The 57671-nt window shown below is 72.0% G+C and carries 50 protein-coding genes (1 of these 50 only partly in view); 28 read left to right on the top strand and 22 right to left on the bottom strand.

Going from position 1 to position 57671, the window contains the following annotated elements:
- Positions 1–1113, top strand: the 3' portion of a protein-coding gene (locus H489_RS24150) for an MFS transporter (RefSeq protein ID WP_017886259.1). 507 nt of this gene lie to the left of the window's left edge; only the last 1113 of its 1620 coding nucleotides appear in the window; its start codon lies beyond the left edge, outside the window; it ends in the stop codon at positions 1111–1113.
- Between the two features lie 5 nt (positions 1114–1118).
- Here H489_RS24150 and H489_RS24145 read toward each other — a convergent pair whose 3' ends face one another.
- The gene (locus H489_RS24145; protein ID WP_017886258.1) at positions 1119–1436 is read right to left on the bottom strand and encodes a hypothetical protein; all 318 of its coding nucleotides are present in this window, start codon (positions 1434–1436) and stop codon (positions 1119–1121) included.
- 109 nt (positions 1437–1545) lie between these two features.
- Between H489_RS24145 and H489_RS0118465 the strand changes: the two genes are divergently transcribed.
- Complete coding sequence (locus H489_RS0118465) at positions 1546–2760, top strand: PP2C family protein-serine/threonine phosphatase (protein WP_081612204.1); 1215 nt, start codon at positions 1546–1548, stop codon at positions 2758–2760.
- Positions 2761–3097: 337 nt separating this feature from the next.
- Here the strand turns inward: H489_RS0118465 and H489_RS24140 are convergent, their stop codons facing one another.
- Both H489_RS24140 and purD read right to left on the bottom strand, forming a co-directional pair.
- Entirely contained in the window at positions 3098–3967 is an 870-nt protein-coding gene (locus tag H489_RS24140; protein WP_017886256.1) for a phosphoribosylaminoimidazolesuccinocarboxamide synthase, read from the bottom strand.
- Positions 3964–5232: a phosphoribosylamine--glycine ligase gene (gene purD, locus H489_RS24135; protein ID WP_017886255.1), complete on the bottom strand. Its 1269-nt coding sequence runs from the start codon at positions 5230–5232 to the stop codon at positions 3964–3966. The genes H489_RS24140 and purD overlap by 4 nt, the downstream gene beginning before the upstream one ends.
- A 57-nt stretch (positions 5233–5289) precedes the next feature.
- On the opposite strand from purD, the gene H489_RS24130 reads away from it, so the two are divergent.
- The gene (locus tag H489_RS24130; protein ID WP_031259311.1) at positions 5290–5661 is read left to right on the top strand and encodes a sterol carrier family protein; all 372 of its coding nucleotides are present in this window, start codon (positions 5290–5292) and stop codon (positions 5659–5661) included.
- A gap of 387 nt (positions 5662–6048) precedes the next feature.
- On the opposite strand, the gene H489_RS24125 is transcribed toward H489_RS24130, so the two are convergent.
- Positions 6049–8637, bottom strand: a complete 2589-nt coding sequence (locus H489_RS24125) for a helix-turn-helix transcriptional regulator (protein ID WP_152427172.1) — start codon at positions 8635–8637, stop codon at positions 6049–6051.
- Positions 8638–8745: 108 nt separating this feature from the next.
- On the opposite strand from H489_RS24125, the gene H489_RS24120 reads away from it, so the two are divergent.
- On the top strand, positions 8746–9147 hold the full coding sequence (locus H489_RS24120; protein ID WP_017886252.1) for a hypothetical protein: 402 nt from the start codon (positions 8746–8748) through the stop codon (positions 9145–9147).
- An 84-nt stretch (positions 9148–9231) separates the two neighbouring features.
- Here the strand turns inward: H489_RS24120 and purF are convergent, their stop codons facing one another.
- Positions 9232–10689 carry an amidophosphoribosyltransferase gene (gene purF / locus H489_RS24115; RefSeq protein ID WP_017886251.1) on the bottom strand — a complete coding sequence of 486 codons (1458 nt, stop codon included), beginning with the start codon at positions 10687–10689 and terminating at the stop codon, positions 9232–9234.
- Between the two features lie 74 nt (positions 10690–10763).
- Between purF and purM the strand changes: the two genes are divergently transcribed.
- Positions 10764–11879 (top strand): phosphoribosylformylglycinamidine cyclo-ligase, encoded by a 1116-nt coding sequence (purM, locus tag H489_RS24110; protein ID WP_017886250.1) that lies wholly within the window; start codon positions 10764–10766, stop codon positions 11877–11879.
- 289 nt (positions 11880–12168) lie between these two features.
- Here the strand turns inward: purM and H489_RS24105 are convergent, their stop codons facing one another.
- Complete coding sequence (locus H489_RS24105; RefSeq protein WP_017886249.1) at positions 12169–12387, bottom strand: DUF3073 domain-containing protein; 219 nt, start codon at positions 12385–12387, stop codon at positions 12169–12171.
- 158 nt (positions 12388–12545) lie between these two features.
- On the opposite strand from H489_RS24105, the gene H489_RS24100 reads away from it, so the two are divergent.
- Complete coding sequence (locus tag H489_RS24100; protein WP_017886248.1) at positions 12546–13673, top strand: NAD(P)-binding domain-containing protein; 1128 nt, start codon at positions 12546–12548, stop codon at positions 13671–13673.
- A gap of 22 nt (positions 13674–13695) precedes the next feature.
- Here the strand turns inward: H489_RS24100 and H489_RS24095 are convergent, their stop codons facing one another.
- The 4 genes from H489_RS24095 to H489_RS24080 form a co-directional block, all read right to left on the bottom strand.
- A complete protein-coding gene (locus H489_RS24095) occupies positions 13696–14136 on the bottom strand; it encodes a DoxX family protein (protein WP_017886247.1) in 441 nt (146 codons plus the stop codon).
- Positions 14137–14256: 120 nt separating this feature from the next.
- The gene (locus H489_RS24090; protein WP_017886246.1) at positions 14257–14532 is read right to left on the bottom strand and encodes a DUF3072 domain-containing protein; all 276 of its coding nucleotides are present in this window, start codon (positions 14530–14532) and stop codon (positions 14257–14259) included.
- A 61-nt stretch (positions 14533–14593) separates the two neighbouring features.
- Positions 14594–15349, bottom strand: a complete 756-nt coding sequence (locus H489_RS24085) for a hypothetical protein (RefSeq protein ID WP_017886245.1) — start codon at positions 15347–15349, stop codon at positions 14594–14596.
- 11 nt (positions 15350–15360) lie between these two features.
- Complete coding sequence (locus tag H489_RS24080) at positions 15361–17586, bottom strand: APC family permease (protein ID WP_017886244.1); 2226 nt, start codon at positions 17584–17586, stop codon at positions 15361–15363.
- A 130-nt stretch (positions 17587–17716) separates the two neighbouring features.
- Between H489_RS24080 and H489_RS0118460 the strand changes: the two genes are divergently transcribed.
- On the top strand, positions 17717–18169 hold the full coding sequence (locus H489_RS0118460; RefSeq protein ID WP_017886243.1) for a MerR family transcriptional regulator: 453 nt from the start codon (positions 17717–17719) through the stop codon (positions 18167–18169).
- Between the two features lie 83 nt (positions 18170–18252).
- Here the strand turns inward: H489_RS0118460 and H489_RS24075 are convergent, their stop codons facing one another.
- The 3 genes from H489_RS24075 to H489_RS24065 all read right to left on the bottom strand — a co-directional run bounded on the left by H489_RS24075 (position 18253) and on the right by H489_RS24065 (position 20512).
- On the bottom strand, positions 18253–18834 hold the full coding sequence (locus H489_RS24075; protein WP_017886242.1) for a PadR family transcriptional regulator: 582 nt from the start codon (positions 18832–18834) through the stop codon (positions 18253–18255).
- Entirely contained in the window at positions 18831–19724 is an 894-nt protein-coding gene (locus H489_RS24070) for a DUF4097 family beta strand repeat-containing protein (protein WP_017886241.1), read from the bottom strand. The genes H489_RS24075 and H489_RS24070 overlap by 4 nt, the downstream gene beginning before the upstream one ends.
- A gap of 134 nt (positions 19725–19858) precedes the next feature.
- Entirely contained in the window at positions 19859–20512 is a 654-nt protein-coding gene (locus tag H489_RS24065) for a YczE/YyaS/YitT family protein (RefSeq protein ID WP_017886240.1), read from the bottom strand.
- Positions 20513–20573: 61 nt separating this feature from the next.
- Between H489_RS24065 and H489_RS24060 the strand changes: the two genes are divergently transcribed.
- The 3 genes from H489_RS24060 (at position 20574) to H489_RS38470 (ending at position 26463) form a co-directional block, all read left to right on the top strand.
- Positions 20574–22025, top strand: coding sequence for a PLP-dependent aminotransferase family protein (locus H489_RS24060; RefSeq protein WP_017886239.1), 1452 nt, complete (start codon positions 20574–20576; stop codon positions 22023–22025).
- Between the two features lie 184 nt (positions 22026–22209).
- Complete coding sequence (locus tag H489_RS36650; protein ID WP_017886238.1) at positions 22210–22884, top strand: DUF6518 family protein; 675 nt, start codon at positions 22210–22212, stop codon at positions 22882–22884.
- Between the two features lie 81 nt (positions 22885–22965).
- On the top strand, positions 22966–26463 hold the full coding sequence (locus H489_RS38470) for an efflux RND transporter permease subunit (RefSeq protein WP_017886237.1): 3498 nt from the start codon (positions 22966–22968) through the stop codon (positions 26461–26463).
- Here the strand turns inward: H489_RS38470 and H489_RS24040 are convergent.
- Positions 26460–26756, bottom strand: coding sequence for a hypothetical protein (locus tag H489_RS24040; protein WP_031259305.1), 297 nt, complete (start codon positions 26754–26756; stop codon positions 26460–26462). The two genes, H489_RS38470 and H489_RS24040, sit on opposite strands and share 4 nt — an antisense overlap.
- A gap of 84 nt (positions 26757–26840) precedes the next feature.
- Positions 26841–27851, bottom strand: a complete 1011-nt coding sequence (locus tag H489_RS37275) for an alpha/beta hydrolase (protein WP_082046918.1) — start codon at positions 27849–27851, stop codon at positions 26841–26843.
- A 196-nt stretch (positions 27852–28047) separates the two neighbouring features.
- Between H489_RS37275 and H489_RS24035 the strand changes: the two genes are divergently transcribed.
- Positions 28048–28902: a PPK2 family polyphosphate kinase gene (locus H489_RS24035; RefSeq protein ID WP_017886234.1), complete on the top strand. Its 855-nt coding sequence runs from the start codon at positions 28048–28050 to the stop codon at positions 28900–28902.
- 9 nt (positions 28903–28911) lie between these two features.
- On the opposite strand, the gene H489_RS24030 is transcribed toward H489_RS24035, so the two are convergent.
- Entirely contained in the window at positions 28912–30072 is a 1161-nt protein-coding gene (locus tag H489_RS24030; protein WP_017886233.1) for a hypothetical protein, read from the bottom strand.
- Between the two features lie 74 nt (positions 30073–30146).
- Between H489_RS24030 and H489_RS0118445 the strand changes: the two genes are divergently transcribed.
- From H489_RS0118445 to H489_RS24015, 4 genes are all read left to right on the top strand, one after another.
- On the top strand, positions 30147–30890 hold the full coding sequence (locus H489_RS0118445) for a polyprenol monophosphomannose synthase (protein WP_017886232.1): 744 nt from the start codon (positions 30147–30149) through the stop codon (positions 30888–30890).
- Positions 30891–31164: 274 nt separating this feature from the next.
- Positions 31165–33291: a DEAD/DEAH box helicase gene (locus tag H489_RS24025; protein ID WP_017886231.1), complete on the top strand. Its 2127-nt coding sequence runs from the start codon at positions 31165–31167 to the stop codon at positions 33289–33291.
- A gap of 211 nt (positions 33292–33502) precedes the next feature.
- Positions 33503–35536: a bifunctional lysylphosphatidylglycerol flippase/synthetase MprF gene (locus tag H489_RS38075; RefSeq protein ID WP_017886230.1), complete on the top strand. Its 2034-nt coding sequence runs from the start codon at positions 33503–33505 to the stop codon at positions 35534–35536.
- Positions 35533–36813, top strand: coding sequence for an alpha/beta hydrolase (locus tag H489_RS24015; protein ID WP_017886229.1), 1281 nt, complete (start codon positions 35533–35535; stop codon positions 36811–36813). Before H489_RS38075 ends, H489_RS24015 begins: the two co-directional genes overlap by 4 nt.
- 81 nt (positions 36814–36894) lie before the next feature.
- Here H489_RS24015 and H489_RS24010 read toward each other — a convergent pair whose 3' ends face one another.
- The gene (locus H489_RS24010) at positions 36895–38367 is read right to left on the bottom strand and encodes a PepSY-associated TM helix domain-containing protein (protein WP_017886228.1); all 1473 of its coding nucleotides are present in this window, start codon (positions 38365–38367) and stop codon (positions 36895–36897) included.
- A 13-nt stretch (positions 38368–38380) separates the two neighbouring features.
- Positions 38381–39001, bottom strand: coding sequence for a DUF5134 domain-containing protein (locus H489_RS36640; protein WP_017886227.1), 621 nt, complete (start codon positions 38999–39001; stop codon positions 38381–38383).
- Positions 39002–39112: 111 nt separating this feature from the next.
- Between H489_RS36640 and H489_RS24000 the strand changes: the two genes are divergently transcribed.
- Genes H489_RS24000 through H489_RS23985 form a run of 5 tightly spaced genes read left to right on the top strand, consistent with a single transcriptional unit; the run spans position 39113 to position 44929 of the window.
- Positions 39113–39490 carry a BlaI/MecI/CopY family transcriptional regulator gene (locus H489_RS24000; protein WP_017886226.1) on the top strand — a complete coding sequence of 126 codons (378 nt, stop codon included), beginning with the start codon at positions 39113–39115 and terminating at the stop codon, positions 39488–39490.
- Positions 39491–39506: 16 nt separating this feature from the next.
- Entirely contained in the window at positions 39507–40319 is an 813-nt protein-coding gene (locus tag H489_RS23995; RefSeq protein WP_017886225.1) for a M56 family metallopeptidase, read from the top strand.
- A 41-nt stretch (positions 40320–40360) separates the two neighbouring features.
- Entirely contained in the window at positions 40361–40570 is a 210-nt protein-coding gene (locus tag H489_RS23990) for a heavy-metal-associated domain-containing protein (protein WP_017886224.1), read from the top strand.
- Positions 40563–42677 (top strand): cytochrome c oxidase assembly protein, encoded by a 2115-nt coding sequence (locus H489_RS0118440; RefSeq protein ID WP_017886223.1) that lies wholly within the window; start codon positions 40563–40565, stop codon positions 42675–42677. Before H489_RS23990 ends, H489_RS0118440 begins: the two co-directional genes overlap by 8 nt.
- Positions 42674–44929 (top strand): heavy metal translocating P-type ATPase, encoded by a 2256-nt coding sequence (locus H489_RS23985; RefSeq protein ID WP_017886222.1) that lies wholly within the window; start codon positions 42674–42676, stop codon positions 44927–44929. Before H489_RS0118440 ends, H489_RS23985 begins: the two co-directional genes overlap by 4 nt.
- 63 nt (positions 44930–44992) lie before the next feature.
- Here H489_RS23985 and H489_RS23980 read toward each other — a convergent pair whose 3' ends face one another.
- Positions 44993–46069, bottom strand: a complete 1077-nt coding sequence (locus H489_RS23980; RefSeq protein ID WP_167578287.1) for a sensor histidine kinase — start codon at positions 46067–46069, stop codon at positions 44993–44995.
- Between the two features lie 62 nt (positions 46070–46131).
- Complete coding sequence (locus H489_RS23975) at positions 46132–46761, bottom strand: response regulator (RefSeq protein WP_231564072.1); 630 nt, start codon at positions 46759–46761, stop codon at positions 46132–46134.
- A gap of 211 nt (positions 46762–46972) precedes the next feature.
- On the opposite strand from H489_RS23975, the gene H489_RS23970 reads away from it, so the two are divergent.
- From H489_RS23970 to H489_RS23950, 4 genes are all read left to right on the top strand, one after another.
- Positions 46973–47755, top strand: a complete 783-nt coding sequence (locus H489_RS23970; protein WP_152427171.1) for a BPL-N domain-containing protein — start codon at positions 46973–46975, stop codon at positions 47753–47755.
- 151 nt (positions 47756–47906) lie between these two features.
- Positions 47907–49151, top strand: coding sequence for a glycosyltransferase 87 family protein (locus H489_RS23965; protein WP_081612199.1), 1245 nt, complete (start codon positions 47907–47909; stop codon positions 49149–49151).
- 655 nt (positions 49152–49806) lie between these two features.
- Entirely contained in the window at positions 49807–51012 is a 1206-nt protein-coding gene (locus H489_RS23955; RefSeq protein ID WP_017886216.1) for a sensor histidine kinase, read from the top strand.
- Entirely contained in the window at positions 51009–51725 is a 717-nt protein-coding gene (locus tag H489_RS23950; RefSeq protein WP_017886215.1) for a response regulator, read from the top strand. The genes H489_RS23955 and H489_RS23950 overlap by 4 nt, the downstream gene beginning before the upstream one ends.
- Positions 51726–51864: 139 nt before the next feature.
- Here H489_RS23950 and H489_RS23945 read toward each other — a convergent pair whose 3' ends face one another.
- Entirely contained in the window at positions 51865–52374 is a 510-nt protein-coding gene (locus tag H489_RS23945; protein WP_031259296.1) for a mycothiol transferase, read from the bottom strand.
- A 36-nt stretch (positions 52375–52410) separates the two neighbouring features.
- Positions 52411–52977: a MarR family winged helix-turn-helix transcriptional regulator gene (locus H489_RS38465; RefSeq protein WP_017886213.1), complete on the bottom strand. Its 567-nt coding sequence runs from the start codon at positions 52975–52977 to the stop codon at positions 52411–52413.
- A 208-nt stretch (positions 52978–53185) separates the two neighbouring features.
- Between H489_RS38465 and H489_RS23935 the strand changes: the two genes are divergently transcribed.
- The 4 genes from H489_RS23935 to H489_RS23920 all read left to right on the top strand — a co-directional run.
- Entirely contained in the window at positions 53186–53785 is a 600-nt protein-coding gene (locus H489_RS23935) for a hypothetical protein (protein ID WP_017886212.1), read from the top strand.
- 68 nt (positions 53786–53853) lie between these two features.
- Positions 53854–55056 carry a S24/S26 family peptidase gene (locus H489_RS36630; RefSeq protein WP_017886211.1) on the top strand — a complete coding sequence of 401 codons (1203 nt, stop codon included), beginning with the start codon at positions 53854–53856 and terminating at the stop codon, positions 55054–55056.
- 61 nt (positions 55057–55117) lie between these two features.
- The gene (locus H489_RS23925; protein WP_017886210.1) at positions 55118–56281 is read left to right on the top strand and encodes a metallophosphoesterase family protein; all 1164 of its coding nucleotides are present in this window, start codon (positions 55118–55120) and stop codon (positions 56279–56281) included.
- On the top strand, positions 56281–57671 hold a 1391-nt coding region (locus tag H489_RS23920), incomplete at its 3' end, for an AAA family ATPase (RefSeq protein ID WP_152427170.1). The genes H489_RS23925 and H489_RS23920, both read left to right, overlap by 1 nt.

Below are 57671 nucleotides of genomic sequence, written 5' to 3'. Positions count from 1 at the left end.
GCCGGCGTGGTGATCGCGCAGCTCGGCGTGCCGTTCGTGTTCGCGGCCAACGCGCTGTCGTTCGCGCTCTTCCTGGTGGTGCTCGTCGCCTGGCGCGGCTACCAGCGGCCCGAGACCCGGGCCGAACCGTTCATCGACGCGACCCGCGCCGGCCTGCGGTACGTCCTGCACGCGGCGGTCGTCCGCCGGTTGCTGGTGCAGCTCGCGGTCTTCATGGTGCCCGCGAACGCGCTGTGGGCACTCCTGCCGCTCGTCGCCGACGGGTCGCTCGGGCTGTCGTCCGGCGGGTACGGCCTGCTGCTCGCCGCCGTCGGAACCGGTTCGGTCGGCGGGGCGTTCGTGATGCCCGCGGTCCGCGCACGGCTCGGGATCGGCCGCACGGTCGGAACCGCCTCGGTCGTGTTCGGGGTCTGCACCACGGTCGTCGCGCTCGTCCCGGTGCTGGCGGTCGTGCTCGTCGCGCTCCTGGTCGGCGGGGTGGCGTGGATCGCCGTGGTGACGACGCTGAACGGCACGGTGCAGGCGTTCCTGCCCGCGTGGGTGCGGACCCGAGGACTTGCCGCCTACCAGCTGGTGCTCTTCGGCTGCACGGCGATCGGGGCGGCGCTCGCCGGTGCCGTCGCCACACCCCTCGGGGTGACGGGCGTGCTCGCCGGGGCCGGAGTCCTCACCGCGCTCAGTGCCGCCCTGCTGCTCGTGTCCGGGTTCCCGGTGCTCACCGACCGGCAACGGGCCGTGACGCCGATGCCGTTCGGCGACCAGGTGTTCGTGCCGGACGACCACAGCGCTGCAACGGGGGAGACCCTCGTGCTGCTGCACTGGACGGTCCCGGCGGGCGCGGTCGACGAGTTCCGGGCGCGGGCCGAACGGCTCGGGCGGAGCCGACGCCGGACCGGCGCCCGTGACTGGAACCTGTACCGGGACCGGGCGACCGGGCCGGACGCCTGGGTCGAGGCGTTCCGAGTGGGGTCGTGGCAGGAGCACGTCGACCAGCACGAGGTCCGGCAGACCGGTGACGATGCCCGGACCCTGCGGGCCGTGCACGAGATCGCGGGTGAACCGCGAGTGGAGCACCTGGTGGCGGAGGGGGCCAGCGGGCCGTCGTCGGGGTGACGGGGTCAGCAGCCCGTCGTCGTCAGGGTGACCGTCGCGACCGTGCCGTTGGAGACCTTGGTCGTCTGGGGGCAGAGGTCGCCGGCGCGGACGGTGACCTGGCCGAGCGGCACACCTGCGAAGTCGGCCGTCCCGCCCGGGAACACCCGCTGGTGCTCGGAGAGCTTGCCGGTCGAGGCGAACACCTTGACCTCGTAGGGGCGGTCGGCGGCGTTCGACGAGACCGTGACCGACACCTGGCCGGTGGAGTCGTGGGCGCCGCAGCCGGCGAGGGCCAGGAGCGCGGCCACGCCGAGGACGGTTGCGGGGACGACTCGGAGCACGACGACCAGCGTACGCCGATGCTCGCTCGCTCCAGTGCGCTCCGCCCACGCTCCTGCGCCCTCCGGACTGGGGCCAGGCGCTGTCCGTTCGGCGCGTTACCGTGGACGCATGCAGCCGGAAACCGCGATGTCCGTGCCCGCGCCGACCGGGGCCGATGCGGTCCGGCGAGCGGCCCTGATCGCGGCGCTCGACGTGGTCGACGGCGGCGTCGAGGAACGGTTCGAACGGATCACCCGGATCGCACGCGAGGCCCTCGGGGTCTCCGGCTCGTTCCTCAACCTGGCCGGCGAGAACACCCTGACGATCAAGTCGCAGCAGAGCGACGCGGTCTTCGGCCCCGTCATCCCGCTGCAGGACACGTTCTGCGGCCGGACCCTGGGCGAGCAGGGCCCCGTGGTCGTCGCCGATGCCCGACTGGACGACCGGTACGCCGACCTGCCGATGGTGCTCGGCGACCCGAACGTCCGGTTCTACGCCGGCGTCGGACTCCGCGCCCCCGACGACGACCTGAAGATCGGCACCCTCTGCCTGATCGACCCCGAGCCGCGCACCCTGGACCCCGACGAGCTCGAACTGCTGCAGGAACTCGGCATCTGGGCGGAGCGTGAACTGCTCGCCGGTGCGGACGAGGACCGACTGCGCACCGTGCTCAACGGTCTGCAGCCGGCCGAGGTGCAGGTCCCCGGGTACCGGATCACGGGCGTGTCGATCCCGCACGGCCTCGTCTCCGGCGACTTCCACGACTGGCACCGCTCCGGCGAGGACTCGATCCACCTCACCGTGTCGGACGTCATGGGCAAGGGGATGTCCGCCGGGCTCCTCGCGGCGAACATCCGCGGTGGGCTGCTCGCCCGCGGCGACCAGGACCCGTGCGTCGCGCTCGCCGAACTCGAGGTGCAGGTCGCGCCCGAACTCAGCCGCGCAGAGTCCTTCGCGACGATGTTCCACGGGCGGCTGACCCCGTCCACCGGGCGACTCGACTTCGCCGATGCCGGGCACGGGCTCGTGCTGCAGCTCCGCGACGACGGTGCCGAGCGGATCCTGCGGTCGTCGGACCTGCCGATCGGGTTGCACCCCACCGGGATGCCCCGGGCTGCCGGGTCGCTCGTGCTCCGGCCGGGTGACGTGCTCATCGTCGTGACCGACGGCGCGCTCGAGCTCTGGGACTCGACGCTCGCGGCGCTGTCCGAACTCGGGTCGCTGTACCGGGAGTCCGCGGACGTCGAGACGTTCCTGCAGCGGGTGCGAGCCCGCGTCGTCGAGCACGACCCGGGCGACGACCTGACCGTCGTCGTGGTGGCGCGCGACGCCGTGGAGGCCTGAGCGGTCACGAACCGTCGGCTGGCTCGTCGGCCGGTCGCGCGGCGCGTGGTCGCGACACGTCGTGTGCGTGCTGCCGAGTGGTCGCGAACTGTCGGTTGGCGGGGCGTCGGGCGACGGTTCGTGACCGTTCGCCAGACCTGAGCGGGGTGTCGTGACCGCCGGTCGGCCGGGCGCCAGGCATCAGGCGGCGCGGGGCGGGTGGTCGCGACACGTCGTGTGCGTGCTGCCGGGTGGTCGCGAACTGTTGGTTGGCGGGGCGTCGGGCGACGGTTCGTGACCGTTCGCCAGACGTGAGCGGGGTGTCGTGACCGGAGCCGGACGCCGGCCGGGTGCGACGTCAGGCCCCGAGACGCTCGATCAGCTCGGCGTAGCGCGCAGCCGTGCGCTCGACGATCTCGTCGGGGAGCACCGGCGGCGTGCCCTGGCGGTCCCAGTTGGCGCTGAGCCAGTCCCGCACGATCTGCTTGTCGAACGAGTCGGTGCGGTCGGCGGACCGGGCGTCCCAGTAGCGGCTGGAGTCGCTCGTCAGGACCTCGTCCGCGATGCGGATCCGACCGGTGGCGTCCTGCCCGAACTCGAACTTGGTGTCCGCGATGACGACGTCGCGGTCCAGCGCGATGGCCGCGGCCTCGGTGTAGACGTGCAGCGAGAGCTCGCGCAGGGTCGCCGCGGTCTCGGCACCGACCAGGTCGACGGTCTGCTCGTACGAGATGTTCTCGTCGTGCTCGCCCTGGGCCGCCTTGTACGCCGGCGTGTAGATCGGCTCCGGCAGGCGGTCGCCGTTCGACAGCCCGGCGGGGAGCGCGACGCCACAGACGCTGCCGCTCTCCTGGTACTCGGCCCAGCCGCTGCCGACCAGGTACCCGCGCACCACGCACTCGACGGGGAACATCGTGAGCGGCATGACGTGCATCGACCGTGCCTCGACGTCGGCGGGCACCGGCGTGCCACCGGAGGACGGGCCGATGATGTGGTTCGGGACGTCGCTGAGCTGGGTGAACCAGAAGCGCGACAGACGGGTCAGCAGCTCGCCCTTGCCGGGGATCGGCGGCTCGAGCGCGAAGTCGTACGCGCTGACCCGGTCCGAGGCGACGAGCAGCAGCTCGGATGCGCTCGACAGGTCGGCGGTGCCCTCGGGCACGTAGAGCTCGCGGACCTTGCCGGACGAGACGTGCCGCCAGCCGGCGATCGGCGCGGGGGCGGTCACCGGGCGACCTTCGCGGCGATGTCGGTGCGGAACTGCGCGCCGTCGAGCGTGATGTCGCCGAGCCCGGCGTAGGCACGCTCGCGGGCCTGGGCGAAGTCGGACCCCGTCGCGACCACGCTGAGCACCCGGCCCCCTGTGGCGATGAGCGTGTCGTCGAGGACGCCGGTGGCGGCATGCGCGACGGAGACGCCGTCGCGGGCGTTCGCGTCGTCGATGCCGGTGATCGGTCGGCCGGTCTGCGGGTTCTCCGGGTAGCCCTCGCTCGCCAGGACGACGGTCACGGCGACGTCGTCCCGGAACACGGGAGCGGGGACGGCGCCGAGCTGCCCGGTGGCTGCGGCGAGCAGGAGTTCGCTGAGCGGGGTCGCCAGGCGGGGGAGCACGACCTGCGTCTCCGGGTCGCCGAACCGTGCGTTGAACTCGATCACGCGGACGCCCTGCTCGGTGACGATGAGGCCGCAGTACAGGAGCCCGACGAACGGCGTGCCCTCGTGCTCGAGCCGGCGGACCGTCGGCAGGGCCACGAGCTCGGTGACCTCGTCGACGAAGGCCTGCTCGGACGGCCAGCGGTCGGCGAGCCAGGGCAGCGGCGAGTACGCGCCCATGCCGCCCGTGTTCGGGCCGAGGTCGCCGTCGGCCAGGCGCTTGTAGTCCTGCGCGGGGCTGAGCGCACGCACGTCGTGGCCGTCGCTCAGGAAGAACAAGGAGACCTCTTCGCCGTCGAGGAACTCCTCGACCACGACGTGGCCGTGCTGGAGCCAGTAGGTGGCGTGGTCGATCGCGGCCTGGCGGTCGTCGGTGACGAGCACGCCCTTGCCGGCGGCGAGCCCGTCGGCCTTGACCACGTACGGTGCGCCGAGCTCGTCGATGGCGCCGACGGCTTCGTCCACCGTGCCGGCGTAGACCGGACGCCCGGTGGGCACACCGGCCTCGCCCATGATCCGCTTGGCGAACGCCTTGGAGCCCTCGAGCTGGGCCGCGGCCTTGCCCGGGCCGAACACCGGGATGCCGCGGGTGCGCACCGGGTCGGCCACGCCGGCGATGAGCGGGGCCTCGGGGCCCACGACGACGAGCTCGACGTCGTTCTCGATCGCGTACTCGGCGACGAGCGCACCGTTGGTGGGGTCGAGGGAGACGGTCTCGACGTCGGCCGCGATGCCGGCGTTGCCGGGCGCTGCCGTGATGACGTGACCGGCATGCTCAGCGAGCAGGGCCGTGATGATCGCGTGCTCGCGGGCACCGGAACCGAGGACGAGGATTCGCACCCGATCACCCTACCCAGCCCGACTCACCGCCCGCGATGCGGGGGCTAGCCTGTGGAGATGCCACCCAGGAGGATCGAGGACGCCGACGGCCGCGCGGCACTGGCTGCGGTGCGCGGTGGGGAGACGGCTCGACCCGCCGTGGCGACCGCGGTGCGGTGGACCTTGCAGTGCTTGGCGGACGAGGTCCCGGGGAACAGCGTCGAGGTGCGGGTACCGCCGTTCGCTGCGATCCAGGCAGTCCCCGGCCCCCGGCACACCCGTGGCACGCCGCCGAACGTGGTCGAGACCGACGCCACCACGTGGCTGGCACTCGCGTCCGGCGAGCTGACCTGGGCAGAAGCGGTCGCGCAGTCACGCGTCAGCGCATCGGGATCACGCGCCGACCTGACGGCGTTCCTGCCGGTCCGGCTGCCCGCTCCCGGCGCCTGACACCGCTCGGACCCGGCATCGGCGGCGCCGCCCGATCCGGCATCGGCGACGGACACCCGACCCGGGCGTCCGTGACGCCGCGCGGAGTCCGGCGCGAATTAGGTAGTGCCTACCGATGCGCCCGCATCGATCGCGTTCCTAAGCTTGAAGTCGCCGGGATTCGGACCCGACCCGAACGGGTCCGAACCCGGCGACAGGGACAAAGGTACGCGATGTTCCGCACGTCGTGTCAATCGCGGCGGCGTGTTGTGCTGCAATCCGCAACGTTCTTGCGTGCGCGACACGTGATGTCGAACGCGAAGCAGCCCCTCGCGGGGCGCCGAGCGCCCCCTGCCAGGTGCCGAACAGCCCGCGCCGGGCGCCGAGCAGCACCGGCCGGCCGTCCGCTCAGAGCAGCTCGGTGAGTTCCGACCGCGCGTGCAGGTCCCACTTCGCGAAGACACGGGACAGGTGCGCGTCGATCGTCCGCGTCGAGAGCCCGAGGGACTCCGCGATCCGCCGGTTGCTCAGGCCCTGTGCGGCGAGCTCGGCGACCTCGTACTCGCGCTTCGTCAGCGGTGGCTTGGACCGTCCGGCAGCCACCGACATGCCGTGGACCGCCAGCACGCCCTGCGCCGCGATCACCCGGGTCCGGTCGTCCGCCTGCACCGCGTCCGCGTACTGCACGATGGCGGCGGCGAGCGGTCCGTCGACGCGCGAGGCGGCGTCGCGCATCCGGTCGAGCGTGCCGGGGCTCTCGCGCCCGGTGAGCATGCCGACCGAGTAGTGCAGGGCGTACCCGTACATCACGTGCGTCCAGGACCCGTTCGCGGTGCTGCGTTCGATGATCTCGTCGGCGTGCTGCAGACCGGCGGGGTTGCCGAGCACGGACTCGGTCCAGGCGATGGTCACGGCGACCTGTTCACCGGTGATCCGCATCGCCCGCTGCGGCGTGGTCTTCGCACGTTCGAGCGCCCGGGCCGCGTCCTCAGGGTGCCCGGCATACGCGTGTGACATCGCCAAGCGGGCCCACGGGTACGCGGCGAACCCACCGTGGTCGGCGATGTCGTACCGCTCGCACGCCGCGGTGAAGGCCGCGATCGCGTCGTCCCATCGGCGCTGTCCGATGGCCAGGTTGCCCTGGCCGATGAGCTCGAGGGTGAAGTCGTACTTCAGGTAGGGGCTGGAGCGTCCGGCGGGCACCTCGGTGATCAGGTCGTCGAGGTCGCCGCGCCACACCTGCACCTGGTGCAGGACGGAGGAGTTCTCGCCCACGCTCCACGGGGCCGCCTCGACGTGTGCCGCCGCGGTGGCCAGTGCCCGGCGGCCCAGGGCTGCGGCGTCGTCGAGCCGGCCGGCTGTCGCCAACGCCATCACGGCGCACGGTGCGACGGCCAGGAACGACATCGGCATCGTCGGTGCCTGCACGATGCCGCTGCGCTCGATCTCGGCACGGACCTCGGCGAAGTCGCCGCCCCAGCCCTGGTGCGCCATCCGCAGCAACCGCAGACGCTCGACCGCTTCGTCGGACACCACCAGATGCACGGCGGCGTCGGTGAGTGCGACCGCGGCCGCGACATCGTCGTCGTGGAACTGGCGGATGTTCGCCAGGATCTCGCACGCCTCGGTGACGGCCTCGTCGGTGACGTCGCCGACGTGCCGCTTCGCGATGCCCCACGCCGCTTCGGCGTCGGCACGGCCGGCTTCGCGGCCGTCCGAGTACGAGTGCGCCAGCGAGCGGAGGCAGTGCGCCGTGACCTGCTCGGTCGGGGTGAGGGTCGTGCGGAGTGCTGCCGAGGCCAGGGCGATCCCGCTCTCGTGCTCCTGCAACCGCACGGCGACCTGTGCCGCGTCGAGCAGCTGGTCGACCGACGGCAGGACCCCGCACTCGAGCGACCACAGTGCGGCGCGCAGCCGTGCGGCGGGCGGAGCGCCCTCGGGCCGGTCGGTGCGGAAGGCGTTGGCACGGGCGAAGAGCGCCGTGCGTCGGGCCACCGGCACCAGGGTCCGGATGACCTCGCCGACGAGCGGGTGCGACGGCCGGACGACCGCGGCACCGTCGTCGAGCGAGTCGATCCGGACGAGGCCGAGCGCGACGACCCGGTCGACGTCTCCGCCGGTGACCAGTCCGAGCAGACGGGCGAGCGGGATCGGGTCGGCGAGGGCCACGATGTCGACGACGTCACGCAGGTCCTCCGGCAGCGTCCCGAGCTCCGTGCGGTACATGTCCGCCAGGCTGTCCGACGCGGTCACCCGCCCACGCCAGTACCAGCCGCTCGCGGTGTGGTCGAGCGCACCGGAGGCCCGTGCTGCGCGCACCACCTCGCGCAGGTACAGCGGGTTGCCGGCGGTGGCCCGGTGCACGCGCTCCGCCGAGGCGTTCTCGAGCGGTGAGCCCAGCGCCTCGGCGACGAGCGCGGCGGTCTCGTGCAACGCCAGCGGCTGCAGGTCGATGCGTTCGAGCAGGTCGTCCTGCCACAGCGCGCGGAGCGGTTCGGGGAGCGCCGTGAAGTCGCGGCAGGTCAGGACGAGTCGCGCGCCCTGCCGACGGACCAGCCAGGCGACGTACCGCGCCGAGATCGCGTCCAGGTGGTCGGCGTCGTCGACACGGAGCAGCACGTCACGGTCGACCAGGTCCTCGATCGCCCGGAAGCGCTGCTCGGCACTCGCGTCGTCGGACAGCTCGGAGATCGAGGCGGGGAGTTCGCCGAAGCGCTCGACGACGGCGCCGAAGGGCATCGACCGACTCGCGGCGACCGCGGTGATCGGCACGACCACGGTGCGGCCGGTGCCGTCACGACCGGCGACCCGGTCGGTCACGCGAGCCGCGGCGGTGCTCTTGCCGAGGCCGGGGGCCCCGACGATCGCGACGCTCCAGCGGTGCTCGGCCACGACGGCGACGGCGCGGTCCTCCTCGACGCGCTGCGCGACGGGCCAGGCGACGCGAGCGGGCGAGGTGGGTCGGCGACCGCGGGCGGGTGCCGTTGGTTCACGCACGCGACGCACCTCTTCCGCTTGGGATACCGACCAGTAGCGACCATCCTCTCCCGGATCGGTCGCAGCGCACAGGCCGCGGGACGTCCCACAGTGGGGGACAATGGACGGGTGAGCAACACCGATCAACCCGACGAGCAGCCGCTCCCCGCGCCGGCACCGGCTCCCAGCGCGGTCGCCAGCCCCGACGAGGTCACCATCCGCCGTGCCCCGAAGTTCGGCGTGTTCATCGTCGGCGGTGCCGTGCTCGGCTTCCTCGCGACCCTCGTCGTGGTCGCCCTCACCATGAACCTCGGTGGCCAGCGGGACCAGACCAGCTTCGGCAGCCTGGTCGGCTACTTCAGCCTGTGGGGCGTCACGATCGGCGCCTTCGTCGGCGCGGTCGTCGCCGTCGTGTTCGACCGGGTCTACGCCCGGCGGTCGGCCCGCCTGACTGCGGAGCGCGTCGAGGTCGAACTCCCGCCCGAGACGGTCGACGGCGAGCTCGACGACCACGGTGACCAGCGGCCGTAGCCGCCCCCGGTCAACGGACAGGAGGCCCGGTGCCAGCTGGCACCGGGCCTCCCGTCTGTCGTCTGGTCGCGTCTCGGACGCGACCTAGCTGAGCTGGTTGGCCTCGACCCAGGACAGGTACTCCGGGCTCACGGTGCCCGTGACGTACTCGCCCGTGAAGCAGCTCATCTCGAGGTCGGTCACGTCGGAGCCCTCGATGATGGCGTCGCGCATGTCCCCGACCTCCTGGTAGATCAGGTGGTCGCTGCCGAGCACGCGGTTGATGTCCGGGATCTTCCTGTCGTGCGCGATGAGCTCGGCGCGCGTCGGCATGTTGATGCCGTAGACGTGCGGGAACCGGACAGGGGGAGCCGCGCTCGTGAACGTGACCTCGTTCGCGCCAGCGGCCCGGGCCATCTCGACGATCTCGCGGCTCGTCGTGCCACGCACGATCGAGTCGTCGACGATCAGGATGTTCTTGCCCTTGAACTCGGACGACATCGCGTTGAGCTTCTGACGCACCGAACGCTTGCGCTCCGCCTGGCCCGGCATGATGAAGGTGCGGCCGACGTAGCGGTTCTTGTAGAAGCCCTCGCGGTACTCGATGCCGAGCTTCCGCGCGACCTGCATGGCAGCCGGACGGCTGGAGTCCGGGATCGGCATGACGACGTCGATGTCACCGGTCGGCGCGTACTGCTCGATGGTGTCGGCCAGGCGGTTGCCGAGGCGCAGACGGGCGTCGTAGACCGAGATGCCGTTCATCACCGAGTCGGGACGGGCCAGGTAGACGTACTCGAACGAGCACGGCACCAGGCGCGGGTTCTTCGCGCACTGGCGGGCGTGCATCTGACCGTTCATCTCGATGAAGACGGCTTCGCCCGGAGCGATGTCGCGGACGATCTCGTAGCCGCCGGACTCGAGCACGAGCGACTCGCTCGCGACGACCCACTCCGGCTGGCCGGTCTCGTCGAGCTTGTGGCCGAGGATCAGCGGGCGGATGCCGAACGGGTCGCGGAAGGCCAGCAGCCCGTGCCCGGCGATGGTCGCGATCGTGGCGTAGGAGCCCTCGACCCGCTCGTGCACGCGCTCGACGGCGTCGAAGACCTGTCCTGGGTCGAGGTTCGCGCCGCGGACCTGGCCCTGCAGCTCGTGGGCCAGCACGTTGACCAGGAGCTCGGTGTCGCTCGTGGTGTTCAGGTGTCGACGGTCGATGTCGAACAGCTCACGCGTGAGTTCCCGCGTGTTGGTGAGGTTGCCGTTGTGCACGAGGACGATGCCGTACGGCGCGTTCACGTAGAACGGCTGGGCTTCTTCTTCGTTCGTCGCGGCGCCCTTGGTGGCGTACCGGACGTGCCCGAGCCCCATGGTGCCGAGGAGGGCACGCATGTCGCGGGTCCGGAACGCCTCGCGCACGTGCCCGCGGGTCTTGTGCATGTGGTGCACGTGACCCTCGACCGTGGCGATGCCCGTCGAGTCCTGCCCGCGGTGCTGCAGGAGGAGCAGTGCGTCGTAGATGGATTGGTTGGCGGGGCCCTGCGCAACAAGGCCGACGATGCCGCACATTCGCGGGTGTGCTCCAGATCAGTAGAATCGGGGGGTACCGCACAAGTCTGCCATGTCACCGCGAAGGACTCCGCATGCCCAACCCGTACGCCGAAGCCGGAGTGGACACCGCTGCCGGTGACCTGGCCGTCGAACTGATGAAGTCCGCGGTCGCGGCCACCCACAACTCCTCGGTCCTCGGGGGCGTCGGTGGGTTCGCCGGGCTCTACGACGTCTCGTTCCTGAAGGACTTCTCACACCCGTTGCTCGCGACCTCGACCGACGGCGTCGGCACCAAGGTCGCCATCGCGCAGGCGATCGACAAGCACGACACCATCGGGCAGGACCTGGTCGGCATGGTCGTCGACGACATCGTCGTGGTCGGCGCGAAGCCGCTGTTCATGACCGACTACATCGCCTGCGGCCGCGTGGTGCCTGGCCGCATCGCCGACATCGTCGCCGGCATCGCCCGCGGGTGCTCGGAGACCGGCACCGCCCTGGTCGGTGGCGAGACCGCGGAACACCCCGGTTTGCTCGGCCCGGACGACTACGACGTGGCCGGTGCGGCGACGGGCGTCGTCGAGGCCGATGCCCAGCTCGGCGCGCACCTGGTGCAGGACGGCGACGTGGTCCTGGCGATCGAGTCGTCGGGTCTGCACTCGAACGGCTACTCGCTCGTGCGGCACATCCTGTCGACGCGGGGCGTCGGGTTCACGGACCAGCTGCCCGAGCTGAGCGGCGCCGGGTTCGGGGGCGCCGTCTCCGTCGGTGAAGCCCTGCTCGAGCCCACCCGCCTGTACACCGCACCGCTCCTGGCGCTCCTCGAGCAGCACCCGGGCGCGGTGCACTCGCTCTCGCACGTGACCGGTGGTGGCATCGCCGCGAACCTGGCGCGCGTGCTGCCCGTCGGCTCCTGGGTCGAGGTCGACCGCTCCACCTGGCAGCCGCTCCCTGTCTTCCGGGTCCTTGCGGACATGGCCGGCAGCCCGATCGAGGACACCGAGGGCACCTGGAACCTGGGCATCGGCATGTTCGCCGTCGTCTCGGCCGGTGCCGCTGCCGAGGTCATCGCGTCGCTCGGCGCCGCCGGCATGCCGACGTGGCCCGTCGGCACGATCGCCACGTCCGCCCGTGACCTGACCGGCTTCGAGCAGGGTGCCAAGGGCGTCGACGGTGGCGCAGTCCGGCTCGTCGGGAGATACGCGGGCTGACCTGCCGTGCCGTGCCGTGCCGTGCGATGCCGCTGGCCCGTTCCGCCGCGCCGTGGTGCGTGCGGCGAGTGGTCACGAACCGTCGCCTGGCGGGCCCGCAACCGACGGTTCTTGACCGCTCGGCATCGTGTGCGCGGGGAGTCGTGACCACTCGAAGCCGGGGCCCGGGCGCGCCGATCGGTGCACGGGCGGACCCGGTGTCCGGGCGCACAGTGTCCGGCCACGCAGTGTCCGGACACGCAGAAACGCCGCGCTGCCCGGGGGCTGCGCGGCGCGACTACAAGAGATGTCAGGCGGACTTGTTCTGGTCTGCCTGGGTCTCGAACTCGTCTTCGTCTTCCGCCGGTTCCGGACCGTACTGGTCCGCCCAACGGTCGACGTAGTTCTCGTCGGAGTGTTGTCCGGCGGAGAGCTCCTGCTCGAGCGCACCGTAGTTCGTCTGCGGGCTGAAGTACTTCAGCTCACGGGCGACCTTGGTGTGCTTCGCCTTCTGACGGCCGCGCCCCATGCGTGACCCCCTCGTTCGGCTCTGGTCCGGTCCTGGCGAATGACGGAGGATCACTCGGGGAACCAGACGGTTCGTGGTTTGAAATCTGCCGATCACTCTACCATGTACCTCGATCTGGACGTCGCGCGACGGCTGGCCCGCACAGCAGAATCGAAGTGATGACGGAACCCCTCGAGACCCCGGTCGACCAGCACGCCCGCGTGGTGGTGATCGGTGCGGGGCAGGCGGGACTCTCGGTGGGATACCACCTGCGGCGCCTGGGGCTCGTCCCCGGCACCGACCTGGTGATCCTCGACCGCGCGCCGAGCACCGGAGGAGCGTGGCAGTTCCGGTGGGAGGCCCTGCGGCTCGGGGCGGCGCACCGGGTGCACGACCTGCCCGGCATGCGCGCGATGGGCCTGGAGTTCGACGACGCCGACCGGTCACGACCCGCGCGGGACGTCGTCGGCGAGTACTACCGCCGGTTCGAACAGCACTACGACCTGCGGGTGCGGCGGCCCGTGTCGGTGACGTCCGTCTCGCGCATCGGCGCAGTCGGCGAGGTGGACGGTGGGCTGTGCGTCACGACCCGGGGCGCCGACGGCACCGTCACGCGCATCGGCGCCGACGTGGTGGTGAACGCCTCGGGCACGTGGGGCACGCCCTTCGTGCCGTGGTACCCGGGGCGCGACGTGTTCCGCGGCCGCCAGGTGGACACGACCGAGTACCGCAGCGCCACCGACTTCGCCCGGCAGGACCTCGTGGTGGTGGGCGGTGGGACGAGCGCGATCGGGTTCCTGCTCGAGCTCGACGGCGTTGCCCGTTCGACGCGGTGGTTCACGCGGCGCCCGATGGTCTGGGCCGGGACGGCCTCGCTCGACGTCGAGTCCGCGGTGGCCGCCGTCGACGAACAGGACCGCGCCGCCCGCGCCGGCGAGGTCCTGCCGAGCATCGTCAGTGGTACCGGGGTCCCCGTGTCGCGACGGATCCGGGCCGGGATCGACCGTGGCGTGCTGCGCGACGAGCCGATGTTCGCGCGGATGGACGAGACCGGCGTGGTGACCAGTGACGGTACCCACGTGCACGCCGACGCGGTGATCTGGGCGACGGGGTTCCGGGCCGACCTGCGGCACCTCGCGCCCTTGCACCTGCGGACCACGGCGGGCGGTGTGGTGGTCGAGGACGGTCGGTCGGCGGAGGAGCCGCGGCTGTTCCTGGCCGGGTACGGCCCGCAGGCGTCGACCATCGGGGCGAACCGGGCCGGACGCCTGATCGCCCGCCAGGTCATGGACGCGCTGGCGGCCTGAAGACGGAACCGGGACGCGCGGCTCAGGCGGGGAGGGGCTCCTCGACGCCACGACGACGTCGTGACGACTTGAGCACCAGGGCGTCGAGCGAGAACCGCCCGGGCCCGGTCAGCGCCACGGCGAGCGAGGCCACCGCGAGCACGAGCACGTACTCGAACCCGCCGTCCTGCGAGTAGAAGCCGGCCGAGCCGTGGGCCAGGACGCCGGCCACCACCATGTCGACGGCCAGCAGCACGCCGACGACGCGGGTCGCGACACCGAGCACGAGCAGGACGCCGCCGACGAGCTCGAGGCCGGCGACGAGGGGTGCCGCGACCTCGGCCAGGGGGACACCCATGCCCGAGAAGCCCTGCACCACGTTCGGGATGCCCTGGGCGAACTTCTGGGCACCGTGGGCGATGAACACCACCCCGAGGACGATGCGGAGCGCGGTCAGGCCGATGGAGGTCGATGTCGTTCGCATGGCCACGAAGGTAGCCGTTGACGCGTCATCGATCACCCTCGGACAGGGCACTGACCGCGCTTCGCCAGAACATGCCCAGAGCATGCACAGACAGCGGTCCGCCGAAGGGCGGACTGCTTCTCAGGAATCGGCGCCGCGGCCCGTCTGCTGCTGGAGGCGGTCGATGTGCTCCGACGCCTGGGCCTTGGTGAGGTCGGCGGGGAGTTCCTCGCCGGCTTCACGGGCCAGGGTGTCGAGGTAGCTGCGCTGCGGTCCGGTCATCGGCTCGTCGCCGGTGACCCACTGCTCGGGGTCCTTGCTCGCGTCGGTGGAGGGGTCGGGTCGGGGGCCACCGAGGGTCTCGCCCTGGATCGGTGCGTCCGGGGTCTGCTGCTGGTCGCGGTCTGCGTCACTCATGTCCGCGAACGTACGCCGCACCCCCGGCACGACACGCAGCAGCGGCGTCCCCCGACCGGCCTCAGACCGCGGTGGCCGCGTACCGCACCAGGTCGGGCCCGACGGCACTCGTGGCGATCGGCACGACGCGGTCGTCGCGCCGGATCCAGATCGTCGCGGCACGTTCGTCGATGCGGTCGACCTCGTGCAGCTCGCCGTCGAGCAGCACCGACGCCGTGACCCGGACCAAGCCGCTCGCCGGACGCGGCGGCAGGCCCACCACGTCGTCGCCGTACGCCGGGTGCTCACCGGGCTGCAGGAACGGTGACACCGGCGCGGTGACGACCTCGAGCCCCTCGGCGACGTCGGTCACCGCCACCAGGCGGACGGCCTGGTCGGTCGGCAGGGGCACGTCGACGACGGGCTCGGCGGTGGGCCCGGCCAGCGCGCGGAAGGCGGGCCGACCGTCGGGGGCGAGGTGGGCCTCCAGGCCGTCGATCCGGACGCGACCCCGCCCACGGGAGTCGGCGTAGACGCCGGGCTCGATGCCGGAACGCCGCGCCTCGAGCCGGGTCAGGACGACGCGGTCGGGGCGGTACCAGTCGCGGAGCGCGGCGGGGTCGACCCACCCGACGCTCGGGACCCCGCGGGAGAGCGCGGCGGACTCGTCGGCGGCGCGCTCGTCGACCGCACCGAGCGGGTGCTCGCCGCGCACGGCGACGAGTCCTTCGAGCGGGCTGCCGGCCGGCGGTTCGTGGTCGAGCACCTCGACGCGCTTCGAGACCTTGCCGCCGTGTCCGTCGAACGTGGCGAACGTCCGCAGGTCACTGATGGTCATGGGGCCACATGCTACGACTCGTCGGCTCCCCGTCGCGGCGGCGAGGGGACGAGGGCGTGGATCTCGCCCGTGCAGAGCGCGGGGTCGACGCCCTCGGCGGGGCCGGCCGGACGGGTCGCGCGGCGTGGCTGGATGCTGTTGCGCTCGGCGGACCGGAGCAGGCGGTCCTCGGCTGCGCCCTCGGCCGACGACCCGGGCTGCGCTGGCCGGCGGAGCGGGGGCCGGACGGGCTCGCCGCGGCGCTCCTGGCCGGGCAACGGGCGGGAGCGGCGGCCGTACAGCAGCTCGGACGAGTCGAGCAGCCACGGCACCAGGGCCACGGTGACGCCGTGCACGAGCAGCAGCTTCTTGCGGATGCGGCGGCCGCGGTGGTTGTGGAGCAGCCCCTCCCACCAGTGGCCGACGATGAAGATCGGCGTGTAGACGGTGACGACCTCGGAGCCGTGCTCGGCCCGGTGCGCCTTGATGTACTTGATCAGGGGCATCGAGATGTCGCGGTACGGGCTCGGCACGATCGTCAGCGGCACCTGGATGCCGTACTCCGCCCACTGGTCGCGCAGACGCTGGGACTCGGCGTCGTCGATGGCGACGTGCACGGCTTCGATGCTCGCGTGCTCGGCGGCGACCGCGTAGTCGAGCGCCTTGAGCACGGGCTTCTGCAGCTTGTTCACCAGGACGATGGCGTGGTCGCCGGTGGCGCCGAACTTCGTCTCGACGTCGGCCTCGATCTCGTGCGAGACGTCGCGGTAGTAGCGGTTCACGCCGAGCATGAGCACGTACAGCACCGGCATGATCAGGAACACGAGCCAGGCACCGTGGGTGAACTTCGTGATCGTGACGATGACGAGCACCACGAAGGTGAAGGTGGCACCGATCGCGTTGATGGTGCGGGAGCGGACGACCTGCCCTCGGTTCACGGCAGGGTCGCCGTCGGGCACCGTACCGTCGCGGTCCGCCCGCAGCAGCCGCGTCCAGTGCACGACCATGCCCGTCTGCCCGAGCGTGAACGACACGAAGACACCGATGATGTAGAGCTGGATCAGGCTGGTGACGTTCGCCCGGTAGACCACGAGCAGGGCCGCGGCGACCAAGGCCAGGACGATGACGCCGTTCGAGTAGATGAGGCGGTCGCCGCGGGTCGACAGCGCCTTCGGGGCGTACGAGTCGCGCGCCAGGATCGAGCCGAGCAGCGGGAACCCGTTGAAGGCCGTGTTCGCGGCGAGGAGCAGGACCGCCGCGGTCGTCGCCTGGATCACGAAGAACAGCACCGAGTTGTTGCCGAACGTCGCCGCCGCGATCTGCGCGATCAGGGAGCGCTGCGGCGTGGTCGCGCAGTTCGCGAAGCCCTGCAGGTCGCAGGCGCGCTCGGCGTAGTGCACGTGCGACACGAGCGCCAGGGTGATGAGGCCGATGAACAGGACGATCGCGATGCCGCCCATCGCGACCAGGGTGGCCTGCGCGTTCTTGATCTTCGGGCGACGGAACGCCTGCACGCCGTTCGCGATGGCCTCGACGCCGGTCAGGGCCGAGCAGCCCGAGGCGAAGGCACGCAGGAGCAGCAGGATGAACGCCGCCTGCGTCGTGTGCTCCACGTTCTGCACGGTGTACGCCGCGGACTCGGCGACCGGGGCGTTGCCGGCTGCGACCCGGACGAGCCCGGTGACGACCATCACGAACACGCTCGCCACGAACAGGTAGGTCGGGATCGCGAAGGCCTTGCTCGACTCGCGCACGCCGCGCAGGTTGGCGGCGGCGAGCAGCACGACGAACAGCAGGGCGAGCTCGACGCGGAAGTGGTCGAGCATCGGGAGCGCCGAGATGATGTTGTCGACGCCGGAGGCGACCGACACCGCCACCGTCATCACGTAGTCGACGAGCAGTGCGCTGGCGACGACCAGCCCGGCCTTCTCGCCCAGGTTCCGGTGCGCCACCTCGTAGTCGCCACCACCGGACGGGTAGGCCTTGATGAGCTGCCGGTACGAGGCGACGACCACGACGAGCAGCAGCACGACGAGTGCGGCGACCCACGGCGCGAACGTCAGGAAGGCCATGCCACCGAGCAGCAGGATCATCAGGAGTTCCTGCGGCGCGTACGCGACAGAGGACAGCGGGTCACTCGCGAAGATCGGCAGGGCCAGGTGCTTCGGGAGGAGCTGTCCTTCGAGCTTCTCGGAGGGGAGGGGATCCCCGATCAGTCGCGCTTTCAACGACCGGATCTCGTTCGTCACGAGCGGCAAACCTACTCAGTTCCGGGCGCGAGTCAACACGGTTCCCCCGCCGCACATTCCCGGTCGGCCGCGGGCGCTCGGCGGCTGCTGCTCGGTGCCCACTGCGGTTGACGCAGCGTCAAGCATTACAGTTGCGAGCATGAGCGCATCGACAGGCACCGACGACGCAGCTGCGAAAGCACCCCACGCCATCGCCGAGGTGGCGCGTTCCGCCGGTGTCTCGAGCCGGACCCTGCGGCACTACGAGGCGGTCGGACTGCTGCCGGCCACCGCCGTCGGAGCGGGTGGACTCCGGCGCTACGACGACCACGCACTGGTCCGGCTGCAGCGGATCCTGCTGCTGCGCGGGCTCGGCTTCGCCCTGCCCGACATCGCGCGACGACTCGACGACGAGGGCGACGACGTCGCGGCACTCACGGTGCACCTGAGATGGCTGGAGCACGAGCGGGACCGGCTGGCCCGGCAGCTCGCGGCGGTGCGCACCACCGTCGCGCGCGTCTCGCACGGGGAACCCCTGACGGCGTCCGACGTGTTCGCCGGCTTCGCGCCGACGCGGCCGTCGGCCGACGACCCACCGGTTGCGGGGCGGTGAGCTTCCGTGGATGCGTCGGTCGCGACCGCGGGCGGACGACGGCCGGGAGGCCCTGGTCGCCACCGCCTGTCGGCCGCGGGCCGTCAGAGCGACTTGCGCAGGGCCTCCAGGCCGTCACGCAGGCGCGTCACGGTGTCCGAACCGAGCGTGCCGCGGGTCGCGCGACGACGCAGGTCCGCGCGCACCTGCTGCCGGAACGACGACAGTGCCATCTCGAGCTCGCGCAGGGCGCGGGCGCTGTCCGACGGGACGGACACGGGCTCCTCGGTGGAACCGGTCGCCGGGCTCTCGGCCGCGGCGGCCAGGTCGGCACGGAGCGAGCGCATGGCCTCGCCCACCGAGGCGCGCACGCCGTCGGCCAACGACTTCACCGAGTCGCTCAGGCCGGACTCGACCGCGGCGATCTCGTCGGCACGCGCCGCGAGTTCGGCGCGACCGGCGTCCGTGATCGCGTAGACGGTCTTGCGGCCGTCGGCGGTCTTGGAGACCAGGCCGTCGTCCTCGAGCTTCGCGAGCCGGGGGTAGACGGTGCCGGCGCTCGGCACGTAGGTGCCGCCGAAGCGGTCGCCGAGTGCCTGGATGAGCTCGTAGCCGTGCATGGGGTGGTCTGCGAGCAGGACGAGCAGGTAGAGACGCAGGTGGCCGTGGGCGAAGACGGGACTCATTCGGGCACCTCGCTGTCGTTCGTCGGGGTGGTCGGAGCCGTCGGCGTGCTCGGCGCAGTCGTCGGCGGCGTCGGTGCGGCCGGCGCCTCGGCGACCGGCGGGGCGTGCAGCACCGCGATGTCGCCGGACACGGAGTTCACCCGCAGGTCGAGCCACTGGCCGGACAGCTCGCCGCCCTGCTTGACGTACGAGCCGCGCACGCCGCGGATCTCGGCGTCGTCGAACTGCAGCTTGCCGGTCGCGGTGTTGACCGTGCAGTTGTAGGCGACGCCGTCCTCGAGCCGGACGCTCACCGCGCCGGACACCGTGTTGATGCGGGCGGACTCGGGGATCCCGTGCAGGTCCAGCACGACGTCGGCGGAGACGCCATCGGCCTGGAACCGGGGGATCTCACCGGTGGCCACGACGTCGCCGGAGACGGTGTGCACCGTGAGGGCGCCGTCGAGGTCGCGGATCGTGGTGGCGCCCGAGACGGCGTTGACCGTGACGTCACCCGCGACGCCGTCGACCACCAGGTCGCCGGACACCGTGTTGAGGGTCGCGCCGCGGTTCGTGCCGGAGAGCAGCGCACCGGCCGAGACGACACCGAGCGTGATGCCGGCGTCGCGGGGGACCAGGATGCTGACGTCGGCGTGGGCCTTGCCGCGGAAGGACTTCAGGAACCCGATGGGGTCGTCCCACCGGACCTGGGGGTGGTCGACGGTGAGCGTGTCGCCGTCGACCTCGACGAGCATCTGCTTGCCGGACACGCTGTGGATCTCGACCCGCGCGGTCGGCTCGTCGTGCGCGACGACGTCCACCTGTCCGCCGACGAGACCGACGCGCACGGTGCGCACGATGCCGGTGTCGATGACCTTGGGCTCGTCGACGAGCCACTTCTCCTGCGCCATGGTGCCTCCTGGAACTCGCGATGTATCGCGTCTGTGGAGGTCACGCTATATCGCGACTCGGCGCTCCGCAAGGGTGCCGGGCGGATGGTGAGCAGAAGTGGTCGGGTGGGGCCGTGCGACCCGACCGTTCCTGCTCACGAAGCGTGCGTGACGGGGGTGGGGCGCTCCTCCTGGACGGTCCGGCGCTCCGGGCTCCACGGGAACCGGCGGAAGTGCGGCATGAGCGGCTGGACCATCGGGCCGATCGCGAACGCGGCGATGACGGTGCCCGCACCGACGTCCCCGCCGAGCACCCACCCGACGATCACCACGGTCACCTCGACCAGGGTCCGCGCGAGCCAGATCGGCCAGCCGAGCCGCTGGTGCAGGCCGACCATCAGGCCGTCCCGCGCCCCGGTGCCGAACCCCGCACCGATGTAGAACGCCGTCGCGATCGCGAGCAGCACGAGCCCCGCCGCGAACAGCCCGATCCGGGCGACGATCCCCGACGGCTCCGGCACGAGCCAGAGCACCAGGTCGGCACTCGGTCCGATCGCCAGGGCGTTCAGCAGCGTCCCGACGCCCGGCTTCTGGCGGAGCGGGATCCAGAGCAGCAGGATGACCCCGCTCGACACGACCGTGATGACGCCGAACGACCACGGGACGACGTTCTCGAGCCCCTGGGTCAGTACGGTCCACGAGCTCACACCGACCACCGCGCGGACCTGCAGTGCGGTCGAGGCGCCGTAGAGGAACAGCCCGACGAAGAGCTGGACGAAGCGCAGGGTGAGGGCGGTGCGGCGGGGCATGGTCCCATCGTCGCGATGGATTGGCCTGCTGGTCGAGAGCCAATCGCGCTACCGTGGACCCGTGCCCCCGGTTCTCATCAGTGCTCGCGCCGCCGCCCACCTGCTGACCGACTGGCGCGCCGGCACCACCGCCCCCGCCTACGAGGCGCTCGCCGACGCCCTCCGGGTCCTGGTCATCGACGGCCGGGTCGCCCAGGGGGTCCGGCTGCCGGCCGAGCGCGGACTGGCCGCAGCCCTCGGCGTCTCGCGCACCACCGTGGCGAACGCCTACGCCCGACTGCGCTCGGACGGGTTCCTGGTGTCCGTCCGCGGCTCCGGCAGCGTCGTCCACCTGCCCCGGGACCTGGTCGGCCGGCCCGACCCCGAACGCCTCGGCGGGGTCGTCGAGGGGGACGTGCTCGACCTCCGCAAGGCTGCCCTGCACGCGACCCCCGGCATCGACGAGGCCGTCGAGCGAGCGGTCCGACACGTGCCGGCGGCGCTCGCCGGCATCGGCTACGACACCGTCGGCGACCCCGGCCTGCGGGCCGCGATCGCCGCCCGCTACACCGAGCGCGGGCTGCCCACCGATCCCGCCCAGGTCATCGTGACGATCGGCGCGCAGCACGCCATCGCGCTGCTCGCACGCGTGCTCGTCCGCCGCGGCGACGCCGTGCTCGTCGAGTCGCCGACCTACCCGCACGCGCACGAGGCCTTCCGCGAGGCCGGCGGCCGCCTGGTCGGCGTCCCCGTCGACGCGCGGACCGGGTGGGACGCCGCCGCGCTCGAGACGACGCTCCGCCGGACCGCGCCCTCGGTCGCGTACGTCATGCCCGAGCTCCACAATCCGACCGGTGCGACCATGTCCGCATCGACCCGCCAGCTCCTGCTGTCGACCGCGGCCTCGGTCGGCACGACCGTCATCGCCGACGAGACGATGGGGGAGCTCCGGATCGACGGTTCGCCGTCGCCGCCGTTGGCAGCGGCGGACCCGACGGGGGCGTCGGTCGTGATGATCGGTTCCGCCGCCAAGGTCTTCTGGGGTGGGCTGCGGATCGGCTGGATCCGCGCCGACCCGGCGCTGCTGCAGCGGCTGCTGCTCGCCCGCCCGACCGGCGACCTCGGTACCCCCGTGCTCGACCAGCTGGTCGTGCGCGAGCTGGTCCCGCGCACGGCTGCCGTCCTGGAGGCGCGGCGTGCGTCCCTGCGCGAAGGTCGCGACGCCGTCGTGGGCGCGCTCCGGGCCCGGCTGCCGGAGTGGGACGTCCCGGCACCGGCGGGCGGGTTGACGACGTGGGTGGGGCTCGGCAGACCCGTGTCGAGCGCGCTCGTGCTCGCCGCGCGGACCGAGGGCGTGGTGCTCGCCTCCGGCGGGGTGTTCGGGCCGGACGGCGGGTTCGAGCGGTTCCTGCGGGTGCCGTTCACGATGGCCCCGGCCGACCGGGGGCGCCTGGTCGACGTGCTGTCACGCGCGTGGGAGCGGGTGGGCGGCGAGTCGACCGGGGTGCGGGGGTCGTTGGCGGCGGTGGTCTGAGCGGGCTTCGTCCAGGGCTCGGTGTCTTGCGGGGATCGGGGTCGTCCGCCGGGGCTCGACGTCGTCCGCCGGGGCTCGGCGTCATCCCCGGGGCTCGGCGTCATCCTCTGGGGTGAGGTCGGGTCGGGGGTTCTCGCTCCCCGGGGTGATGCGGCTTCAGCGGGGTCCGGCGAGGCTGGGTGCCATGAACGCGACCCTGTCCGCCGGAACCCGCTCCGCTGTGCCGACGTCGGTCGAGCCGCCCGCGGCGGTCCCCGCCGTGGTGCGGGTCACCATCGCGCTGAGCGGGGCGTTCCTGGCGGGGGTCCTCACCTCGTTCGGGCAGGCCGTGCCCGCGCTCGCCTCGGTGTCGAACTCCGCCGGCCCCTGGTTCGTGGTGGCCGCGCTGCTGTGCCTGGTGGCCGGAGCCCGAGCGGGCCGGATCGCCCTGCCGCTGGCGACGGTGCTCGGCGTCGTGCTCCTCGAACTCATGCACGTCGGGTACTGGGCCACGACGGTCCTGCGCGGGTTCCCGGACGTGTTGTCGATCACGAACCCGTGGGTGCTGCTCGGGGTCCCGGCCGGACTGCTGGCCGGAGCGGTCGCCGTGGCCGTGCGCTCCGATGACACCCGGTGGCGGGCGGGGGCGTTCGGTGTGACCGCCGCGGTGCTCCTCGGCGAGGGCGTCCGCGGACTCCTGCAGGTCGCGGCGACGACCGGGCACGGCACGTGGATCGTCGAGATCGTGGTCGGGGTGGTGCTCCTCGGCATCGGGGTCGTCGGCGCGCGGTCGCCGGTCGGGCGCGTGGTGGCGCTGGGGGCCGGGGTGGTCGGCACCGTCGCGGTGCTCGGGGCGTACCTGTTGCTCGGCGGGTCCTGATCGTCCGGCGGGTCCCGATCCGTCGGCGGGTCCTGGCCCGGAACTGAACGTTCGTCGGTCGCTCCTGCGAGGATCGATGTCGTGCACCTCCTCTCGGTCTTCAGCCTGCGCAACCGGGCCCTCATCGCGCTCGTCACGATCGTCGTCGCGGTCTTCGGCGGCATCGCGCTCTCCAGCCTCAAGCAGGAGCTGATCCCGAGCGTCGAGTTCCCGCAGGTCGCGATCGTCAGCGCCTACCCCGGCGCCACGCCAGAGGTCGTGTCGAACGACGTCTCGACCAAGATCGAACAGGCGATCCAGGTCGTCCCGGACCTCGAGTCCACCAGTGCGACCTCGTCCACGGGGCAGAGCGTGGTGTCGGCGTCGTTCCAGTACGGCTCGAACCTGGCCAGCGCCGAGGACAAGATCCAGACCGCGGTGAACGCCCTGTCGCTGCCGGACTCGGTGCAGACGCAGATCGTCACGGGGTCCTTCGACGACCTGCCGGTGCTGCAGGTCGCGGTCTCGGCGTCCGGCAACCAGGAGCAGCTCGTCGACCGGCTGCAGGCCTCGGCGATCCCCGACCTCGAGAAGCTCGACGGGGTGCGACAGGCGGACGTCTTCGGCAACCCCGGCCGTCGTGTCGTCATCACGCCCGACCAGGACGAGCTCGCCGCGCGCGGCCTCAGCCAGACGGCCATCTCGGACGCGCTCGACGACAACGGCACCCTGATCCCCGGCGGAACCATCACCGAGGACGGCTCGACGCTGTCGGTGCAGACGGGCGAGCGGATCGCCTCGCTCAAGGACATCCGGGCCCTGCCACTGACCAGCTCGTCGAGCTCGTCGAGCTCGTCGGGTTCTTCCGGTTCTTCCGGTTCGGGCGCGGCCGGGGCAGGGGCCGCAGGTGCCGACGGCGCGGCGTCGTCCGGTGACGGCACGGCCGCGGGCGCGACGGGCACGGGGACGACGGGGACCGGCACGGATGCGACCGGTGCTGCGACGACGGGATCCGCGGCGACGGACACGTCGACGACCGCGGCCACCCCGACCGACACCACGTTGGGCGACGTCGCGAAGGTCGCCATCACGCAGTCCCCGCGCACCTCGATCAGTCGTGTGGACGGACAGCAGGCCCTGACGATCTCGATCACGAAGACGCAGGAAGCCAACACCGTCGACGTCTCGAACACCGTGCGTGCGGCCCTGCCCGGCATCGAGGACAAGATCGAGGGCGACCCCCGCTTCACCGTCGTCTTCGACCAGGCGCCCTACATCCAACAGTCCATCGACTCCCTGGCCGAGGAAGGCCTGCTCGGCCTGGCCTTCGCGGTGCTCGTCATCCTGGTGTTCCTGCTGTCCTGGCGCTCCACGCTCGTCACCGCGATCTCGATCCCGACGTCGGTGCTCCTCGCCGCGATCGGCATGCGCGCGGCCGGGTACACGCTCAACATCATCACGCTCGCCGCGCTCACGATCGCGATCGGCCGCGTGGTCGACGACTCCATCGTCGTCATCGAGAACATCAAGCGGCACATGCTCCCCGGCGTCGACCGCGGCCAGGCCGTGCGCGACGCCGTGCGCGAGGTCGCCGGTGCGGTCACCGCCTCGACCCTGACGACCGTCGCGGTGTTCCTGCCGGTGGCCTTCGTCGCCGAACTCGTCGGGGAGCTGTTCCGGCCGTTCGCCGTGACGGTCACCCTGGCACTCGTCGCCTCCCTGTTCGTCTCGCTCACGATCGTCCCGGTGCTCGCGTACTGGTGGCTCCGCCCGCCGAAGGCGAAGCCGGGCGACGCGCCGACGGCCGCGGACGCGGACGCGGACGCAGACGCAGGCGAAGGCGCAGACACAGCAGCGGCAGCAGCACCGTCGGCGGTTGATGCCGAGCGCGACCGCGACCGTTCGGAAGGCGCGCTCGCCTCCGCCGCGGACCTGCACGACGCCGGCCGGGTCGACCGCCTGCGCCGCGTCTACCTGCCGGTGCTCCGGTGGGTCGTCCGGAAGCCGGTCGTCGTCATCCTGCTCGCCGTGATCGTCCTCGGTGGCACGGCCGCCACGTTGCCGTTCGTCACCACGAACTACCTCGGCGACTCGGGGCAGAACACGTTCACGGTCACGCAGGACCTGAAGGCCGGTTCCAGCCTCGCCGTCCAGTCCGAGTCCGCGCGCAAGGTCGAGCGGGCACTGCAGGACGTCGACGGCGTCGAGACCGTGCAGACCACCATCGGCACGAGCGGCCAGTCGATCCAGGCCGCGTTCGGCGGTGGCGGCAGCGCCTCGGTGCAGTACGCCGTGACGACCGACGCCGAGGCCGACCAGCCGACGATCCAGGCCGACGCCCGCAAGGCGATCGGGTCGATCAAGGACGTCGGCGAGGTCACCATCGCGTCCTCCGGCGGCGGGTTCGGCGGCAGCAGCGACATCGAGGTCGACGTCACCGCGCCGACCCAGTCGCAGCTCGAGACGGCATCGCGCCAGGTGCTGAAGACCATGCAGTCGGTGCCGGACACCACGGCCGCCACCAGCAACCTTTCCGCCGCGGAACCGTTCCTCGCCGTCCGGGTCGACCGTGCCAAGGCCGCGTCGCTCGGTGTCACCGAGACCCAGGTGGGCGGCCTCGTCGCCGCGGCGGTCTCACCGCGGGACACCGGCAGCATCGAGATCGACGACGCGACCCTCGACGTCTACATCGCCGACCCGGAGCCGCCGACCACCATCGCCGCGCTCCGTGCCCTCGACGTCCCGACGAGCACCGGCACCGTCCCGCTGTCCGACGTCGCCACGGTCGAGGAGTCCGAGGGCCCCACCACCGTCACCACGACGAACGCCGCCCGCACCGCCACGATCACCGTGACGCCGGACGCCACCAACCTGGGTGCGGCCGTGCAGTCCGTCACGACCGCGGTCGACGAACTCGACCTGCCGAAGGGTGCGACCGCCTCCATCGGTGGCGTCGCCGCCAGCCAGTCATCGGCGTTCTCGCAGCTCGGGCTCGCGGTCCTGGTCGCCGTGCTGATCGTCTACGTGATCATGGTCGCGACGTTCCGGAGCCTGCTCCAGCCGCTGCTGCTGCTCGTGTCGGTGCCGTTCGCTGCGACGGGCGCGATCCTGCTGCAGATCGCATCCGGTGTCCCGATCGGCGTCGCGTCGCTCATCGGTCTGCTCATGCTCGTCGGCATCGTCGTGACGAACGCCATCGTGCTCATCGACCTCGTCAACCAGTACCGACGACGCGGGCTGCGGGTGCGTGAGGCCCTGATCGAGGGCGCGACACGACGCCTCCGTCCGATCCTCATGACGGCGATGGCGACGATCTTCGCGCTGCTGCCGATGGCGATCGGACTGACCGGCAAGTCCGGCTTCATCTCGCAGCCGCTGGCGCTGGTCGTGATCGGTGGTCTGGTGTCCTCGACACTGCTGACGCTCGTGGTGCTGCCGGCGCTGTACTTCGTGGTCGAGCGGGCCCGCGAACGCAACACGGACCGGATCGCCGCGGGAAAGACCCGGAAGCAGGCGCGTGCCGAGCGACGCCAGGAACGTGCGGAGCGTCGGGCGGAACGACAGCGGCGGCGAGCGGAGCGTTCCGGCAGCGCTGCCTAGCGGCGGTACTCGGCGTCGACCGCGGCGAGGGACGAGACGACGACCGGCTCGGCTCGTTCCTCGCGCTCGACGCCCCGGAACCACGACACCAGCACCAGGGTCAGCGTCACGACAAACACCACGGCGGCGCCCTGCGACACGACGGCCAGCTGCCCGGTGACCGAGGCGTAGCCGCCGAAGGCCACCGCGGTGACGAACGACAGCCCGAGCAGCAGCTCCGCGAACGTCTGCAGCGCAGGGCGGTCCCAGCGCGTCGCAGCGGCGCGGGCAGGGCGGGTCGAGGTGTCGGTCACCACCGAAGTCTGCGGCCACGGGCTCCGCAGCGGCAGTCCCGACTCCGGGTGCCACCCACCCGGGGCACGCGGTCGGTCGTCCGGTCAGCCGAGCTGGGTCCGCAGGAAGGTGACCACCCGGCGGCTCATCGCCTCGTCGAGCTGCGCGATCGAGTGCGCCGTGCCCTCGACCGCCACGAACGTCACCGGGACGTCGTGGGATCGGAGTGTCGCGGCGAACTCCTGCGACTCCCACAACGGGATGAACTCGTCGGTGGAGTGCCCGATGAAGAACGGCGCCGTGTCCGAGGTGACGTGGAACTCCGGCGACGCCCGGGTGGCCGCCGGGCACCTGGCGTAGGACCGGCACCCCAGGTAGAGCAGCTGCTTGCGCTGGAAGGCCGCGGACACCCCGTCGGGCTCGGTGGACCGGGTGGTCAGGTTCGTCGGCCCGCTCAGGTCGACCACGGCGCGGATCCGGTCGCCGTCGGCGTACGCGGCGGAGTCGTGGTCGGTGACGGCGAGCATCGCGGCGAGGTTGCCGCCGGCGCTCCCACCGAACACGCCCACGCGCTGGGAGTCGACGTCGTAGGTCTCGAGCGTCGCCGGGCGGAACACGTAGTCGAGCGCACGTCGGACGTCGTCGAGCCCGGCAGGGAACGGATCCGTCGGCGCCAGCCGGTAGTCGACGTTGAACGTCACGAAGCCCTCGGACGCCAGGTACTTGCACACGGACCGGTACGCGGCCGTCGCCTTGTCGCCGTGCGACCAGCTGCCGCCGTGGATCATCAGGACCGCGGGGCGTCCGGTCGTGGCCTCGACCGCCTCCGGGTCGGCGGTGGCCGAGGCGGACGGTGTCGCGGTGGGGGTCGCCGTCGTCGCGGGCTCGCTGTCGGCCGGCAGACACACGTCGAGGCGCTGCAGCGGGTCAGTGCCGTAGGGCACGTCGGCCACCACATCGATGCCGTGGTACCGGAGCGACAGCGGGTAGATGACGCTGTCCGCGGTGACGGTGGCGTTCTCGTCGCCGACCGGATCCGTGCTGCAGGACGCCATCGCGCCGAGCGCCACCACCGCGGCGACGAGCGCGAGCACTGAGCGGCGGCCGGACTTCATCACGTCCACGCTAGCCGCACCGGCGACCGCCCACGTCACCCCAACGGAGGAACCCGAGCGGACGACCCCCGAGCGGGCGACCCCCGAGCGGGCGACCCCCGGACTGCGCTCCCGGTGCAGACCGGCTGCACCGGCGTCACCTGGCAGTGCGAGGATGAGCACGGCAGTCGCCGACCGGAGCACCGCAGGAGGACCCGTGAGCAGTCGCAAGGCCTGGAACGCCGATCCCGAACCGCTGCTGCGTGTCGAACCCGGGTTCCGCCTCGACCAGGTCGACCCCGACGGCACGCCGGGCTTCCCCGGTCGCAAGATCGACGGCCTCGAAGCGCTCGCCGCGGGCGCCTCGCGGCTCGCCGCCCTGCAGGAGCGCCTGTACGCGGCGTCGACCGCGGGGGACGAGCGCCGGGTGCTGCTCGTGCTGCAGGCGATGGACACCGCGGGCAAGGGTGGCATCGTCTCGCACGTCGTCGGCGCGGTCGACCCGAACGGCGTGCACTACGCCGGCTTCAAGGCCCCGACGGCCGAGGAACGCGAGCACGACTTCCTGTGGCGCATCGAGAAGCAGCTGCCGGCAGCCGGACAGCTCGGCGTGTTCGACCGCTCCCACTACGAGGACGTGCTCGCCCAGCGCGTCCGCGGCATCGCCGCGCCGGACGAGATCGAGCGGCGGTACGGCGCGATCACCGCCTTCGAGGACGGCCTCGCCGCCGCTGGCACGACCATCGTCAAGGTGATGCTGCACATCTCGAAGGACGAGCAGCGCGAGCGTCTCGGTGACCGGCTCGACCGTCCGGACAAGCACTGGAAGTTCAACCCGAGCGACATCGACGACCGTCTGCTCTGGGACCGCTACCAGCAGGCGTACCAGATCGCCCTCGACCGCACGTCGACCCCGCAGGCGCCCTGGTACGTCGTGCCGGCGAACCGCAAGTGGTACGCACGCCTCGCCGTGCAGCAGCTCCTGCTCCGGGCGCTGGAGGACATGCACCTGTCGTGGCCGAAGGCCGACTTCGACGTCGCCGAGCAGCGTCGTCGGCTCGCCGAGTCCTGACCCACCGGCTCAGGGATTGTGGGTGAGGAACAGCACCCACACCGCCGCGGGCTGCGCGAGCACGCAGCCACCGAGCACGATGCCCCGTCGTAGCGCGGTGCGGTGCAGGAGCGGCGCACCGAGCAGCGGGGCCGCCGGCAGCAGCAGCCGCGGCAAGCTCTGTTGGGGCAAGAACGTCGCGAACAGGGAGAGCAGGTACGAGGCCGAGCCGAGCAGCGGCACCGAGCCGATCCGGCGCGTCGAGCGCGACGACAGCCACCATCCCGTCGCGCCGACCGCGACGAGCACAGCGACCACGCCGAGCGTGCCCGCGAACCGGTCGGCCTGCAGGAACCACGGTGTCAGCGGCGCGAAGTGGTGCACGTCGAGGTGGAGCCGCCACCACGCGAGTTCGGTCTGCAAGTAGGCGTCGGGAACCCCGGTGACGAGCGCCGCCACGACCGGCCACGCCAGGCCCGCCGCTGCCGTGACCAGGCCGGTGACGACGATCGCGACACGCTCCCGCACGGGCACCGCGTCGCGCTGCACGAGCCGGAGCACGGCGTGCAGCGCGAGCGCCAACGGGATCGCGAGCGCCCCGGGCCGGGTGAACGCGAGAACCGTGACGATCGGCAGGACCGTCCAGTAGTGCCGACGCTGCATCGCGATGAGTGCGGCGAACGCGAGCAGCAGGCCGAGCGACTCGGCGTAGGCGATCTGCAAGACGAACGACACCGGCCCGAACGCGAAGAACACGCCCGACCACAGCGCGGTGGTCCGGCCGACGTGGGGACGGAGCAGGGCCACGAGTGCGACGGACGCCGCGCCGCCGAACGCCGTCGCCAGCAGCACCGCGACGACCGCGGGGTCGCCGCCGGCCGCGCTCACCGCCCGCACGAGCGCCGGGAACACCGGGAGGAACGCCCAGGCGTTCTGCTGGACGGCGCCGGTGTCGTCGACGGGCAGTGTGCTCGGGTAGCCCTGCCGCGCGATCTCGAGGAAGTACTGGCCGTCCCAGGCGGTCGAGCGTTCGAAGAACCCCTTCGGGTCGGCCGTGTCGCCGAACCCGACCGGATCGGTGAGCGCGAAGCCGACGGTGAGCGTGGCGGTCGTCACCACCCGCGCGAGTGCGTAGAGCGCGAGGGTGATGAGGCAGTCGGGCAGTGTGCGGGTCACCGTGCGCGCTCGCATGCTGGCCTCCGTCGTGGTGTTGCGTATACGTTGTGCTGATATCCAAGCCAACTCAGACACCAACGGGGTAATCCTTGACATTTCGCAGTGCCCGTGGAGGGACGCTCGTCGTCATCCCCACGTACGACGAGCGCGAGAACATCGAGTCGGTCGTCGCCCGCGTCCTCGCGGCACGTCCCGAGGTCGCCGTCCTGGTCGTCGACGACGGCAGCCCCGACGGCACCGGCGCGATCGCGGACGCCCTCGCCCGGGACGACGAGCGTGTGCACGTCCTGCACCGCACCGAGAAGGCCGGCCTCGGTGCCGCCTACCTGGCGGGGTTCGCCTGGGGGCTCGAGCGCCACCACGACGTCCTGGTCGAGATGGACGCCGACGGCTCGCACCGGCCCGAAGAACTCGGCAGGCTGCTCGAACGCTGTGCGGCGGGTGCCGACCTGGTCATCGGCTCGCGCTGGGTGCGCGGTGGCTCGGTCGTGAACTGGCCGTGGCACCGGATCGCCCTGTCGCGCGGCGGCTCCTTCTACAGTCGGATCGCGCTCGGTGTCCGGGTCCGCGACCTCACCGGGGGCTACCGCGCGATCCGCGCGGACCTCCTCCGTTCGCTCGTCGCCGAGGACATCGCCTCGGCTGGCTACTGCTTCCAGGTCGACCTCGCCCGACGTGCGGTCCGGGCCGGTGCCGTCGTCGCCGAGGTCCCCATCACCTTCGTGGAGCGCGAGCGGGGCGAGTCGAAGATGAGCGGTGGGATCGTGGTCGAGGCGCTCGTCCGCGTCACCGGGTGGGGGCTGCAGCGGCTGTTCCGGCTGGGCTCGCCGTGACGCGTCGTGTCCGGTGCGGCCAGGAGGCACGGATCACCCCGCCCGACCGGCCTGCGTTCGCATCGGGGCTGGCGTCAGGGCAGCGGCTCGCGTAGACTCGATCGGTCGGCCTTCGACGTCGTGACATTGTGATCACGGAAATTCTGCTGGGTGTGTGTTGCTCGAGGGCTGGAATCACGTCGACTCGCGACGGGATGAACCCCCTCTCCGCAAGCAGCCCCCGCCGATGTCGCTGTCGGGCGCTGCGGTACGTTGCGCACCCGAGAAAGTAGCCATGGCCCCGTACAACAAGGGCGGCGCGGACAACCGCGCCTCCGACCGCGTCCGCCACCCGAACGGCACCCCCGCCGCCCGCAGCAGCAAGCACCGGGGGTTCCGCGCCGCCGACTCGTCGCAGCCGCGTCAGAAGCAGCGCTGGGACGCCGAGGAGCGTCGCGGTCGCGCGTCGCAGGGCGAGCGTCCGGCCCGTCCGAACTGGGAGCCGCGAGACAGCGGCGGCCAGCGGCGCCCCGATCGCGACGACCGTGGTGGTCGCGGCTACAACCGTGATGCTCCCTACTCGCACGGCCGTCCCGACGCTCCGCAAGCTCCGCGTCGCGCCGGAACCGGCTCGCAGGGGCCCAGTGCCCCGCGGCGCTTCGATCGTGACGACCGCACGCCCCGTCGCGACAACGACGACCGCCCGCGTCGCTCGTTCGACCGTGACGACCGTGCACCGCGCAGCTTCAACCGTGACGACCGCGCCCCGCGTCGCGACAACGACGACCGTCCCCGTCGCTTCGACCGTGACGAGCGTGCCCCGCGTCGTTTCGACCGTGACGAGCGTGCCCCGCGTCGTGACAACGACGACCGCCCGCGTCGCTCGTTCGATCGCGATGATCGCGCCCCGCGTCGCGACAACGACGACCGTCCCCGTCGCTTCGACCGTGACGAGCGTGCCCCGCGTCGTTTCGACCGTGACGATCGCGCCCCGCGTCGTGACAACGACGACCGCCCGCGTCGTTCGTTCGACCGTGACGAGCGTGCCCCGCGCAGCTTCAACCGCGATGACCGTGCGCCCCGTCGTGACAACGACGACCGTCCGCGTCGTTCGTTCGCCCGCGACGACCGCACCCCGCGCCGCTCGTTCGACGAGCCCGAGCGCGGCAAGTTCGTGCCGGCCGACGACGTCAAGCTCGAGAAGCTCCAGGCCGAGGCCACCATCGCAGCCGACGTCGAGGGCGTGACCTTCGGCGACCTCGGCATCGGCGGCAACATCTCCCGCGCCCTGCAGGAGCTCGGCGCCTCGAGCCCGTTCCCGATCCAGGCGGCGACGATCCCCGACGTGCTCGCCGGCAAGGACGTCCTCGGCCGTGGCCGGACCGGTTCCGGCAAGACCATCGCCTTCGGTGCGCCGCTGGTCGAGAAGCTCATGGAGCACGGCGGCGGCACGAAGCGCAAGATGGGCCGCGCCCCGCGTGCGCTCATCCTCGCGCCGACCCGTGAGCTCGCCCTGCAGATCGACCGCACGGTGCAGCCGATCGCCCGCTCGGTCGGCCTGTTCACGACGCAGATCTACGGCGGCGTCCCCTACGGCCGCCAGGAGGGCGCGCTCGAGCGCGGCGTCGACATCATCGTCGGCACTCCCGGCCGTGTGCAGGACCTCATGAACAAGGGGAAGCTCGACCTCAGCGAGGTCATCATCTCCGTGCTCGACGAGGCCGACCACATGTGCGACCTCGGGTTCCTCGAGCCGGTGCAGGAGATCCTCGCCGCCACGGCCGAGGTCACCCCGCAGGGCAACCGCGCGCAGAAGCTGCTGTTCAGCGCGACGCTCGACACCCAGGTCGCGGCACTCGTCGAGCAGTTCCTGCACGAGCCGAGCGTGCACGAGGTCGCGGGTGAGGACCAGGCGTCCTCGACCATCGACCACCGTGTCCTCGTGGTCGAGCAGCGCGAGAAGGACCGTCTGCTCGAGGAGCTGGTCGCCGGCGACGGCAAGACCATCGTCTTCGCCCGGACGCGTGCCTACGCCGAGCGTCTGGCCGACCAGTTCGAGGACGCCGGCATCCGCGCGACCTCGCTCCACGGTGACCTGAACCAGTCGCGCCGCACGCGCAACCTGCAGCTGCTCACCAGTGGCCGCGTCAACGTGCTCGTCGCCACCGACGTCGCCGCCCGCGGCATCCACGTCGACGACGTCTCGCTCGTCGTGCAGGCGGACGCCCCGGACGACTACAAGGCGTACATGCACCGCTCCGGCCGCACGGGTCGTGCCGGCAAGGAGGGCACGGTCGTCACGATCGTCCCGCGTGGCCGCATCCGCAAGATCGAGGGCATCCTCGAGCGCGCCGAGATCGAGGCGGACCTGGTGCAGGCCGCACCCGGTGACGGCATCGTGTCGGAGCTCGCCGCGCGCTAGTCGCGACCACACGACGGACGGGAGGCCCGGTACCAGCTGGTACCGGGCCTCCCGTCCGTTACGCGGTGCGACCGACGACCCCGCCGGGTCCGGTCCGCGGCTCGGCCGCGACGTCAGCTGGCGCACGGGTCATCCTCTCGGAGGACAGGGAGCCGCCGCGCTCATGCCGCCGACTGATGACACGGGCGAGCAGGACCGATGCAATGATCACGTGACACCCGCAGCGCTCGTCGGACGACTCCGCCGGTTCCCCGTCTCCGTCTCCGTGGCCGCAGCGACGGCCGTGCTCCTGGTGAGCGCGCGGATCGCTCACGCCGAACCCGACTTCCCGCACCACCCGCCCGTGGCATGCCTCGCCGTGGTCCTCGTGGTGTTGACGACGGTGCTCGCCGAACGGTCCCTCGGATCCATCCGCACAGTGGTGATCGGCGTGGTGGCGCCGGCGCTCGGCGTCCTCGGAACCCTGCTCACCGTCAGCATCGGGTCAGCGCTCGGCGAGGCACACGCTGAACTCGCGGTCGGACAGCCGCTCTTCGCCCCGTCGATCGTCGCCGCCGCGTTGCTCGGTGCCGCGTCGGCAGCGATGCCCGCGCAGCACCGGTGGCGCACGCGAGCCGCGCTCTGGACGGTCGTCCTCACGCTCGTGCTCTTCGCTGGCCACGGGTCGGACCTCGCCCGTGCCCTGGCGACCCTGCTCGGCACCGCAGCCGGTTCGTTCGTGGTGCGCCGGGCCTCCGGTCCGGACGCGCCGACCGCGCGTGACACGGTCAGCGCACGCACCTGCGTGGTCGCGACGCTCATCGCGCTCGGCGCGGGCACCCTGGTGACCCCTGTCGTGCCGGACCCGGACGGTGTGCTCTCGGTGTTCGCCGACGCCATGAGCGACCGTGCGGTCGTCATCGTCGGGCTGCTCCTGCTGGTGTCCGCCTGGCTCGTGCAGCGTGGCCGGCGCACGGGCATCGTGCTCGCCGTCGGCGTGCTCGTGACGCTGACCGCCGTCCTCGCCGACGTGTTCCTCATCGAACCGATGACCGACGACGCCGTGCAGTGGCGCGGACTCGGGCTGGACGCGATCGAGTGGCAGGTCACGCTGCTCGGCGCGTGGCTCGTGCCGGCGATGGTGCTGCTGACGGTCCTGGCGCTCCGCGGCCGTCTCGTCCGCTCGCGGTTCCGTGCCGCCACCAACGGCCGCGGTGCCCTGGTCGACATGCTGCGCGTCGGCGATGCCGGATCCCTCGGCCACATGGGCACCTGGCGCGGCAACGCCACCTGGACGCACCCGGACGGGCGTGGGGCCGTGGCGTACCGGGTCCGTGGGGACGTGGCACTCACCGTGTCGGACCCGGCGTGCAGCGCGGCGGACCGCGCCGAGGTCGTGTCCGCGTTCACGGCCTTCTGCGACCGGAACGGCTGGGTGCCCGCGTTCACGAGCGTGCACGAACCGGTGCGGCAGATCCTCGCCGCCGAGGGGTGGACCGCGCTGCCCGTGGGGGTCGAGTCGGTGCTGGACGTCGCCACGTTCGACCTGCGCGGCAAGAAGCGGCAGGACCTCCGGACGGCCTCGAACCGGGCCGACCGTGAGGGGGTCCGCGACGAGTGGACGACCTTCGACGCGCTCGCCGACGCACAACGTGCCGAGGTCGAGGCGATCTGCACGCGGTGGGCGACCGACCGGAGGCTGCCGGAGATGGGGTTCACCCTCGGCGGCTTCCACGAGCTCGACGACCCCGACGTCCGACTCATGCTGGCGGTGACGGCCGACGGACACGTCACCGCGGTCACGAGCTGGCTGCCCGTGTACGAGCACGGCGGACTGGCCGGCTACACGCTCGACGTCATGCGCCGTGGCGAGGACGGCATGCCGGGGGTCATGGAGTTCCTCATCGCCCGGACCGCGATCCGGGCACGCGACGCGGGCCTGCGGATGATCAGCCTCTCCGGCACCCCGCTCGCACCCCACGACGGCGCACGGTCCCTCGTGTCCCTCGGATCGGTCCTCGTCGCCCGACTCCTCGAGCCGGTGTACGGGTTCCGGTCGCTCCAGCGCTTCAAGGAGAAGTTCGGCGCTCGGCACGAGGCGCTCTGGATCGTGGTCCCGACGCCGCTGCACGTGCCGCGGGTCGCACGTGCCCTGGCCGGCGCCTACGTCCCAGGCCTCCGGCCGAAGCACCTCTGGGCACTGCGCCAGGCACACCGCTCGACCGTCCGCGAGCCCGCTCCCGCGCGGGCGGTGTCGAAGCGGTGAGCCCGGCCGACCGGTTGCTCGCCACCCAGCTGCAGGCTCCGACGCTGCTCGTCCCGCTGGACGTGGCGTTCGCACTGCTCAGCGTCGTCGTCCTGCTCCCCGCGGTCGGCGGCTGGCGATCCCGTGTCGCGTGGCGTCGGGCCGGAGTCCGGGCGGGCGTCGCCGCGGCCGCGGCCGTCGTGGTGCTCATCGTCTGCTGGGTCCTCAGCGACCTGGTGAACCTGTTCGGGGTCGCGATGAGTCCCGTGACGCGGCTGTGGTTCGTCGTGGCCGCCGCTGCGCTGGCCTCGGTCGTCGTCGGCCTGGTGCAGGGCGGCCGCTGGCGTCGGGCCCTCGCCGTCCTGCTGCTCCCGACCGCACTGCTGTCGTCCGCCCTCGGCGTGAACGTCGAGTTCGCGATGTACCCGACGCTCCGCACCGTCGTGCAGACGGACCCCTTCCCGGAGCTCGACCTCGCCGCTGCCCCAGCCGCCACGATGCCCACGACCGGCGAGGTCCGCACCGTCGAGATCCCCGGGGAGCGATCGGGGTTCCCCGCTCGACCCGCCGTCGTCTACCTCCCGCCCGCCGCCCTGGTCAGGGATCCGTCGCCCCTGCCCGTCGTCCTCGCCTTCTCCGGCCAACCGGGCGCTCCGAGCGACCTGTTCACCGCAGGCCGGATGGGCAGCGCACTCGACGGCTACGCCGCAGCGCACCACGGCCGCGCGCCGATCGTCGTCTCCGTCGACCAGCTCTCCTCGCCCGGCCTGAACACGATGTGCGTCGACTCGGACCTCGGGAACGCAGCGACCTACGTCACCGAGGACGTGCCGCGCTGGCTGACGGCGCACCTCCCGGTGACCCCGGACCGCCGTGCGTGGGGCCTCACCGGGTTCTCGCAGGGGGCGACGTGCGCGATGCAGTTCGCCACCGCGCACCCCGACCGGTTCGGGGCCGTGCTCGCGGTCTCCAGCGAGTTGCAGCCCATCGACCGGAACCCGCAGCACAGCGCCGACCGGGCGTTCGGCGGGTCGGTCAGCGCGTGGAAGGCCGCCGGTCCGATCGCGCAGATGCGGGCGGACGACCTGCACGGGCGCGCGTTCTGGTTCACCGCGGGGTCGGCGGACGGGGCGTTCAGCCGCAACGCCCGCGTCCTCGCCGACGCTGCACGGGCAGCGGGCGCGGACACCAGCGTCGGGTTCGCCCCGGGGAGCGGGCACGACTGGAACACCGTGCAGTGGTCGTTCCGGACGGACCTGCCCCACCTGGCAGACGTGCTCTCCACAGCGCTCCACTGACGTCGGCACGGGATCCGTGCCGGGTGACGGTCGTGCCCGGACCCGGTACCGGGCAGGTGCGACCGCTCTGCACGAGCGGTCCTACTCGCCGGGTGCCGCAGGGGTGGGCGGGGCCGAGCGGTTGGTGATGAGGACGTCGATGACGACGAACGCGAGCAGGGTGACACCGAGCGCGGGCAGGAACGCGCCGATGACGATCGCGCCGACCGCGACGAGCCCGGACCCCCACCACGGCGCCCGGTTCAGGGCACCCGCGGCCGGGGCGTTCCCGACGCGCTTCCCGATGGGGCGGCGCTGCCACCACATCACGTAGCCGAAGACGACCATCGCGGCGATCCCGAGCGCCGTGACGAACAGCAGGATCTGGTTCGGCAACCCCCACATCGTGCCCATGTGCGTGTCGATGCCCCACCGGGTGAGTTTGGCGGGGAGGGAGAAGGTGTCGAAGTTCGTCTCGGACACCACGCTCATGTCCCGCGGGTCGATCGCGACGGAGTTCACCGCGGTGGGGTAGGACCGCTTGATCTCCGCGACCGTCCACGCCTGATCCGCCGTCGCCGGCGGGGTGATCTGCAGTTCGGACGCGTGGATGTTCGCAGCCTTCGCAGCGGCCAGGACTCGATCGAACAGCACCGGGGTGACGGCTGCCGGTCCCGCATCGGTCGATGCGGCGGAGCCGCCGTGGTGGGCGGCGTGCTCACCGCCACCAGCCGCCGTGCCGGTGTCGGAGAGGGAGGTGGTCAGTGCGGGTGTGCCCCAGCTGAGAGCGGAGCGGAGCTGGTCGACGTTGCCACCGCCGTACTGGGACCAGGTGATGCCCGTCGCCGACAGGAACAACGCGCCCAGGAGCAGCCACACCCCGGTGGAGGCATGCCAGGAGAAGACCCGCCGGTAGCCGCGGACACCACGTGCGGGGCGGACCAGGTCGCGCTTGGCGCGCGTCTTCCGGATCCGGATCACCCACAGGCCGAGACCGGCGAGGGCGACGACGCCGAGCCACGACGCCGCGGTCTCGCTGTAGAGGCGGCCGACGTCGCCGAGGAACAGCGACCGGTGGAACGTGTCCACCCAGGTGCGGAACGGCAACGCCCCGGAGGTGCCGTACACCAGGAGGTCACCGCGGACCTCGGCGGTGCCGGGATCGACGAACACCGCACGGTTCTGCGAGTCCATCAGCCCAGCCTCGGCGTACATCACCCGCGTCGTGGCACCCGGCGCAGGTGCCGGGCGGACGGCGGCGAGGGTGTCTTCGGGGTGGTGCCGTTGGATGTAGGCCTGCGCGGCGTCGATCTGGTCTGCCAGCGGCTTCGCGGCAGCGGTCGAGGGTGCGGTGAGCTCGTGTCGGTAGATGCCCTGCTCGATCGTCGGACCGAGCGCGTACACGGCGCCGGAGAGCGCGGCGATGAGGATGAACGGTCCGACGAACAGCCCGGCAGAGAAGTGCAGGCGCAGCAACAACGGTCCGAACCAGCCCCGCTGTGGGTTCCGGCGCGGCTGCGCCGTCGACGGCGCGGACGCGGGCGCAGTGGTGTCCCGATCGGCGGTTGCGGTCATGGTGCGGTGTTCCTCAGCTCGTGGGGATGGACGCGAGTGCCATCCCGGCACTCATCAGCAGCAAGAGCACGCCGTCGAGGCGTGCGAGGGGGTGTTGGCGGACACACGCTGACGCGATCAGCCGCACCAGCATCCAGACGGTCGCGATCGCGAACACGACGACGAGGACCCACGAGACCGGTGTCCATCCCGACCAGGAGGTGTGCATGCTGTGGCCGCTGCCGGTCATGTCCATCTCCGGCATCGACATCGGAGCCCCGCCGGCCATGGGCAGCATCATCACGCCCATGAGGGTCATCGCCGCCATCATCACCACGTGGTAGCCCAGCACCAGTCGCCCGGAGCCGCCGGGTCCGTGGTGCTCGTGGCTGCCGTACCGGCTGCTGCCGAGCGTGAGGACGAGGTAGAACGACGTCGCGAGGCCGAACACGAGGATCTGCAGCGTCGGCGGCGCGAGGGTCATCCCCCAGGCCCACGGCATCGCCAGCATCGCGACGCTCATCAGCACGTGGAAGACGTCACTGACCCGTGCGACACCGCTGCTGCCGGGGCGGAAGGCGAAGCCGAGGTACCCGACTGCCGTCACGGCGAACAGCACCGTGAGGAGGACGGACAGCGGCAGGCTGTGTGACACGAGGGGTGGACCTTTCATCGCGGCGGGTGGCGGCGCCACTCTACAAGTTGTAGAAGCCAGTTTCTACTGTATGTAGAATCGGCGCATGGTCGATGAGTTCGGGGCGCGCGGATGAGTCCGCGTCGTGCGCACGGGTCCCTCGAGGCGGGTGTGCTGCAGCTGCTCTGGGCGCAGGATGCGGCGCACACCGGCCGGCAGGTGCACGATGCGCTCGCAGCAGAGGTCGGCCCGCTGGCCTCCACGACGGTGTTGACCGTCCTCGCCAGGCTGGAGCGGAAGGGGCTCGTCGAGCGGGACCCGGCATCGAAGGCCTACCGGGCGACGAAGGCGGACCCTGCCGAGGCCGCTGATTCGATGACGGAGGTGCTCGGTCGGTCGACTGATCGCACCGCGGTCCTGCAGCGCTTCACCGGTTCGCTCGGCGCGGATGACCTGGACGTGCTGCGTGCCGCCCTCGGCGGAGCCGGCATCGACCGCACGGGCGCGTGACGGGAGGATCGGTGCTGTGATCGCCGTCCTCGGCCTCGTGGCCCTCGCGGTTGTCGTCACCGTGCTGGCTCCGAGCATCCTCACTCGTGGCACCTGGTGGCTGCACCGTCCGCAGGTCGCGCTCCACCTCTGGCTCGGAGCGTTGACGGTCGCCGCGAGCTCGCTGCTGCTGAGCGTGGGGATCGCGTCGGTCGTCGTCGCAACGAATGCGCACGCGCACGGGATCGGCGCTCCCGCCGCCGGCCTCTTCGCCTGGTGCGGGCTCGGCGTCGCCGGTGGTGTCGCCGCGCTCCTCGCCGCGAACGCAGAACCGATCTCGGCCGCGAAGCGCCGCACCGACGTCGCGGTGACGCTGCTCGTCGCCCGTTCCACCGTGCGGACCGAGCACATCGGCGGGCACGAGATCGCGTACCTGCACACGTCGGATCCGATCGCCTGCTCCACCGCTGACGGGCGCGTGCTGATCTCGACCGGAGTCGAGAACGCGATGCCCCCTGCCTGTGTCCGCGCCGTCGTCGAGCACGAACGTGCGCACGTGCTCGGCCGGCATGACCTCATCGGCCGCGTCGCTGCGCTGAACGCTGCCGCGTTCCCACGACTCCGGACTGCCCGGGAGTTCCGTCGAACGGTCGCGCTGCTGATCGAACTCGTCGCAGACGACACCGCCGCCCGCATCTGCGGACCTGCGACCGTCTGCAATGCACTGACGCTGATGAACCGGATCGACCCGAGCCCGGGCCTCGAGCTCCGCGCCGCACGTCTCGCCGCTTCGCCGGTGAAGAGCTGGCCGCACCGCCGCCACCCGGCCCCGGTCCTGCAGTCCCGCTGACCTCGACTCGCATCCCGTTCTACGTTTTGTAGAATGGGCGCATGGAGCGTTTCGAGTACCACGTCGTCGGGATGACCTGCGAGCACTGCGAACGCCGCGTCACCGGCGAACTCGAAGCGATCGCCGGCGTCGAGCTCGTCACTGCGGACGCCGCGACCGGTCTCGTCGTCGTCACCGCACCGGCCCGGCCGGATGCGGCAGCGATCGCCGAAGCCGTCGACGAGGCAGGCTACGAGCTCGCCGGTGCCTGACACCCAGGCCGCTGCCACCCCGGCCACGCGCAACCGGCCGACGACCGTGCCCGCCGTGGGGCGGTCGGGTGTGCTCAGGCGCGCATCGCCGTGGGTGGGCGCCGTCATCGCGGTCGTCATCGTCGTGGTCGCGGTCGCGATGCTCGGTCCTTCCTCGTACGACCGGCTGAGCCGCGGCTACCCGGGCATGCTCACCTCGATGCTCAGCGCCGTGCTCCGCCTCACCGCCGACGTCACCGGCGGCCTCACGACCGGCGGCCTCGCCGCTGCCGTGTTCCTCACGCCGCGCCGGTCACGCACGGTCATCGACAACCACCGCGACCTCGCGATCGTCCGCACCGCCGCCACCGTCTGGCTGGTCGCCGCGGTGCTGCTGGTCCCCGTCGACGCCGCAGACGCGAGCGGGCAGCCGGTGACGAAGCTCCTGACACCGGGCGCGATCGGCTACCTCGTGCAGGCCAGCTACCTCCCCGGCGCGTGGATCGTCGTCGCCTGCATCGCGGTCGCGATCCTCATCGCTGCGTACCTCGTCCGCAGCTGGGTCAGCACCCTGCTCCTGACCGGCATCGGCGTCATCGGGCTCCTCGCCCCCGTGCTGGTGACGCAGGTGCTCGTCGGCCCGAACCACGACTTCGGTGGGGACGCCGCCATGTTCGCCGCCCCCGCGCTCGGCATCTGGATCGGCGCCACGGCTGCCGGTGCCCGCCGGTGGCGAGTGAGCCGTCCCGGCACCGCCACCATCCGCAGGCACCGCATCCTCGCCCTCACCGGCTGGATCACCTGGACGGTCGGGTCGATCATCATCGCCGCAGTCGAACTCGCCGGCACGCCGCCGTGGGAAGCGCCCACCGGCGTGCTCTTCGCCGCCCAGCTGCTCCTCGTCGCCGCGGTGGCCGGACCGATCCTCCTCCGCAGGAGCTGGTTCGCCACCCCGACCGCCCCGGCGGTGCTCCTGGCGGTGCTCCTGGTCGCAGCCGCGATCGGCGTCGTCATGACGCGGATCCCACCGCCGGTGTACTTCGTCCCCACCGACGGACAGCAGCTCTTCCTCGGGTACCAGGTCGACACACCCCTCACCCCGATCACCCTGTGGACCGCCGGCCGGGTGAACATCCTCTTCCTCGTCATCGCGATCGCCGGGATCGCCACGTACGCGGCCGCCGTCATCCGACTCCGGAAGCGCGGAGACCACTGGTCGAACGGCCGGACCAGCGCCTGGATGCTCGGCTGGGCATCCGTCATCATCACCACCTCGTCCGGGGTCGGCCCGTACTCGTCGGCGTCCTTCGCCGTGCACATGGGCCTGCACATGAGCTTGAACATGCTCGGCCCGCTGCTGCTCGTCCTCGGCGGACCCATCACCCTGTTCCTCCGCGCCACGACCGCGCACCGTCGCGATGCCTTCGCCGGCCCCCACGAGTGGCTCGTCGCGGTGACCCACTCGAAGCTGCTGCGGGTCACGTACAACCCCGTGTACGTCCTGGCGGTGTTCGTGGGCTCGTACTACTGCATCTACCTCACCCCGTTCTTCGACTGGGCGATGCGGTACCACTGGGCGCACCAGGCGATGACCCTGCACTACCTCGCCATCGGGTACGTCTTCTACGCCCTCATCATCGGCGTCGACGCACCGCCCCGTCCGTTGCCGCACATCGGCAAGCTCGGCCTCGTCCTCGCAGCGATGCCCTTCCACGCGTTCTTCGGCGTCGTCGTGATGACCAGCGACACCCTGCTCGCAGGCACGTACTTCCAGTACCTCGACATCCCGTGGATCGGCAGTCTCGCCCACGACCAGTACGTCGCCGGTGGCGTCGCCTGGGCCGCCGGTGAGCTGCCGCTGATCGTCGTGGTGATCGCCCTCGTCACCCAGTGGGCCAAGCAGGACGCTCGACAGGCCAAGCGCATCGACCGGCACGCCGACCGGGGCCTCGACGACGACCACGAGCAGTACAACGCCATGCTCAGCAAGCTCACCACCCGCGACACCACCGCACCTGCACAGCGGGCCGATCCGACACGGTCCACCGGGCCCGGCTCGACGAACGAGCACGAGCGCGCCGACGACCGTCGGGCGCTGACCGTCACCGACCACCGGGAGCAGCCGTGACCACCACCACCCCGTCCCGAACCGACCAGCGAGCCGAGCAGCGGCTCGAACTCGACATCGGCGGGATGACCTGCTCCGCCTGCGCCAACGCGGTCGAACGCAAGCTCGGCAAGCTCGACGGCGTCACTGCGTCCGTGAACTTCGCCACCGAACGCGCCACGGTCGCCGGTCTGGGGATCGCCGATGCCGCGAGCGCGATCGCGCAGGTCGAGCGCGCCGGCTACACCGCCGCCGTCCACACCCCGGGCGATGACGCCTGGTCCGCCCGCGCCGCGGAGACCCGCACCACGACGCTCCGCCGCCGCCTCGCCGTCGCGGCACTGCTGGCGATCCCGCTGTGCGACATCACGATCATCCTGGCGCTCGTCCCTGCGTGGCGGTTCCCCGGCTGGCAGGCGCTCTGCGTCCTCCTCGCCGTCCCGATCGTCACCTGGGCTGCGTGGCCGTTCCACAGGGCCACCCTCCGGGGACTGCGGCACCACAGCACCAGCATGGACACCCTCGTCTCGCTCGGCGTCGTCGTGTCCTTCGGATGGGCGCTCTGGACGCTCCTCGTCGACCCCGCCACCACTCCCGGGTACTGGCTCGGATTCGGGAGGACTCCCGCCGGCGCGGACTCGATCTACCTCGACGTCGCCGCCGGCATGGTCACGTTCCAGCTCGCCGGCCGCTACTTCGAGAGCCGCAGCCGCCGACGCGCCGCCGATGTCCTCGAAGCCATCGGTGACCTCGGCGTCACCGAGGCGCAGGTCGTCACCGACGGCACCGAGCGCACTGTTCCGCTGAGTGCCGTGCGGGTCGGGAACCTCGTCGTCGTCCGCCCCGGCGGCCGCATCCCCGTCGACGGCACCGTCACCGACGGCGCCGCGACGCTCGAAGTGTCCGCGATGACCGGCGAGTCCGTCCCGGTCGAGGCAACGGCCGGGAGCACGGTCATCGGCGGCACCCTCGTCCAGGGTGGTCGGCTCGTCATCCGCGCCGACGCCGTCGGCACCCGCACCCGCCTGGCCCAGATGGCCGCCGTCGCCGACGACGCCCAACGCCGCAAGGCCGCGGTGCAGCGCACCGTCGACCGGGTCACCAGCGTGTTCGTACCCGTCGTGATCGGCATCGCGATCCTCGTCGCCGCCGGCTGGCTCGTCAGCGGCGCGGCTCCTGGCACCGCGATCGCGAACGGTGTCGCCGTCCTCATCATCGCCTGCCCCTGCGCGCTCGGCCTGGCGACGCCGACCGCGCTCATGGTCGGCGTCGGACGCGGGGGCCAGCTCGGCATCCTCATCAAGGGCCCCAGTGCCCTCGAGGCGAGCGGTCGCATCGACACCGTCGTCTTCGACAAGACCGGCACCCTCACCACCGGCCGGATGACCCTCACCGCCGTCGACACCTTCACCACCGACGCCGACACGGCCCTCGCCCTCGCCGGCGCCCTCGAAGCAGCGTCAGAGCACCCCATCGGGGCGGCGATCACCGCCGCAGCCAGCAGCCGGTTCGGCACCCTGGAGCCGGTCGCGGACTTCACCGCACACGCCGGACTGGGAGCAGCTGGGACCGTCGGTGACCGCGCCTGCGTCATCGGCCGGTCCGAGCTGCTCGAAGCCGCGGGGGTGCGGGTCGGCGACCGCGTCGCCGCGGTCGTCGCGGACCGCGAAGCGTCCGGCGCCACCGTGGTGCTCGTCGCCGTCGACGGCGACGTGGCCGCAGTGCTCACCGTCCGGGACGCGCTCCGTCCCGGCGCGATCGAGGCCGTCGCGCAGCTGCGCGCCCTCGGCCTCTGCACCGTCCTCCTGTCCGGGGACTCCGAGACGACGGCGTCCGCTGTCGGCGGTGAGGTCGGCATCGACGAGGTCATCGCCCGCGTCCTGCCCGACGAGAAAGCCGAACGCATCGCCCAGCTGCAGGCGGCCGGGCACCACGTCGCCATGGTGGGCGACGGCGTCAACGACTCCGCAGCCCTCGCCACCGCAACCCTCGGCGTCGCCGTTGTCGAGGGCACGGACATCGCCCTGAAGGCCGCCGACGTCATCATCGTCCGCGAGGATCTCCGCGCCGTCGTCGACGCAGTGCAGCTCTCCCGCGCGACCCTCCGGACCATCCGCATCAACCTCGTGTGGGCGTTCGGTTACAACATCGCCGCGATCCCGCTCGCCGCGGCCGGGCTGCTCAACCCGCTCATCGCCGCCGCCGCGATGGCGCTGTCCTCGACGCTCGTCGTCTCGAACAGTCTCCGGCTGCGGTCGTACGGGAGGTCGTAGTCCGCCCTCGGCGGGAGTGGTGGGGCCGGGGCAGAACCGGCGTGCCAGCGACGGTGTCGACCGTCAGGTCCGGACTCGGGGAAGCACCATCCGGACCTCGAAGTCGCCGCTCTCGGTCAGGCCGCTGGTGCAGAAGCCGCCGAGGAGCTCGGCGCGTTCGGCGAGTCCGAGGAGCCCGTACTGTCCGCTGGGCAGCGGGCCGGCGGGTTGCGCTCCGTGCGCCGCCACCGCATTGCGGACCACGAGGACCACGGCGTCCTCCAGGGTGTCGACGGAGATGTCGACCGGTCCGGGGGCGGCGTGTTTCCGGACGTTCGTGAGGCTCTCCTGCAGTCCTCGGTAGAGCGCGCGGCGAACAGCTGGGGGCGTCTCCAGGGGGAGGTCGAGCCTGGTCGTCGCCGTGATCCCGCTGGCGCTGACGAGCGCGGCGAAGTCGTCGGCGGTCGCGGCAGTGCGTGGCGCGCCGAGATCGGGCCGCCCGGTCGCCGTGGAGGAGCGGAGCACGCCGAGCATGGTACGGAGCTCGTCGAGCGTGCTGGCGCTGAGCTGCCGGATCGTGCGCGCGGTCTCGCGGGCCGCTGCGTCCGGCGACGCCACCTGGAGTGCGCCCGCCTGCACGGCGATGAGGCTGACGTGGTTCGACACGACGTCGTGCATCTCCCGAGCGAGTGCGGCGCGTTCGAGCTCGAGCGCTTCCTGGACGCGCTGGTGTTGCTCGTTGTCGTGCGCTCTGCGGAGTTCGTGCATCTGTGCTCGGAGCGCACGGCGGGCGGTGACGAGCATGCCGAGTGCTGCGGGACCGACGGCGAACAGGACGCCGTAGACGACCGTGATGAGGGTGTCTCTCGACAGCGGTGTGATCGACGAGATGGGTTGGAAACCCGCGAAGACGAACACCACACACGCGGCGACGACCCAGGACCGGCGACCGGCGGCGGCCACGGCGTAGAGGACGACGATGGCGGCGATGCCGCTCTCGGCGAAGTACAGGCCCGGGAGCACGAGGGCGAAGGCGACGAGTGGCCAGCGGTGGCGCAGCGGCATCGCGAGGATCGCCACCACGGAGACACCGACCTCGAGACCGTTCAGCTGCCCGGAACCGCTGGCGGCGTCCACGATCGCGGCGAGCGTCACCGCCACTTCGGATCCCCAGCGCAACCAGCTCGGCAGGCGAGTGCCGTTGCGGTCGACCTCGCGGTGGTTCATCGTTCGGCCGGCCGGTCGAGCAGACCGCCACGTTCCGCGAGGAGCGCCGCATGGACACGCGTGGCGACCCCGAGCTTGCGCAGGATGACGCTGACGTGGTCCTTGACCGTCCCGACTGCCAGGTGCAGCTCCTTGGCGATCTCGATGTTCGTCTGACCCTCGGCCAGGCATCGGAGGACGTCGGTCTCGCGCTGTGAGAGCTCCGACAACAGGGCCCGTGTCCGCCGTTCGCGTCTCGGGCCGGCGAGTGCACGGCCAGCCGACGGAGCGAGCAGGATCCCACCCGCCACGAGGCTGCGCACGAAGGTCGCCAACGCGTCCGGGTCGGTGTCCTTCACCAGGTACCCGCGCGCCCCCAGCTGCAGTGCCTGGTCGACGTAGGGCGCGGTGTCGAAGGTGGTCAGGATCGCCACGATCGCCCTGGAACGGCGTCGTTGCAGGGCACGGAGGACCGAGAACCCGTCGATCTGCGGCATCTCGATGTCGAGCAGGACCACGTCCGGGTCGGTCCGATCGATCAGTGCCACTGCCGCGACACCGTCCGCGGTCCCGACCACGTCGATGTCCTCTGCAGCGGAGAGGATCATCGCGAGGCCCCGCTGCACCAGGATCTCGTCGTCGATCACCACAACCGTCGTCACACTCGTCCACCCCGCACCGGCCCCGGCGCACGCGCTCCGAGGATCGATCGTGAGAGTAACAGGGCGCCTGCCAGTGGCGGTCGTCGCACAGCGACAACCCGCCACATGGCGGGGTGGTTGCCGCCGAAGTGGGGGAGCAGGCGAAGTCGGCGGACGGCAGCGTGGTCGGGAGACGGAGCAGAACGGTAGGCATCTCATGAACACTCCACGTCCCTCGCACTCCTCGGCGCTCTCCCGTCGCGGCTTCGCTGCGGCAGCGATCGTCTCTGCGGCCACGTTCCTGTCCGCGTGCGCGGTACCGAGGGCTCCGTCGGACGCCCTGCCGTTGGCGCTGGTGTACGGCGGCCCGCAGGGGTGCGCCGACTGCGCGCCGACGATCGCCACCGTCCTGCGATCGGGTCCGAGGCCGTTCCGCGTCCGGTTCGTCGGCCCAGGGACGCCGCACCCGATCTCCAGGTCAGCGCTCGATGCAGCCGCACTGTACGTGCAGCCAGGAGGGGGAGCGGACCTCGACGCGACGTGGCGAGACCTGCGACCGTCCGCTGACGCCATCCGATCCTGGGTGCACGACGGCGGATCCTTCCTCGGGCTGTGCTTCGGTGCGTACCTCGCGGGTTCGAACCCGGGGCTCGACCTGCTCCCCGGCGACACGTTCGGGTGGGCCGGATCGGCTGGCGCATCGGTCCCCGACGACCGGGACACGGTCGTACCCGTCACCTGGCGCGGCAGGAGACGGCACATGTACTTCCAGGACGGCCCGGGTTTCGCCCTGGACCGGAACGCCCGAGCCGAGGTGCTCGGTCAGTACCCCGACGGGGTGCCCGCAGCGTTGGTCGCTTCCTTCGGGGCCGGTCGCGTCGGCGTCAGCGGACCGCACCCCGAAGCGGACAGGTCCTGGTTCGAAGCGGCCGGCGTGCGCAACCCGGACGGGTACCGGCTCGACCTCGCTCGCGACCTCATCACCACGACCTGCGGGTGATCGAAGGGGGCGCCAGCCCCGCGTCGGCCACCGCTCGCCGTGTCGTCCGCGCCGCGCATCCTCCTCGGGGATGAAAGTCGGGCGCAGCGCGCCACCGGAGTTCAGCGCAGCGCCGATTCGGGGCCCCTCGTCCGGCTCGTAGCGTCGCAGCATGGCCTCCGAAACCACAGTTGCAAGCCCGATCGTGCTGCCGGCACACCGATGGTGGACCGGGCGCGCGGCGGTCGCGTTCGGTGGTGTCGCGGCCGTGGTGACGGTGGTGTTCTCGGTGCTGTCGCTCGTCCCGCACCTGTTGCCGGTCGACTTCCTGGTGTACCGATCGAGCGTCCCGGTGCTCCTGCACGGAGGCGACCTCTACGACGGCAACCTGACGGACCCGAAGCTGGGTCCGGGCGGGATGCCCTTCACCTACACGCCCTTCGCCGCGATCGCACTCACACCGACCGGCTTGCTCGGCTGGCACGCGGCGTTCGTCTGCTGGACCGTGCTGAGCGTCGCGGTGATCGCGGCGGTCGTGCTCGTCTTCGGACGAACGGCTCCGGGTGCAGCGGTCCGTCCTCGGCAGGTCGTGATCCTCGTCCTGGCGTGCGGCACGACGATCGCCGTCCAGCACCTCGTGTACGGCCAGATCAACCTGCTGCTCATGGCGCTCGTGCTGGTCGATGTCCTCGGTCCGCGGCGTCTCTTCGGTCGGCAGCGTCCGGTCGGCGTCCTGATCGGTGTCGCGGCTGCGATCAAACTGACCCCGGCACTGTTCATCGTCTTCTTCGCCGTCACCGGACAGTGGCGGCGGTGCGCGTGGTCGACCGTCGGGTTCGTCGCCGCGACGGCGCTGGGCTTCGTCGTCCTGCCGGGCATGAGCGTGCACTTCTGGACCGACACCGTGTTCCACCTGTCCGACCGTGTCGACCTCACCGGTCACGCGATCGCGTCGTCGGGGAACAACTCGATCACCGGTGCCGTCGCCGGGCTCGCCCCGGGTTCCGTCTCCTGGACTCCCGTGCTGGTCGGCGGAGCCGCGGTCATCGGCCTCGCCGCGGCACGGATCCTGCACCGTCGCGGCCGCCGGATCGAGGCGATCGTCGCGATCGGACTCGTCGCGCCGATGCTCTCGCCGATCAGCTGGATCCACCACTGGGTGTGGATCCTCCCCGGTGCGATCCTCGTCTTCCAGCGGCTCGGCCGCAGGTCCCACCGCGTCGGGTTCGCGGTCGTGGTGCTCGGCTTGACCATCCCCGGTCCCAGCTTCGCGGACTTCATCGCGAGCAACGCTCCAGCGCTGCTCGCCGTCGCACCGCTGTGGCGCGAGTCCCTGCTGCTGTCCGCAGCCGCGATCATCGCGGCGATGCTCACGCTCCCGTCCGCCGGAGCGGGAGAACGGCCGCTTCCCGCATGAACGACTCAGCCCAGGGGCTCCGCCGGACCGCGTGGTCCGTCGTCGCCGTGGTCCTTGCCGTCGCCGTCCCCGCCGCGGTCGCCGCAACCGTCCTGCTGCCGTCGGCACCGACGTCCGGGGGAGTGACGGTGGACCGAGACGGTCCGGTCATCGTCGGGTCGCCGACGCAGCGAGACCTGGCCGGTTGGACAGCGACACCGATCCCCGGCGCCGCGAGCACTGCGTCGTTGCGTCGCTGCGCAGCCGGCAGCAACGACGAGCCAGCGGCCGCACCGGCGCCCGATCCGGCGGCGCTGTCGGAGACCCGCGGCAGCATCACGGCGATCATCATGCGGACACAGTCGGGTCCCCGTCTCTGCTTGCTGGTTCGGGATCGTCTCCTGCTGTTCCGCGGGTTGGCCGACGCTGACGGATCAGGTCGAGGCGTGACGCGGAGCGCCGTCGGCGGCGGACTCGTCGACCACGTCGACCACGTGTCACTCGGCTTCGTCGCGGGCCGCACATCGCCGGCGACGGTCGCCCTGACCGCCGAGGTCCCCGATCTGCCGACCGTGGACGCGTCCGTCGGGTCCGGATGGTTCGTCCTCTGGTGGCCGCGCAGCACCCCCGCCGACCTCGTGCGCCTCCACTGCCGACCGGCGCGTAGCCTACGCAGATGCTGATCCGCGGGGCGAAGAGCCGGAGGGCGCTGTCCGCTCGGGCGTCGAGGGGACGGCTGCTGCTGCAGGACGCCCTGCTCGCCGGTGTGGTCGTCGCCGGAGCGCTCGCACAGCTCCTGGTCCCGGTGCACCTCTTCGTGGTCCCGGGCGCCGCAGCGCTGGCCGCCGCCTTCGTCGCGATGACGCTGCGACGTGTCTGGGTCCCCGGCGCCCTCGGAGCGCTGCTCGTGCTCGCCGTTGTCGAGTCGTACGTGTACGGGGACCGGTTGAGTCCCCTCGCCCTGGCGTACATGATCGTCCTCGGCACGGCCGCGGCCTACGGCTCCCGTGTGCTGGTCGGTGTCGCCGGCTTCGGTGCCGCGTTCGGTGGGTTCTACGCCGCGTGGGCGCTCTCCTTCGGAGGAGGGCGGTACGGGGACCTCCTCTCCGAGCCCACGGAGGTCCAGGCGGTGGCGCTCTTCGCGCCGGCGGTGGTCCTCGTCTCGGCCTGGCTCGTCGGCGTCCTCGTCCGGTTGCGTCGGACGAACCGGGTCGTGACGGCACTCCGGGAACGCGCGCAGGTGCACGCGGACCGTGCCGAGGAGGCGGCGCGCTTCGAGCGGCTCCGCGCCGACATCGCCCGTGACGTCCACGACGTCGTCGGGCATGCCCTGACGGTCGTGATCGCCCAGTCGGACCTCGCTTCGTTCGTCGACGACGTCGATCGGCTGCACGACATCACGGCGACCATCGGCACCACCGCCCGGTCATCGATGCAGGAGATCCGTGACGTCCTCGACGACACCGAGGAAGTCACCCGACCCGGCTCCCATCAGGAGACCGTCGCGGCGCTCGTCGGCGAGCTCCGCGGAGCGGGTGTCGACGTCCGGCGGGCCGTCGACGGCGTGCCCACGTCGGTGCCGGACCGGAGCGGGATCGTGATCCGGCGGATCGTCCAGGAGATGCTCACGAACGCCGTCCGGCACGGTGTCCCGGCCACCCCTGTCCTGCTGCGAGAACGATGGAGTCCCGAGATGCTCGTGATCGAGGCCCAGAACCAGATCGCCGACGAACCGGACAGCGGCGGAGGGCGCGGCATCCCCGGTATCCGGACGCGGCTCGCGGCGATCAGCGGAGACGTCGAGATCGAGCGCGCCGACGGCGTCTTCCGGATCCGCGTGCACGTCCCACTGACCGCGTCGACGTCGGGGCGTGCCGAGTGATCCGGGTCGTCCTGGTCGACGATCAGGAACTGTTCCGTTCCGGACTGCGCGGTGTGCTCGACGCGCAGGACGACATGGTCGTCGTCGGCGAGGCGGGGAACGGCGTCGACGGCCTCGCGGTCATCCGCACGACCCGTCCGGACGTCGTGCTGCTCGACATGCGGATGCCGGTGATGAGCGGGCTCGAGACGATGCGCACCCTGGCTGCTGCGCAGACGTCCGATGCCGGTGGAGTCGTGCCCCGGGTGATCGTGCTCACGACCTTCGCGCTCGACCGTGCGGCGATGGACGCGATCCGGAGTGGCGCCCAGGGCTTCCTGCTGAAGGACACGACCCCGGCGTTCCTGACCGCGGCGATCCGCACCGTGTTCGAGGGGAACGCGGTGCTCGCTCCGGGGCAGCTCTCGGCCCTGCTCGACAACGACGACAACGACAACGACAACGACGAGGGCGGCGGCCGGCAGAAACCCTCCTCGCAGGAGCCACCGCCGGAGTTCGAGCTGCTGTCCCGTCGCGAGGCCGTCATCTTCCGCCGGGTCGCACGCGGTGAGACGAACACCGAGATCGCGACCGCCGAGTTCGTCAGCGAGTCGACCGTCAAGACGCAGGTGAGCAGCATCCTGCTCAAGCTCGGACTGCGCGACCGCGTGCACCTCGTCGTCTGGGCACACGACCACGGCCTCCGTGACGCACCGGGCGCCATCGGGATCTGAGACACGACCACCTGACGGACTGGAGGCCCGACACCGGCTGGTGACGGGCCTCCAGTCCGTCTTCGAGCGAGCACAGGACGTCGGGTCGCCGCGGCAGACTCGTCGTCTCCTGCGCACTGGATGCGCGCGCCCCGCGCGCTCAGCGGTTGAAGAACAGCAGCCCGCGCACGAAGCCGGCCTGGCCGGCGTGCTGCGTGCAGTCGTCGAGGATGCTCACGAGCCGAGCGCCGGCCGTCACGGGCGGGTCCCACGCGTCGTCGACGACCGGGTCGAGGTCGTCCGGGCCGAGTGTGCCGAGGTACGCGACGGTGCGCTCGTGCACTGCGCGCAGGTACCCGGTGAGCAGGTCGGCAGAGGCTCGCACCCGGCCGACGTCGTCGCGGGACATGCCGTACCCGAGCGCCTCGGCCGGGAACGGCAGGCCGAACCGGTCGTACCAGCCGTTGGCCGTCCAGACCTGCTCGGAGCCGGCGAGGTCGGCGATCTGCGCGTCCTGGCCGCGGGCGATGTGCCACACGAGCCAGGCCAGGGTGTTCGCCCCGGCTGCCGGTCGTGCTGCGAGCTGGTCTTCGGAGAGCCCGTCGACGGCCCGCTCGACGGTCTCGGGGATGCGGGAGAACGCTTCGGTGAGGAGTTCGGAGGGGGTCATGGCGCTCACGCTACGCGCGGGCCGTGACACCCGCGCTCACTCGGTGGACGACCGGTGGTGGCGTTCCAGGGCCGCGGCGAACCCCTCGAAGGCAGCGGCGACGACGGCGCGGTCTGACGGTGCGACGACCTGCTGGAACGCCTGCGAGTAGACGGCGCCGACCTCGCGGGCGACCGCGGTGCCCGACGGCGTGAGGTGCAGGAGCACGCTCCGGCGGTCCTCCGGGTTCGGGCGGCGCTCGAGGTGCCCGTGCTTCTCGAGCCGGTCGATGAGCGACGTCATCGCCCCGGTGGTGAGCTCGAGGTACTCGCCGGCCTGCTTCGGGGTCACGCCGTGGCCGCCCGCTGCGTTGAGGAAGAACACGAAGCGGGTGTCCGTGGCGTTCAGTCCGCGGCTCGTGCTCTCGTGGTGCAGGACGCGCGCGTGCTGCATCTGGAGCACGCGGAACGCGGTGAGCAGCCGTGGGAGGTCGGCGTCGGTGCCTGCCGGGTCGGCCGCGGTGACGTCGGGCGACACCGGTGCCGGGGGCGTGCGCGGCGCGATCCTGGCCGCGGGGACGGCGGGTGCGCGCTGGGGGAGGACGACCTGGTCGGTGTCCGTCATGGGGGCTCTTCTCGGGTGCAGGGGTGGAACTTCAGTCAACAAGTAACTCACTCGTCAAGATACCCCCATCAATGGGGGCATCCCGGGTATTGAGAGCTGCTCGACGGCGAAGTAGCTTGATCGTCGTACCACCTCGGCACGTAGCGCGACCAACCACCGCGGGCCCGTCCGAACCACCGATCAGACCTCATCCTCACGGAGTCCAACCATGTCTCGTGTCACGCCTCGTGCTGCCCGCCTCGCCGCCTGGATCGCCATCCCCGCCGCGCTCGTCGCCTCGGGGGTCGTCGTCTCGACGGCCTCGTACGCGGCCTTCTCCTCGACCACCGTCAACCCGACGAACAACTGGACGGCGGGCAGTGTCGCCCTGTCCGACGACGACAACAACACCGCGCTGTTCACGGCGAGCAACCTGAAGCCCGGCTCGACCGGTGCGAACTGCATCACGGTGACCTCGACCGGTTCGCTGCCCTCGGCCGTGAAGCTGTACGGCACGAACGTCACGACCACGAAGGACCTGGCGGCGAACGTCAACCTGACCGTCGAGCAGGGCACCGGCGGTGGCTTCGGCTCCTGCTCCGGCTTCACCCCGGCCGCCACCGGCAGCTCGCTCTACAGCGGCACCGTCGCGGGCTTCGGCGCCGCCTCGACCAACTACGCGACCGGCGTCGGCAGCTGGACCCCGACCGGCACCGCGTCCGAGACGCGCGTCTACCGCGTCACCTACACGGTCTCGAGCACCGCGCCGAACACCGTGCAGGGCGGCACCGCAGCCCTCGGCTTCACCTGGGAGGCCCAGAACAGCTGAGTCGGGGCCGGGGCCGAACCCGCCCCGTCCGTTCCCTCCCCGCAACGCGCCCCCGGTCGAAGGCAGTCATGAGCAGCATCGCAGTGCACGGTGGTCCCGCACCGCACGCAGCGGTCCGTGACGCCGTCGAGTGGGGGCGCGTCGTCGTCGCCTCCCTTGCCCGCGGCGTCGTCGCGACGCTGCTCGGCCTCGCGCTCTGGGCGGCTGCGCCGGCGCTCATCGGCTGGCAGCCCACCACCGTGATGACCGGCTCGATGGAGCCGCGGATCGTCCCCGGTGACGTGGTCGTCTCACGGCCGGTCGGCTCGGGCGAGATCGCCATGGGCAAGGTCCTGCTCGCCGACGACCCGGACCAGGCGGACCACATGCGCATGCACCGGTACGTGCAGGACGGCTCCCGCGGCACCATGGTCACGAAGGGTGACGCCAACCCGCAGCAGGACTCGACGCCGATCGAGCGCTCCGCGGTGCACGGCATCGCCTTCCTGCGCATCCCGTTCATCGGCGCACCGATCCGGTGGATCAGCGCTGGCGAGTGGGGCCTGGTCGCGATGCTCGCACTCGGCCTGACCGCGGTGCTCGCGCTCTGCACCATCGACGGGTCGCTCCGGCGGCTCGTCGACGCAGACGACGCCGACGCCGACGACGCGGCCGACGGCCCCGACGACGCGGCCGGTCCGGACGGCGCGACCGGGTCGGCAGACGGTACCGACGGCGGCCTGGAGGCGCCCGACGGCGCCGCCACGGGCCTCCCGTCCGCCGCGTCCACCGTCCTCACCCGTCGCGCCCTGCGTCGACGGGTCCGTCGCAGGCGGCGGCTGCGCCGTCTCGGCGGGGGCGCAGCGGTGCTCGTGCTCGCCGCGGCGGCCGGCGTGCTGCTGCCCGGGACGGCGGACGCGGCCCCGTGGTCGCGGACCACCGTCGCACCGACCGCGAACTTCACGGCGGGCACGGCGACCGGTGTCCCCACCCTGACCTGCGTGCCGGCCGGGTCGAACACGGTGACGATCGCCTGGACCTACGACAACGGTGCGACCGTGCCGGTGTCGTTCGACCTGATGAACGGCACGACGCAGGTGGCCAGCACGACGCTCGCCGGGGCCCGTTCGATGGTCTACGGGGGCGCCGGACTCCTGAACCTCGGCACGACGTACACGCTCAACCTCCGCACGAACCTCGGCAACAACTGGACGGCGACGAGCACGCCGACCGTCAAGGTGAAGGTCGTCGCGGTCCTGGGCATGGCATCCGCGAGCTGTGTGACCACCTGAGCCGTCCACAGGGCACCGCGGGATGCCCCTGGATGTCCCCGGACGGCGTTACCGTGGCCGCATGCGCATCCTGCACACCGGCGACTGGCACCTCGGCCGCACACTGCTGGGTGCGGACCTGCTCGAGCACCAGGCCGCGTTCACCGACTGGCTCGTCGACCTCGCCCGCGAGCGCGCCGTCGACCTCGTCGTCATCGCCGGTGACGTCTACGACCGTGCGATCCCGCCCGTCGACGCCGTCCGCATGCTCTCGCGCGTGCTCGAGCGGCTCGCCGAGACCACCACGGTGGTGCTCACCCCGGGCAACCACGACTCCGCTGCTCGGCTCGGCTTCGGCGCCGGGGTGATGGGGCAGCGCGTCCGCATCCTCGCCGAGCCCGCGCACGTGGCCGACCCCGTGCTCGTGGCCGACGACGACGGCCCGGTGGCCGTGTACGGCATCCCGTACCTGCACCCCGACCTCACCCGGTACGCCCTGGCCGCGGTCCCCGACGAACCCCTCGCCCGCTCGCACCACGCCGTCGTCCACGCCGCCACCGAACGGATCCGCACCGACCTCGCGACCCGTGCCGGTACCCGCAGCGTGGTCGTCGCCCACGCGTTCGTCGGGGGTGCCGACCCGAGCGACAGCGAGCAGGACATCCGCGTCGGCGGGGTCGACCGCGTGGCCGAGTCCGTGTTCGACGGCTTCGACTACGTCGCCCTCGGGCACCTGCACGGCCCGCAGCGCGTCGGCGACGACGGCCGGATCCGGTACGCCGGGTCGCCGCTGGCGTTCTCGTTCGGCGAGCGGCACCAGCGGAAGTCCGTGACCATCGCCGAGCTCGACGGGGCCGGTGCCGTCACCGTCGAACTCGTCCCGACACCGGTCCCGCGGCGACTGGTCGACGTCCGGGGCAGCATCGACGCCATCGAGTCCGGGGCCTTCCGGGCCGACGCCGACGCCTGGGTCCGCGTCGCGGTGACCGACACCGTGCACCCCGAGCGCATGTACGCCCGGGTGAAGGACCACTTCCCGCACGCCCTGGCGATCACCCACGAACCGGCGGACCGACCGGCCGCCACCGCCGCACGGGCCGTCACCGCGACGTCCGACCCGGTCGAGGTCGCCGGCGACTTCGTGGCCTTCGCCACCGGCGGGGCACCCGACGACGACGAACGGGCCGTGCTGACCGAGGCGTACGAGGCCGCGGCGCTCGCCCTGCAGCGCGAGGGGGACCGCTGATGTACCTGCACCGACTCGAACTCCGCGCCATCGGCCCGTACCCCGACCTCGTGACCATCGACTTCGCGGCGCTCGCCGCCTCCGGAGTGTTCCTGCTCGAAGGGCCGACCGGCTCCGGCAAGTCGACGATCATCGACGCGGTCGTGTTCGCCCTGTACGGCGGCCTCGCCGGGTCCGACGCCAGCTCCGACCGGCTGCACAGCCAGCACGCCGACCCCGCGGTCGAGCCGTTCGTCGAGCTCGTGTTCGAGACCGGCGCCGGCACCTACCGGGTGCGACGCACGCCGCAGTACGACCGCCCGAAGCAGCGGGGGACCGGCACGGTGAAGCAGCAGGCGTCCGTGCAGCTGTTCCGGCTCGCAGCGCCGGACGACGTCGTCGGTGAACCGATGTCGTCCCGCATCCCCGAGGCCGCGGTCGAGATCGCCCGGATCGTCGGGCTCGACCGCGCGCAGTTCCTGCAGACCGTGGTGCTGCCGCAGGGCGAGTTCGCCCGGTTCCTCCGATCCCCGGGGGAAGACCGCCGGAAGCTCCTGCAGTCACTGTTCGGCACCCAGGTCTACGACCGCACCGCCGACGAACTCGCCGCCCGCCGCCGGGCCGTGCAGGCCGAGGTCGACGGGGCCGACGACCGTGTCCGCGACGCCCTGGCCCGGTTCGCCCAGGCGGCCGGTCTCGACGACGCCGACGAGACCGTCGTCCCCGGCACGGTTGTGTCCCTGCGTGCCACGGCCGACGCAGCCGGGGCAGCACGGACGGCTGCCGCTGCGGCCGCGACGGCGGCGACCGAGCACGAACGGTCGGTGACGGCGCGTGCGGCCGCCCTCGAGCGCCGATCGGCACTGCTGCGGCGACAGGCGCTCCTGGACGACGACGCTCCCGCGATCCAACGCGCACGGACCGCGGTGGCGACGGCGGAGCGCGCCGCCCGGGTCGCGGCGGTGGCCGACGGTCTCGACGCCGCGATCGCGCGTGCCGACGACACCGCAGCGGCAGCCTCCCGTCTGCGTGACGAGCACGAGCTCGACACCGTCGACGCTGAGCAGATCGTCCGGCGCCGCGACACGCTGACCGACGCGCTGTCCGGCGTCCGGCACCTCGTCGCGGTCGAGGCCGAGGCGGACGCCCGGCGCACCGCGATCGCCGATGCCACCGCGACCGCAGCACGGCTCACCGACGACCTCGCCGCCCTCGACACCGCGCTCGAAGCCCGGCCGGCGGAACGCGCACGGATCGTCGAGGCCGCCCGGTCCGCGTCGACGACCGCTGCCGACGCGGACGCCGCGGCGCACGAGGTCGCTCGTGTGCAGTCGCTCCGCGCCGACCTGGCCGCCCGCGACCGCGCCGAGCACCGCGCGGCCCAGGCCGAGCGGGTCGTGGCCGGTGCCCG

Origin of the sequence: Curtobacterium flaccumfaciens UCD-AKU (assembly GCF_000349565.1) — a bacterium.
Taxonomy (GTDB): domain Bacteria; phylum Actinomycetota; class Actinomycetes; order Actinomycetales; family Microbacteriaceae; genus Curtobacterium; species Curtobacterium poinsettiae.
Note: the sequence above shows the minus strand (reverse complement) of the source record. Positions and strands in the feature narration are given on the sequence as shown.

What these genes read in the sequence shown, in the direction of transcription:
- H489_RS24090 (WP_017886246.1), bottom strand. Translation starts at nt 14,532, where the DNA reads ATGAGTGACGCAGACCGCGACCAGCAGCAGACCCCGGACGCACCGATC.
- H489_RS0118465 (WP_081612204.1), top strand. Translation starts at nt 1,546, where the DNA reads ATGCAGCCGGAAACCGCGATGTCCGTGCCCGCGCCGACCGGGGCCGAT.
- H489_RS24010 (WP_017886228.1), bottom strand. Translation starts at nt 38,367, where the DNA reads ATGACCGCAACCGCCGATCGGGACACCACTGCGCCCGCGTCCGCGCCG.
- H489_RS36630 (WP_017886211.1), top strand. Translation starts at nt 53,854, where the DNA reads ATGAGCAGCATCGCAGTGCACGGTGGTCCCGCACCGCACGCAGCGGTC.
- H489_RS24130 (WP_031259311.1), top strand. Translation starts at nt 5,290, where the DNA reads ATGCCACCCAGGAGGATCGAGGACGCCGACGGCCGCGCGGCACTGGCT.
- H489_RS23990 (WP_017886224.1), top strand. Translation starts at nt 40,361, where the DNA reads ATGGAGCGTTTCGAGTACCACGTCGTCGGGATGACCTGCGAGCACTGC.
- H489_RS23935 (WP_017886212.1), top strand. Translation starts at nt 53,186, where the DNA reads ATGTCTCGTGTCACGCCTCGTGCTGCCCGCCTCGCCGCCTGGATCGCC.
- H489_RS36650 (WP_017886238.1), top strand. Translation starts at nt 22,210, where the DNA reads ATGAACGCGACCCTGTCCGCCGGAACCCGCTCCGCTGTGCCGACGTCG.
- H489_RS23970 (WP_152427171.1), top strand. Translation starts at nt 46,973, where the DNA reads ATGAACACTCCACGTCCCTCGCACTCCTCGGCGCTCTCCCGTCGCGGC.
- purM (WP_017886250.1), top strand. Translation starts at nt 10,764, where the DNA reads ATGCCCAACCCGTACGCCGAAGCCGGAGTGGACACCGCTGCCGGTGAC.
- H489_RS24025 (WP_017886231.1), top strand. Translation starts at nt 31,165, where the DNA reads ATGGCCCCGTACAACAAGGGCGGCGCGGACAACCGCGCCTCCGACCGC.
- H489_RS24100 (WP_017886248.1), top strand. Translation starts at nt 12,546, where the DNA reads ATGACGGAACCCCTCGAGACCCCGGTCGACCAGCACGCCCGCGTGGTG.
- H489_RS37275 (WP_082046918.1), bottom strand. Translation starts at nt 27,851, where the DNA reads ATGAAGTCCGGCCGCCGCTCAGTGCTCGCGCTCGTCGCCGCGGTGGTG.
- H489_RS24105 (WP_017886249.1), bottom strand. Translation starts at nt 12,387, where the DNA reads ATGGGGCGCGGCCGTCAGAAGGCGAAGCACACCAAGGTCGCCCGTGAG.
- H489_RS24095 (WP_017886247.1), bottom strand. Translation starts at nt 14,136, where the DNA reads ATGCGAACGACATCGACCTCCATCGGCCTGACCGCGCTCCGCATCGTC.
- H489_RS24070 (WP_017886241.1), bottom strand. Translation starts at nt 19,724, where the DNA reads ATGGCGCAGGAGAAGTGGCTCGTCGACGAGCCCAAGGTCATCGACACC.
- H489_RS24085 (WP_017886245.1), bottom strand. Translation starts at nt 15,349, where the DNA reads ATGACCATCAGTGACCTGCGGACGTTCGCCACGTTCGACGGACACGGC.
- H489_RS23955 (WP_017886216.1), top strand. Translation starts at nt 49,807, where the DNA reads ATGCTGATCCGCGGGGCGAAGAGCCGGAGGGCGCTGTCCGCTCGGGCG.
- H489_RS24075 (WP_017886242.1), bottom strand. Translation starts at nt 18,834, where the DNA reads ATGAGTCCCGTCTTCGCCCACGGCCACCTGCGTCTCTACCTGCTCGTC.
- H489_RS0118460 (WP_017886243.1), top strand. Translation starts at nt 17,717, where the DNA reads ATGAGCGCATCGACAGGCACCGACGACGCAGCTGCGAAAGCACCCCAC.
- H489_RS23925 (WP_017886210.1), top strand. Translation starts at nt 55,118, where the DNA reads ATGCGCATCCTGCACACCGGCGACTGGCACCTCGGCCGCACACTGCTG.
- purF (WP_017886251.1), bottom strand. Translation starts at nt 10,689, where the DNA reads ATGTGCGGCATCGTCGGCCTTGTTGCGCAGGGCCCCGCCAACCAATCC.
- H489_RS24065 (WP_017886240.1), bottom strand. Translation starts at nt 20,512, where the DNA reads ATGCCCCGCCGCACCGCCCTCACCCTGCGCTTCGTCCAGCTCTTCGTC.
- H489_RS23945 (WP_031259296.1), bottom strand. Translation starts at nt 52,374, where the DNA reads ATGACCCCCTCCGAACTCCTCACCGAAGCGTTCTCCCGCATCCCCGAG.
- H489_RS23965 (WP_081612199.1), top strand. Translation starts at nt 47,907, where the DNA reads ATGGCCTCCGAAACCACAGTTGCAAGCCCGATCGTGCTGCCGGCACAC.
- H489_RS24000 (WP_017886226.1), top strand. Translation starts at nt 39,113, where the DNA reads ATGAGTCCGCGTCGTGCGCACGGGTCCCTCGAGGCGGGTGTGCTGCAG.
- H489_RS38465 (WP_017886213.1), bottom strand. Translation starts at nt 52,977, where the DNA reads ATGACGGACACCGACCAGGTCGTCCTCCCCCAGCGCGCACCCGCCGTC.
- H489_RS24030 (WP_017886233.1), bottom strand. Translation starts at nt 30,072, where the DNA reads ATGCGAGCGCGCACGGTGACCCGCACACTGCCCGACTGCCTCATCACC.